Origin of the sequence: Candidatus Hecatella orcuttiae (genome assembly GCF_002009985.1) — an archaeon.
GTDB classification, from domain to species: Archaea; Thermoproteota; Bathyarchaeia; order Hecatellales; family Hecatellaceae; genus Hecatella; species Hecatella orcuttiae.
In genome coordinates, this window is record NZ_MTLX02000005.1 from 1128223 (window position 1) to 1185893 (window position 57671).

The window sequence follows — 57671 nt, forward strand, 5'->3', positions numbered from 1 at the left end:
TTCTTGAAACATTGGACAGGATGTGAAGCTTTTTGCCCATGGCCTCCAGCCTATCCAGAAGCTTTAAAGCACCAGCCACAGGTCTAGGGCGGTCCACACTGTCCATCAGCACGCCTTCCACGTCGAAGATGAAAAGGCTCTTAAGTTTGAGCTTGTTTTCCAAATTCTTCCCAGCCTCCCACACAGAACCCTAGAAGAAAAACATTTAAGCCTTTGCCGTGCCAATTTCATGGTTGCTTAAAATCCAGTGGAAGGAGCATTCCGTCAGAGAGCATGCTGGCCGCCGTAACGTAGCCGGGTAGCGTACAGACACTCGAATGTGGGTGGTGCAGGCCTGTGGAGCCTGGAGGCCGGGTTCAAATCCCGGCGGCGGCCTTCCCTTAAAGCGTAGGCGAAGCTTGTTGAGGCCGGTGAAAACTTAAAGTTTAAGTGTTGAATCATAGTACATTTAGCGGCGGGAAACCATGTTCAGGCTAGTTATCTCCGATTCTAGGGCTTGGAAGAATCTGATGGCGGCCATCTCTACGCTGGTGGAGGAAGCCAGCTTCGACGTTAAACCTGAGGGGTTGGCTTTGAGGGCTATGGACCCCAGCCACGTGGCCATGGTGGACTTCGAGTACCCTAAAGAGTCCTTTCAGGAATACGAGTGCACGGAGCCTTCGAAGCTCTGTTTGGACATAGGTGACATGTTGAAGTTAATGAGGAGAGTGGAAGCGGGGGAAACCTTGGAGCTCACCCTAGACCCTCAAACCAACCATCTGAACATGAAGCTAACAGGAAAGTACAAGCGCCGGTTTTCGCTTCCCCTCCTCCAGCCCTCCGTCTCCGAGGTTCCGACCCCTAAGCTTACCTTCGACGCTCAGATTAAGATGGATGCAGACTGCCTAAACGACGCCATCACTGACATATCCAACGTCAGCGACCAAGTTAAAATCGAAGCCGATGAAGAAAAGCTGGTTCTCACCGGGCTGAGTGAAACTGGAAACGTGGTGGTGGAGTTCGAAAGAGCGAACCAAGCTGTCTTGGATTTTCAAGTTAAGGGAGAGGCGAAAGCCCTCTACGGAGTAAGCTTTCTTCAAGACATGGTGAAGGCAGGGGCAGCCTCCTCAAAAGTAGTGTCTGTGGAGTTCTCCACGGATAAACCTGTCAAGATAGATTTCGAACTACCCCTTCAAGGAAAGCTAACCTATTATCTGGCACCCCGGCTGGAATAAATGGAAACCGCTTTCCCTCAAAGCAGCGAAACGGAGGAAAGCTGTCCCTTAACAAAACTTGACCACGCCAAATATCCCTTCACGAGGGAAGCTGCAGAATACGTAGGTAGACTTGGGTTCAGTTTGGAGGAAGTATCCAGCCCTGACTATAACACGGTGATCAGGAAAGCGGCTGAAAGGATCCTGAGGTCTGCCAAAAGCGTAAGAGGCCTCCCCTACGAAGTTTCCCCGCACTGGGATGACGAGCTCTTATCTTTTCCTCTATCTTTGATCATGATTAAAGAAGTCGGCGACGCCTACTTTCAGCAAAGATTTACCTTGCAAGAGGCGAAACTGGCTTCCGCCCGCCTGAGAGAAGAGGAGCTGAAAAAAGTCCTCTGGATTGCTAGGAAAACTTTCAAATGGAAAATATCCGAAGTCAGGGAACCAAGCTCCGTCCCCTATTTTAAGCTACATTTCGTCAACTACCTGAAAAACGCCATCAGATTCAGGGGAGAGGACAAATGGAAATTAACCAACAGAAAAATGGAATACGGCGAGATTTACCTAAACAAAGCCGAGGTCGTCCGGCTGCTGGAGGAGGAGATAAGATCCCACATTCAAGAAAGAATAGAGAAAACCCCTCGCCCAGAGTTGCCTCCATCCCTGAAAGAGGCAGTAGGTAAACTGGAAGATGAACTTAAAAGCCTGAAGAAGACTCTCCCCTCGGAAGAGGTCCTAGGAGCCACAGACAGTAGGGCTTTCCCTCCTTGTATGGCTGAGCTTTACACAGCCGTTTTGGGGGGAAAGAACGTGCCTCACGCAGGGAGGTTTACTTTAACGGCGTTTCTTCTCAGCACAGGCATGGAAGCTCAGGAAGTGGCTAGGCTTTACACCGCAGTCACAGACTTTGATGAAAGACTGACCCAATATCAGGTAGAGCATATAGCTGGACTGACGGGGGGAAGGACCAAGTATAAGCCTCTCAACTGCGCCAACATGCAAACCCACCGGCTGTGCGTGAACAAGGATGAAATATGCTCCCGGATCAAAAACCCCCTCCAATATTATAGAATAAAACTTAAACGCCTTCGGCTTTCTCGGTGAAGCCTCAAAGACAGCTATTCAGCCCTTATTCTTTGCACTTCTAGGTTCAGTTTTCCATCTTTTCTATGAACGTTTTATATTTAAGAAAATCCTTCAAGATGGGTAGTGTATCAGGTTTGGACACAGGTATCTACAGGTCTAGACTGAATAAGCGCTTGGAAAAGAAAGCCGCCGGCTTCCTTTCCTCCATCGACGTGGATGAAGAAATCTTTGAAGAAGACATCGACGGCACTCAAGCCCACAACATCATGCTCTACGAGCAAGGCATCATCAAAAAGGAGGACCTGAAAAAGATCCTAGCCGCTTTGGAGAACATTCGAAACTTAAAAAGAGCGGGAAAACTCAAACTGGACATGAACTACGAGGATGTTCACGAATTCTTGGAGGCCCAAGTTCTCAGAGAGCTAGGCTACGAAGTGGGAGGAAAGCTTCACACCGGCAGGTCGAGGAACGACCAGGTAGCTTTGGACGTTCGGATGAAACTGCGGTCTAAACTAAACAGCCTGTCTTCAGCCCTCCTCAGCCTAGTTAGGGAGCTGCAAATCTGCGCCAAGGCTAACCTCGACACCTTGATGGTCCTCTACACGCATACTCAACATGCTCAGATAGGGCTTTTTTCCCATTATCTTCTAGCTTATGGAGATGTTCTGCTCCGAGACTTCGAAAGGATTGAAGACTGCTATCGGAGGGTAAACTTAAGCCCCTTGGGCGCTTCAGCCATCGGAGGGTCCACCTTCAACCTCAACAGGCTTAGGACAGCTGAGCTTCTCGGCTTCGACGGCATCGTGGAAAACTCCATCGACGCTGTGAGCTCTAGGGACTTCGCCCAAGAAGCTGCGGGAGCGGTAGCTCTCTTGATGGTTAATTTGAGCAGAATCGCTGAAGACTTTGTCATCTGGTCCAGCAGCGAATTTAACTATCTGGAACTGCATGACGCCTACGCATCCCCTTCCAGCGTTATGCCTCACAAGAAAAACCCTTGCAGCCTAGAGCTGATAAAAGCCAAGGCCGGCTTAACCCTGGGCACTTTGACCAACATGCTGGCAACAGTAAAGGGAGTACCCACCGGCTACAGCCGAGACCTTCAAGAAACCAAGGCTCCCCTTTGGCTTTGCCTAAGAGAGGCTGAATCCGCTCTAGAAGTTTTAACCGGCATTGTCCGCAGTCTCAAAGTGAATAGAAAGCGAATGCGGGAAGTGGCGATGGAAAGCCATGCTTCAGCCGTGAACTTGGCTGAGGGTCTCGTTAAGGAAACAGGCTTATCCTTCAGGCAAGCGCACATGCTGGTTGGCAGGCTGGTGAAGGAAACGGTGAACAAAGGACTTAAGTTGACTGACCTAAATCCTAAGGCTTTAGCGAAGCTGTCGAAGGAAATTCTGGGGAAAAAGATAGAAATTTCTGAAAACCTTTTCACGAAACTTGTCAACCCGAAGCTTTTCCCCAAACGCCTTTCCACCTTGGGGAGTTCGAACCCAGAAGAAATTAAAAGAATGCTCAAATCTCAAGAAGCAAAGCTTGTCGAGCTTAAAAAAAGGTTGATGCTCCGTCTGAAAAAAATTGAAAAAGCTGAGGAAAGGCTGAGGAAAACAGTTAAGGCCTACCTAGCCGCGGATTAAGTTACGGTGTTGGTGGGTGACTTTTTCCCTCTCATCAGCCGCTAGGAAACTTTAAGTCTGACTGCGCACCCATCCCATCGAGATGAGTTAAGACGGAAAGCCGAACCATAAGTTTCCTCCGGGAAAAATTTAGAGAATATTATTCGAAAAACTCCGATAAAATCAAGCCTCCCAAGGCTTTGGGGCAGAGAGAATTCGGGTTCATCCTTTTTGGAAGAGAAAAGTCCATGGTTCGCCATCGAAGATTCGAAAGCCGCCATCAACTGGTCGATTTTTTGATAAACTTAACCCCCTCCGATGTCTATTACTCCTCAGCCTACTACGAGAAACCAGACGAAGAAAAAATGAAGGAGAAAGGATGGCTGGGAGCTGACTTGGTGTTCGACATAGACTGCGACGACCTTCGAACTCCTTGCAAAAAAACCCATGACGCTTGGAAATGTTTAGACTGTGGAAAGACGGATGTGGGATTTGAGCCTGAACACTGCCCTAGATGTGAGAGTAGGAGAATCGACGTAGACCGCTGGGTTTGCGACTTATGCCTAGAAGCCGCCAAACAGGAATGTTTAAAGCTTCTATCCTTTTTGGAAGAAGACTTCGGCTTCCCCAGCCAGAGCATATCCATAGCCTTCTCCGGACACCGAGGCTACCACATTCATGTGGAAGAAGACACGGTGAAAAAGCTGGGTTCAGAAGAGCGAAAGGAAATCATCGACTACGTGACAGCCACAGGACTGAAACTCCAATATCCGGAAAAAAATAGGATGCCGAAGCCTCTTCTATCCGAGAAGGGGTGGGAAGGCCGACTAGCCCGGACGCTCTATACCATGTTCCAAAAAAGAGAAAGTCAACTCTTAGAAAACGGCCTGAGAAAAAGCATCGTGGCAATTATCTCTGAACAAAGAGATAAACTTCTCGAATGGCTTCACTCAGAAACCGAGACTGAACCGTTGCCTTTAAAGAAGAAGGTATGGGAGGAACTCTTGGCAAAAGCTGTTGACGATGCAACCGCAGCCGTAGACACGGTTGTTACCACGGATATCCACCGCCTCATCCGAATGCCCACCACCCTCCATGGAAAAACAGGTTTAAAAGTAGCAGAAGTAGACGCAAACAGCCTACCCAGCTTCAAGCCTTTGACCGATTCCCTAGTGTTGAAGGGAGAAAATGTCAAAATAAAAATTTTACACTCAAAACCTCTAACCTTAGGGGAGAAAGTTTACCAGCTACCAGCCGGAGAATCGGTAAAACTTCCTTTAGCTGAGGCCGTGTTCTTAGTTGGCACGGGAAAAGCTGTTTTGGCGTGAAGCCGGCTCTTTCTGCAGGTTTGTTCCTCCAAGATTAGAACACTCCTGACTATCGAAACACTTAAATTAACATTCGACTTATCGAGAGAAAGTACGCTAAAGGTGATGAAATCTGAGTAAAACGGAAGAAATTCTCAACAAGTATAAAACTTACGTGCAACAATGTTACCCGCCGGGGGACACCATAGTTTTTGTAGAAGGAAAAAACGTTATCCTCCAAGACATTGAAGGCCGAACGTATCTTGATTGCTTTTCAGGCGTTGCAGTTAACAACGTGGGTCAATGCCATCCGAAGGTTGTTAAGGCGATCCAAGAGCAAGCCGCAAAAATGCTCCATGTGGCGTTTCTCTACCATAATGTTCCCATGATTACACTTGCCGAGAAACTGGTACAGGTCTCGCCTAAAGGTTTAACTAAATGCTTTTTTGCAGGAGGAGGCGCTGAAGCCGTGGAGGGCGCTGTAAAACTAGCTAAAAAATATGCGGTAGTCAACGGTAAAGCTGGGCTTCAAATAATATCCTTAGAGCATTCTTTCCATGGCAGAACAGCTTTAGCGCTAACACTTACCGGGCAGTCAAAATATAAAGTGAATCAGGGAGCCTTTGCGAATGTTCCCGGCGTGATCTATGCGCCTGCACCCTACTGTTATAGGTGTGTTTTGGAATATCCAGACTGCGGCCTATGGTGCGCTAAGTTCATTGAAGAGGTGATTGAGCTTAAAACAACCAAACAGGTTGCAGCCTTCATCATGGAAACAGTGCTCGGAGAAGGGGGAATAATAGTTCCTCCAAAAGAATACTTGACAGCTGTTAGAAAAATCTGCGACGAATATGGAATACTGTTGATTCTAGATGAAATCCAGTCCGGCTGCGGACGGGTGGGGAAAATGTTCGCCTGCGAACATTACGAAGTTACACCAGACATAATGGTTGTCGGGAAGGGGGTCGGCGGAGGTATGCCGCTTAGCGCAGTCGTTGCAAAGGAGAAAGTTGCCGCAGCATGGACTGCCGGGGACCATACACATACATTTAGCGGTCACCCGGTTGTTTGCGCAGCAGGCATTGCCGCTCTTGAGGTTTTAGCTGAAGAGAAACTTCCAGAAAACGCTGAGAAAGTAGGAAGTCATATCCTCCAAGGACTGCATTCCCTGAAAGAAAAACATGCGTTAATAGGGGATGTACGGGGACTTGGTCTGATGATAGGAGTGGAACTTGTAAAAGATAGGAAAAAGAAAACGCCAGCAACAGAGGAGGCTTCGAAGATTAAAAGCGCAATGGTTAAGCGCGGTATACTGATAGGCGTAGGCGGATTAAAGAAAAACGTTTTAAGAATTCAGCCACCGTTAACACTGACGGTAGAACACGCGGACATGTTAATCGACGCATTAGACAAATCGTTCACGGAACTCAGCTAATCGGATTGTAACTTTTCATCTGACGACAACATAATCTTCGCTTATTTTTTCCTCAACCTCTTCCGTCGCTTTTAAGGCTTCGTCTACTGAAACGGGTACAAATCTATGCACATCTCCAGCAAAGGATTGCCCGAGTTTTGAAATGTCAATACCAACAACCGTCGCTGGTTTAGCGAATCCTCCCAATGTTATCGCGTCAACAACCAAGCATATCAGTTGTGTGGAACACCATTGAAGACTACCGGGAATCGTTGGGTCGTCAACGATATTAGAAGGATCTTTACCTACAACTTTTTGTAGGTATTCAGGTACAGGTTTGAAATCTAGCTTCGGCCCAACGTACCTATAGCCAACCCTGTCAGCTTTGAGTGAAACTTCCCATTCTGTTTTAAGAAAGAGGTCTATGCTTTCCTCCGTAAACAGATAATCTTGAGGCCCGAGTATTACCCGGATTTCCTGCCGATGAGGGTAGACTGGAATCTCTCTTTTCTTAAATTCTCTTCCTTCAAGCTCCTTGAGGGGTCTTTTGGGTTCACCTACTTCTATTATATCGCCGCTTTTCAGGGGTCTTCCCCCTAGGCCTCCAATTCTCCCCCGAACGTAAGTAGACCTACTCCCAAAGTATTGCGGGACATTTATCCCTCCTGCGACACAGAGGTAAGCTCTGCAACCACTCCTCGGAAAATTGAAGGATAGAATCTCCCCTTTCCTAAAGGTTATAGCTTTCCACATAGGTACGAATTCATTGTTTAATATGGGAGTTAAATCTGCGCCAGTTATGCTTATGACCATGTCTTTTAGCGCCCTAACTTTGAATCTAGCCGACATAATCTCTATTCCAGCGTCGCCTGGTTTTCTACCGAGCAGCGGGCCTCCAGTATCGTTTCCTACAAGTAGGTTTCCAATTCTGAAGGCGAAATTGTCGAAGGCTCCAGAGGGGGGAATACCTATAGCTTGGTACCCAGCTCGTCCACAATCTTGAATGGTTGTTTGAATCCCCCCGTCGAGGATTTCAAGCATCAAATTTTCCCTCCATACTTCTCCAGATATTCTTTTACGTTAAAGGTTTCAGATTTGATGTTAGCCTCATAGTCACAGGTTCCTTCCTCAACTTTTCTCCTTATTTCCCGGTACTCATCTTCACCTATGGGAATAAACCTCACACGATCGCCTACTTTGATGAAGACAGGGGAATCTTTGAAGATCCTGTTTTTCTGTTCAGGTTCATAGGTATTCCAAGGAGATATACCGATCAGGGGGATGCCTCCCGCCCCCCGGATGGAGTACATGCAGAAAAATATTCCAGCTGTACCTATGGCGCCTGCATTGGGAGGAGTCCATGTTCTCGGAATCTTGTATTTCGGCCCAACGATTCTCACACTTGGATCTAGAGGAGCCGCCGTCCAGAAACCCGGCGTGAAACCTACAGCCACAACCCACCAATCAGTACCTGAATGCTTCTTTATCAGTTCATCGACGGTCATTCCGTTGTATTTCGCCAAAAACTCTATGTTTGTTTCGCACCCTCCCCCATAATCATGAGGCCAATTGTCCCAGTGAGCTTTCGCGCATTCCCGGGTGTAAGGGTCATCGTACCAGAAAGGCCATTTGATAAGCCTTGAAGGCAGTTCTTTAAGCTCTTTCATTTCCGATTCTACTTTTTTTAACTCTTTAACAAGTTTTTCTCTGCTTATTACCTTTGGGTCGTAGATAACAGCTAGAGACCTGATAACAGGGTTAACTTCTACAATTCCAGGTATGTCGCTTTCCTTTATGGCTAAATTGAAAGCTACGACACGAAAGTTTAAGAGGAGACTTGGCTCGTCTCCAAATTCGATAAGAACACTTTTTTCGCCAAGAGGCCTATAGGCTGTTTTCTTGTAGACAACCATACTGGCACCTTCAATTTATGGTGAAGAAAAAATTTGAAGGGAGCTTCAAGGCTTGCCCTTCTTTTCGTACTCTATACAGAGTTTAAACCCTTCGGTAGGCTGGTATTTTGGCTCGTATCCCAGTTCTCGACGGGCTCTTTCGATACTTATATGCCCAGTTGCGCAATCCCATTCAGGAACCAATCCCGGCCCAATTTCTATGACGGCGTCCGGTATGAGCTTCTTGATTATCTCCGCAACTTCACCCACAGTATGGGGTTTACCCAAAGCAATGTTGAAAACTCTGTGTTCAAGCTTATCCGGTTCAACGTCAAGAGCCTTTAAAACTCCTTGAACAACGTCAAAAACACATACCGGGTCGAACCTTAGATCCCGTCCCCTAGGCAGCTTAGTTGGGATACCGTGGATTGCGTTTACCAAGATCGATAGAGGTTCTTCGCCGGGCGGCTGCCCTGGACCGTAGACTGCTGAGGGTCGGATGGATATCACATCTAACCCGTAGAGGGCATAATATAGAGCGCCCCACCTTTCAGCCAAGTATTTTGTCACGTTGTAGACACCTTCAAGGGGGTTGCACGGATGGTCTTCATCTACAGGCTCATATTGAGTTTTTCCATAAACCCAGTAAGAACTGAAGTTTACCACCCTTTTAATTCCTGTGAGCCTCGCAGCTTCAAATATATTCGCTGAGCCTATCACGTTAACGTTTATGGTCCTCATCGGCTGTAGATGGGTTCCAGCTCTCCAACCAATGGCCGCCGTGTGAACTATTTTTTCAACCTTGTTTTCTCTTAGAGTGGAGATTATGTAAGCGAGGTCTAATAGGTCTCCTCTCACGATTTTCAGGCTGTCTTCCTTAAGCCCAGCGAATCTTCGCATGTCCGGGGCTACATCGTAGACTACAACCTTATCTCCCCGTTCAACCAGAGCTCTGACTACCTGGGAACCTATGAATCCTCCACCTGTTAACAAAACTGTTGTCACAGCTTTATTCCTCCGAACCGACATTTCTCTATATGAATAGTGAAAGAGTTAGCTTTTTAACTCTTATGCCATTTTTTATTATAAAAAACCGGCTACAGTTCTTCCAGCAAATTGTTCGCCTTCGAGCTTCTAAAAGGCTCTTTCACGGTGAAAGTTATCCGGTAAGTTGGAACATAGCTGAGAACCTTGCCCTTCTGACGGAGGTGTTCGGAAAGGTTCCGTTTAAAACTTTCGCCTCTAGGGCTACCAGCGGCTGTTTGTTACTTTAAGCTCGCTGAGTAGGAGATGGCGCTTCTTTCGACTCTATTATCTTTAAATTTATTTGCGCCGTGTCCTCGGTTATCATATTACCTCTGATGGTCTTTCTCCTTCTCTCCCCTTCCCTTTTGGGCTTAAATCCCGTTCCTCCGCTTAAAATCACTTTCGCCTTGACTCCGCCGTGAACGTCTTCTCTTAGGGGGAAGCCGTCTTTGTCGGTTCCTCCGGTGATCCGCAGTTTAACGCCGCTAAGCCCTACTACTGAGCCGTCTAGTTCTTCCCCCAGCCGTCTCCCCAACAGAGGGACGGCTTTGGCTCCTTCCAGCTCTACTGAGTTGGATTTTCCTGTTTTAGGGTCGGATATCGCTAGCTTAAATTTGGCCATAGGGCTTCTCCTAGGGGCTTTTACATGTTTCGAGTGAAGTGTAGCATTATGGGTGCAGAAGTATATTAGTTTTCTTGAAAAGTTCGGAGAAACTTTAGAAGAGGCGGCTGCTTAGGTAAAGGTGGAGAGTAAGCTGTATGAAAGAAAGCATCATGCACATGAGTGTAGATGATCTCAGAACTGAACCTTTGCTGGTTTCTTCTACGGACCCTCTCACCCGGGTGGTGGGTTTTCTCAAGAAAATGAAATCCTATGAGGCTTTAGTAGTCTCAGAAGGGAAAGTGGGTTTAATTACTACTAGGGATATCATCACCGCCATATATGCGCCGAACATGAAGGTGAAAAGCTTGGTAAAGATCGTCCCTAGGCTTTCCCGGAAAGATACGGTGGCTAAGGCTGCGAAAATGATGTCTCAACACAGGATTAGGGTCTTACCTGTCATGGAGCGGGGAGAAATTTTAGGTCAAGTTACAGCTCAGACCATCATCCGCCAGATGCACCAAGCTGGAGCTTGGAAGCTTAAGGCTAAAGCTGTTATGACCGATAGGCCTGTGACCGTGAAGGCTGAGGACCCCATTGCCAAGGCTCGAAGCCTCATGGTTAAGATGCAGATAGATCATCTTCCAGTTTTGGAGAACGGTAAGCTTGTGGGAATGCTTACTTCCAGCGATATTGTTTCCAGCCTTTACCCGGTTAAGGCTACTGAGATGGGGGCGTGGGTCATGGAGAAACAGAAACGGCTGAAGATGCCTGTGAAGGAACTTGCCAGCTCCCAGATGGCGGTCTGTGGGTTGGATGAGAGCCTTTCCTCCCTCATGGAAAAACTTCTGAACCAAAACTTCACCTACGTCATGGTCACGCTTTGGGATGAACCTCAGGGGATCATTACCTATAGAGATGTCGTAAACCTTGTGGCTGAACCGGCGGCTACTCAGGATATCCCCCTCTACATCATCGGACTTCCAGAGGACCCTTTCGAGGCGGAAGCGGCTAAAACTAAGTTTATCAGAACGGTAAGTTTACTGAGCCGGAGTTATCCGAGGATTATGGAGGCTCGGTCCACCATCAAAACTTCAGCTTCTGGGGAAAACAGGCAAAGGCGCCGATATGAGGTGAAGGTGAAGATAAAGACTGATAAGAGAGCTTTTGCCTTCACAGAAAGCGGCTGGGAGCTGCCTCAGATTTTCGACCTCGTATCTGGCAGAATTAAAAAGCTTATGGGAAGAAAAACCGTCAGAAGGCCTTCCGTCAGATATGATGAAAAAACCGGGGAATAAGCTCTCATCTCCTAAGTGCCGGTAGAAAACTTTTTCAACCAGACTTTCTAATGCGTGCTTAGAGCAGCCAGCTTCGGGGTAGGAGCTATGGTGAGATGCGCAAGTTGTGGTTTGGAAATAAAGGAGCCTATAAAGACGTGGACGGTTACCCTTGGGAAAGTGAAGAGAACGAAGATAACCTACGGCACCTTCCAATGTGATAAATGCCGCAGAAAATTTAAAGCTACGATTAAGAAGGAGGAAACCTCCCCTGAGCCGAGGCAGACATCAGCCTTTCCACCGCCCTACGTGACCATGATAGTATAATCCGCAGCCAGATCTAGATTCGCCGAAAAAGTTCAACGAGGCCGGACTGTTTTCTGTCTTCGGTCTCCCAACCGGCAAAACTAGCTTGAGTGAATACAGTCTTTAAGCTTCGTTTTTTGGAGTCTAAAGTTCAAAAGATATAAGCAGAGGAAACATAATTTTTTAGAAGGGCCCGTGGCGCAGCTGGATAGAAAGCCCCCCATAAAGCGCATCGGCCCTCTATGCGTAACAAGCTCGGGGGAAGCCGGGGGTCAGGGGTTCGAATCCCCTCGGGCCCGCCACTTTTTGATGAGGAATCGACTTTAGTTATCTTGATTTTTGGTGTTGCTTGTCGTGGACTTTTATTCGAGTCATCTTGCTCGTTGCGCTGTGATCTACTGTATGCCCGGATGTTTCATGCTAAACCTTTTTCTTTGAGTTCGCCGTAGGCCTTGTCGAAGAGGTCCACCGCGCCCCACCTGTTTTGGGAAGCCCACTGTATTAGTTCTTTCAACCCCTCTGTCAAGCTTACTTTTGCTGTAAAATCCAGTAGTTCTTTTGCGCGGGTTACATTCGCGTAGCAGTGGCGGATATCGCCTTTCCGGTAGGTGTTGGAAATTTTTGGGATAAGATGGGAGCCGGTTGCGGTGATCAGGTTCTCCGCCAGTTCGTAAATAGTTCGGGGTTGACCTGAGCCGATGTTGACTGCTTGATGGTCGGCGCGGCTGGTTTCCAAGGCTTTCAGGTTGGCTTCAGCTACATCTCTTACGTGGATGAAGTCCCGGGTTTGGTTTCCGTCTTCGAATATGTAGGGTTCCCTGTTGTTGAGGATGCGGCTTGTGAAGATGGCGGCGCATCCTGTGTAGGGGTTTGAAAGGGACTGCCTTGAACCATAGACGTTGAAGTATCGGAGGGCGATGGTGGAGATTCCGTAGGTTTTACCTATCAGGAGGCACATTTCCTCTTGATGTCTCTTGGACATGGCGTAGATGGAGGCTGGCATGAGAGGCTTATCTTCGGGGGTGGGTATGGGTTTTAAAGGCGAGCCGCAGGCGGGGCATGGGTGTTCCCACAGGCTCTTCTTCAACTGGCTTTCGCTGCGCAGGCCTGGATGGGCTTTTGATTCGCATCTTTCGCAGAAGTATTCTCCCTCCCCGTAGATGCTCATGGAGCTTGCTACGACGACCTTCTTCACTTCATGCTCCTCGTTGACTAGGACGTCTAACAGTGTGGCTGTGCTCTTGGTGTTGGAGTCTACGTATTTTTCTATCTGGTACATGGACTGGCCTATCCCCACTGCCGAGGCTAGATGGATTACTGCATCCGCTTCTTTGACCAGGGGCTTTAGGGTTTCTCTGTTCCCCACGTCGCCTTGGAGAAATTTCGCTTCCTTATTTAGGTAGCTGGGTTTTTTTCCTCGGTGAACTTGGGGTTCAAGGTTGTCGAGGATGGTAATTTGGTAGCCGCGCTCAGCTAGGAGGTCGGTGGTGTGGGAGCCTATGAAGCCCGCGCCCCCTGTCACCAGAACCTTTTCTATGCCTCTGCTTTTCATGCCGTCCGACCAGCTTTCCGGATGTCTCAATCCTAGATATTTTTTTATCTTTGTTTGAAAAGGAGCTTGTTTTCGTCAACCCATTTTATAAGGCGGGTAACGCCTTCTTTGGGGCCTACCTTAGGTTTCCAGCCCAGTTTGGCTTTGGCTTTGGATATGTTGGAAACGTAAACTTTCTGGTCTGCGAGGTCTCCTTTTACCAGTTTGATGTTAGGGTAGTTTGTTTTCAAATAGTTCCAGTTATACGGCTGGTTACCTGTACTTCCGACTAGTAGGTTGTTCCTTGAGAGGTTGTCTAAGACCACCACTACATCTTGCTGTCGGATGTAGTGTTCGGCGGCATGGGAGCCTATGAATCCGCCTCCGCCTGTGACTAGGATCATTTTAACCACGCGGAGAGTTTGGGAAGACGTTTTGGCTGAGTTTTTGTGTTGTTTTTAGATTGGGGGGTTCTTTATTTAAAAGTTGTTTTTATTTTGGATTTTTTTGGTTTTGGGTAATGTTTAAATTTGGTTGTTTTTTGTTATTTTTTGTGAGATTTGGTGAGGCTGTGTTGGGGGAGTTGTTTGTGGGGAGGGTTTTGAGGGATGGGAAGGTGACCATTCCTAAGCGTATCAGGGAGTTGGTGGGGGTGGTTGAGGGGGATTATGTGCGGTTGGAGTTGGTGGGGGTGGTTAAGGCTAAGGTTGCGAGGAGAGGCCGGGGTAGAGTTGGGAGGGGGCGGGGTCGGGTTTGAGTGCTTTGAAGCATGGGCTCTACCGGTTGGGGTTTATGCTCTGCGACCGCTGTGTTGTGAATGCCACGTGTGGTAGGTTTCAGCCTGGGGGTGAGTGTGGGTATGAGAAGGAAACCTTCTCCTCCACGGTGGAGAGGCTGGTGGAGGACTACGGCCTCGAAGGGGTGGCGGATAGGATAATGGCTGAGAGGGCGGCCATGTACTTGATTCGCATTGCTAGGGCGGAAAACTATGAGGCTAAGGTGGGTGTTTCCGACAGGTCTGCCCTCTGGGGCGGCTACATCGCCACCTTGGACCGGATGCTTCAGGCTATCCTGGGCGAGTTGGCTGTTACCAGGAGGCAGCGTATTAAGCTTGAGGGGGAGGAGGCGTTGATGGTTAACGTTGAAAGCCTGCTCAAGAGGCTTAAAAGCAGCAGGGGGGTGAAGGTGCCCAAGACGGTTTTCAGGCCTGTTGCCCCCTTGGTTGTGTCGAGGATGAGGGAACGGGAAGCCTTGGAGGTGAGGAATAAGATCCTCGGGAGGCTGTTGGAGGGATGGCTGAGGGAGAAGTCCAGGTTGAAAAGGCTGAGAAAAGCCTCAAAGGCAGAGTGAAGATACCTCGAAAAGCCTTGGCGGGGCTTTGGGAGATATGCGAGGGGAAGGTGGAGAGGTTTGAAGAACTTTTAAGTCTGATGGTTAAATATGCTGACTACTTCCTGGATAGGCCTTGGCCTGAAAAGATGGAAAAAGAGCTGAGGTATGAAGAAGATTTTGGACTTGGTGATGAAGACGTAGAATTTCTTGACGAAAGCAAAAACTATGAAGAGAAGGTTCAACGGTTCACCCTGGTATGTTTAAAGAGAAACATCAGCTTGGAAGGCTTCGACGTGGAAGGTTTCAAGGGAGACTTCAACTCGTATGGAGGCTCTTGGTGTTGGGATTGCACTGTTACAAGGGCTATGGAGCTGAGGAAGGAGGTGGAAAGGCAGGAGCAGTTTAGAAGGAAAATCGAGAAGGAAATGAAAAGTGAAAAACCGGCTTGGACAACCTTAGAATTGTATAAACACATCAACAAACCTGAAATTGTAAGGGAGGATAAAATGCGGCAGGTGGAGCTGAGGTTCTACGAGGAGCTGGGATATGCCAAGGATAAAAGCTGCGAGGTGAGAAACTTTTACAGATGCCCCTACGGAGGGGAGTCTGAGAAGCTAATCCTTCGCGGCATGGCGATCAAGGAGATATGGCAGCACATAGAATGGTACCACCGCCACTGGCACCCCTCCCGGATCACCAGGCCGCTTGAAAACGAGATGAAATGGTACCACTACGGTGAGCCGGACATCATCGATGTGACAAGCTACGAGGACCTTGAAAAGGCTTCTGAAGATGGAAGGCTGGACAAGGTAATAGAGGAGCATGAGAAATACATGAAAGAAACGGGACGCAAAGCTTGGGAGACTTGAGGTACTCGGAGGCCGACGGCGTTAGGACAGAGTATATGCGGATGGAATGATTTTTATTGAGCTGTGGGATAACTGTTGGCTGTTGACGTTGTTGGGGTATTGTTTCTAGCCTACTTTCTAGTGGCTTTGTTCCTCAGCCTTGATGCCAGATACCCTATAGGGGCGGCGCTGGTGTTGCTGGGGGTTTCCGCGGTTATCTTGGCTTTCGAGCCTCCATGGGAGTTTTCAGCGGAAGATACAGCGGTTTACGCGTATTATTTTTTGGTCATCGGCGTCGCTTTGAGGGTTGTAGAGTTTGCGCGGAAAAGCGACAAACCGTTGGCAGTTGTCATTTGGAGGAAGATTAAGCGGAGAATGTTTTAGGTTTATGCGCAATTCATTTTTATTTTGTGGAAGCCAGATGAGGGTTAAAACTACGCTATGGATGTTATGGCGGAGGAAGCCTCAAAAAGGGGCCCTTTAGGCTTGTTTGTCGGTTTTGCTATTCTTCTATTTCCATTTTTATTTTTCCGGCCAACTCCTTCAGTATGGTCACTGCTTTTTCCGGGTTTTTTCTCGCTATTTCTCTCAGAGTGTTTCCCGCTTTCTTTGGGTCTTCGTCGGCTAGGACTCTTAAAGTTTCTACGGCTTTTTCCGGTGCTGTTCGGTCTAGGATTTCAGCTATGGCAGTGGCCGGGGTTTTTCTGAGTTTTTCTGCAATCTGTTCCGGGGGAAGCGTTTGGATGTCAGCGGGTGTTGGCGGCGGAGTTGAGGTTGTTGCTCCTCTACGCTGGTAGACGGTGAGGCCTATGCTGGCAACCGTCAGTCCCAGGATTATTCCAACTGCTAGAGATGCTAGAGGGCTTAAGGTTACCTTGGACTTTGGGGGGACCTCTTCCGGAGTGAGGGGGGTTTCTGGCTCTGTTACGGTAAACAGGAGGGGGGACGTCGTGATGCCGGTGCCTTTGATGGATGCTTGAAGCATCCAAGTGTCCGGGTTGGTGAAGGTTTGGCTGTCTGTGAAGGAGCCGTCTGGTGCTGTTGTGACGGTGCTCTGGATTGTTTGGCCTTGGGTGTTGGTGTAGCTTAGGGTAATTTCTACGCCTTCCTTTGGTGGTTGGATGCTGCCGTATACCTTGGTTTCCTCTCCGAGTTCTACTGTTTTGGAGGATATGGTCAAAGTTAGGGATGTGGCTGGAGGCTGGGTGGTTACCGTCAGTAGGGCTTCGTTGGAGTATATGGCTTGCTCAGGGTTGTCGGCGAAGGCGATGGCGCGGAGGCTGTAGGTGCCTGTTCGGTTTGGCGCCGCCCATAGGTAGGTGTATTCGCCTGCGAGCGTGGTGTTCACCGTCGTTATCGGTGTGTACTCTATTTTTTCGCTGTTTCCTATGAAGGCGTACTCCAGCGTTATGGGCGCGCTTGTGCCTTTCCAGTCTAATGTTCCGCCTATGGTTACTTCAAGGCTTGGCGTCGCCGTTGATGGAGTCACGTGTAGGGTTAATGTGGGTATTTCTTTAACCGTAAAGGTTACCGGAATACTGGTAGCTGGGGCGCGATGGTCGTCGCCTTTGAAACCAGCTTCAACCCGCCATTCACCCACCATCAAGGGTGTGAAGGTGTCGTTGAAATAGCCCTCCGAGTCTGTGAGAACCGAGTGTTGCACTGTACTCTCGGAGTGCATGTAGGTTATTGTGAGCGGTGTGTTTGGAAGGTTTGAGGTCCCATGAACGGTCAGCGGGAAGCTGACTGGTAAGCTATGTTGAGTGAGTGTTAAAGTTATTTTGGAGACGAGTTTTTCAACCTTAACCTGAATAGGGATGCTTTGAGAGCCTTCATAATTTGCGTTACCTTCCCACGTGGAGGCTATGGACCAAACGCCTGTGGTGTCAGGTATGAACACGTCCCTGTAACGTCCGTCAGGAGCTGTTGTTACAGTGCGGCTGGTCGACGTGTTGTTTGGTGAAGAGTAGGTTATCGTTATGGTTGCGTTTTCCTGCCTAGGCGACAGAGAACCTGTGATTTCTATGGGTTCACCGAAAAACGCGGCTTCAGGCGACATATCAAGAGTTAGGATGGAGGACGCCCTTTTCACCGTAAATAATACAGGTTCGCTTGCTGCCTCGGCATAGAGGGGATCTCCTTCCCAAGAAGCAGCTACACTCCAGACGCCAACCCTATCCGGAGTAAACGTGTCGGTGAAAACGCCTCTGAAAGCTTGGACAGCCTGTTCGCGGACTGTCAGGTCCGGGGCCACATAGGTAAGGAATACGGGTGCATCGGAGTGCTTAGGCTCTAGCACTCCGGAAACGGTGATGCTGTTTCCGTAGGTGATTTCCTCCGGAATCTCTGTTATTGAAACCGTGCTGGGAGACTTCTCATAGGTTATAACCAGCCTAGGCCAGTAGGGAGGCATACCTCCGCCGGTGTGGTCTTTTGAAACAAACCGCACGTATGCATGGGTACTGGGATGCAACACCGTGTCCGGCTCTTTCAAGATGAGTGTTAGGCGTTTGTCCGCTAGGTTGATGGCGCTTATTACAGGGCCGGCGACCTTCCATTCGTACCAGTCTGGTTTGGTTACTGTAACGGTGTCGGTTGGGACGGGGTTATAGCTGATTGTTAGGTGCTGCCTGTAGGTTAGAGTTGACTCCTCCCACCTATTGTTGAAGGATTGATGAACTCCAACCTCATGGACGTCAAACACGTAATGAGCATACAACTGGAGAGAGGCTTCCGTTATTCTGCTTGTTGGGATGGAGGATAGATTGAACATCAGATAAACGATGTTTTGTTCGTTGACACGCCGCGCTACATAAAGCCACGCATCAGGGCCGTAGTTTTTATCTATAGAAGAAGCCATAACACTCACATCCGCTATCGGATATAATGTGACAGTCACATATCGTTCATGGGTTTGCGCAAAACCTACTGAAATTCCAAGAAGCAAGGGGGTTGAGAGTAACATAAGAAACATAAAGAGGGTTAACTTAAGTTTCATGCACGTCATCAACATATCAGTAGTTTTCATGTAAGATAGTTAAGCTTTATTTATAAATAGAAGGTTAAATTTTGTAAAAATCGATCCGGCATTATCTTCCCTTATCCCGTATGATTTTTTAGCTGTGGACATACACTTTAACGATCAGAGCGATTTGAAGATGTCTAAATCCTGGGAGTATTATATCAGGAAAATATACGTTTGGCGTGGCCTGCCGTGGATAGTGTATTCTTGTGTAAGCCTGATAGTTTTATGGGATCTGCTCTTACCCGGCTATATTTTAACGCTAGACATGCAGTTTGCGCGGCATATCAGATTTGAGCACTTTTTTTACGGTTTTGCGACTCCCCTAAGAGGTACGCTTCCTTTTATCATGATTCTTAAGGCTTTAAACTACATTTTTCCCACATGGATTATTCAAAAAGCTTTGCTTTTTTTGATTTTTGTATTGGCTGGGCTGTCGGCGCATAGACTATGCCCTACAGACAATTTAGCCGGTAAGTATTATGCTGGGTTGTTTTACGCTTTAAATCCCTTCGTTTTTGTCAGGTTTATGGTTGGTCACTTGCTGATCTTGATGGCTTACGCCATTATGCCTCTAGCAGCTAAGGCAGGAATAGACTTCCTTAAGCAGACCAGTTTCCATACAGCTACCCGGTTGGTAATATTACTAACTCTTGTGGGAATGTTCAGTGCTGAAATTCTACTTTTAACTCTATTTCTTATTTTCGCCATTTTAGCCTTCAGGGCGATAAGGAAGAGAACCGAGATCACTCATCTCCTAAAGTGGACGGGTATAGTAGCTGTCATGTTCCTTGGAGTTAATTTTTATTGGCTGGGTCCGGCGGCTTTGGGGGTAAAGGAAACAAGTCTCAGCCTAGTGAGCTATGAGGACCTCCTAGTCTTCACAGCCAAGATGTGGGGTGTGGGTCCAAACTTATTCTTTAGCCTTGCCACCCTTCACGGTTTTTGGAGGCCGCCTGAAGGTTATGTCTATATCTCCGATATGCTCCCCGGGTGGTTTTTGGTGTACTTTTTTTTGTTATTTTTGTCAGTTTATGGTTTCATGTCGAGGAGGGAGACAGAGGATGAGGCTAAAAGTTTTGCGATAGTTGCTATAGTGTCGCTTATATTAGCTACAGGTATCTCTACTGCTTATTTTTCGAAATTCTTTCTTTTTTTGTTTGAAAATTTCTTCTTTTTAAAAGCATTCAGAGACTCGCATAAATTTGTTGTTCTACTAGCTTTGGCGTACTCGTTTCTTGGCGGTTTAGGGGTTGGGGAATTGGCGAGTGCTCTAAAACGTAGAAGCCTTGGGCGTAAGGAAAATTCTTTACAGGTTAAGAAGGCTTTGGGCATATTGCTGATATTTCTAGTTTTAGCTGCACCCTTCATTTATTCCGCCAATATGCTTTTTGGTTTGGGAAATAACTTAAAAGTGGTCGATTATCCGGAGGAGTGGTATGAGGTTAACGAGTATTTTAAGGCTCAAGAAGAAGATTTTAAGGTTCTATTTTTACCTTGGCACCAGTATATGTGGTTAACTTGGGTGGGAAGGATCGTAGGGAATCCAGCGGACATCTTTTTTGATAAACCTATCATTCGGGGAAAAAACATAGAAGTGGGCCCTATAGAAACGCAATCAACGGAGCTCGACCAACGATATATACATTTTCTGTTAAATAAACGAGACCAGCTCACGAATTTTGGGGAGCTCATGGCGCCATTAAATGTAAAGTATATTATCTTAGTGAAGGAAGTTGATTACAAGGATTATGATTTCCTATACAAGCAAAAAGACTTAGCTGTGGTTATAGATAATTCGCATTTAACACTTTTTGAGAACCTACATGAGACACATAAGTTTTATACAGTCGATGACGAGCCTAGTTTTCAGAATTGGAACCAACTTTTAGATCATTCGTTTAGGCAAGTGGAGGCTAAGCCTGTTAAATTTGAAAAGGTATCGCCGGCGGAATACAGAGTCTGGGGCATCACAGGCAAATATCTTATTTTTGCTCAGCCTTTTGACGGGGGTTGGAGATTTAACGGTCGCCCACCAAAACCCTACATGGATCTCACGAACGTGTTTGAGGTTAAGGGTGAAAATGAGGGGAGGATATACTATGAAAACATGAACTTCATGTTTACGGCGTATTCCATCTCGGCGACTAGCTGTTTCATAGTCTTGATGTTATCCATAGTTAATAGGAAAAGAAAATAGAATATTTACGATAGATAATCTCAACACATTGAAGCTGCGAAGAGTACAGCAAAGCAGATGCTTAACCATGAGCAACCTCAGTGTTGAAAGACAGCGCAGGCTAATACAACTAACTTCAAGGATTTCTTAGCACTTTAATCAGATGTTTTTACTGAATATGCGGAATCCATGTTTAAAATTTTCCTTATAATCTTAGAAGCTATGCCGGAACCTTTGAGTGCTGCTTCAATCTTGCTGAACATGTATTTTCCACCTGGTATCAGCTTACAGATAAACTGAACATCTTGAAGGTTTAGAACTTTCATCACGGAAAGAGCAAGTATATAAATTATGAGGGCGAAGATTAAATAAAACGGTAAGAATATTATGTGAAAGTCTGTAAAAAGAGCAACAGGATATAATGCCGAAGCCATGATGAGGGAGGAGAAAAGACCTTTACCCATTGTTTTCCAATCTAAAGATGCTGCCAGAACCTCGGAACTTGCTCGATAAAATAAAAACAACATAACTCCGTACATTACGGAGCGGCCTAAAGCTGCCCCAGGCATGCCCAATACGGGTATGAGACCTATAGAGACAAAGAATTCGACGATTATGCTGAAAGTAAATATTAACATAACCTTCACCGTTTTACCTAAAGCGATCAGCGCAGATATCAGAGCTACGGAGATGCCGTAGGTTGCTATACCTAAGCAAAGTATCGTGAGAAGCATGGCAGCCTCGCTATACGCCTTACCGGCTAAAACGTATATTGCTGTAGGCGATAAAACAGCCAGACCGAGTGCAATCGGCAAGAAGAATAAAGCGATATAACGACAGATTGCAGTTAAAGTGCTGGAAACTTTCGCTGCACCAGTTCGTCCATCTATTTCACTTAAGCTGGGTATTAAGGTTGCGAGTATGGGGGTTGCAAAAATTGCTGTAACAAATGTTGAGGCAGTTATAGCAACTGTATAGATGCCTAAAGCTTTAACATCTAAAAAAGCAAGCACCACAAAGCTGTCAATTGAGTTGGACACAGAGTTAGCTAGAAAATAACCCATCATCGGAAGAGAAAAAACCAAAAGCGACTTCAAGGTCAGGGGAGGTGAATTGTTAAGAGAATTAAATCTTCTTATCCTTAAGAGACCTTTTACGATAAAAGGTAGAGCAATTAATATTGTTACTAATGGAAAAAATATGTAACCTAAAAAAATAGCGGCCACACCTAAACCCAGTAGGAGAAGCCAAACCGAGAAGCTAATTCTGACTATTTGAGATAGAAGCTTAGCAACTGCTAAAATTGTAAAATTTCGAAGCCCCTGTATGAATCCTAAGAAAATCGTCGCTATAATGCTTAAAAGAATCGTTACTGAAGCTATTTGCAATATATAAAAATATTGAGGTGTACCAAATAGAATGTTAGATAGAATATCCGAGATAAAAAAGAAAAATAAACCTAATCCTAACGCCAATATCAGTGAAATCATAAGTATATGTTTGAAAGTTTGAAACACGTTGCTATAATCTCGATTGCCGTAAAAATATGGAATAAAACGGGAAGCTGCTGTCTCCAAACCAAGACGGCCAACGATACCGACGATAGAGGAAACCAGCATAACTGCCCCGTAGATGCCCATTTCCTCATGTGTGATAACTCTAGCCATGAACACGAAGAAGAAGCCACCGATCAACGTGGTGATAGTACTCTCAAACATTAAGATCCCTGTTCCTCTAGCTGCCCTAAGCAAAGTCGAGTCTTCGGTCATTAGCTGATTTTCACCGTAGGTCTTAACCACCAATTAAGAGGGAAAGTTATTTGGTTACCCTGTTAAAAAACTCTTTGTCTTAAATTTTTATATAATTCACCAATAAAGGAATGAAATACGACATTAGCTAAGGTGAATGGAAGACTTAAAGGTTCCATAGATACTTTAACGTTTATAGTTTTTGGAAGCGCCTTAACTAAAACCCCTAGGGGAATAGTATATGGAAACTGGATGATGTTTTGAGGGGATAAACCGTGATAAAGCAGATTTTTGATTTCGCGCAACAGTGACATTACTAAAAAAAATTCTTTATTCCATCCGTATTTTTCTGTTTCCTCCCTTAAAATACCGAAATCTACACCATTTTTCAACAGAGAATTGATATATATAAAGTCAAGAAGGTTAATTTTTCTATCCGTGAAGAAAGAGCTGGCAAGTATGGATAAAAGGTCTGCTTCACGGCTTGGAATCAGACAGTCAATACCGTGAAACTCTATCAGGCGAGGTCTTTTCCACATAAACTCTTCATCTAAAACAGGTAACCACCACAATAATCCTTTATACATATCTATATCCAACAAATTTTTTGGTCGATAACCTGGGAATGCTAAACGCAACTTTAAGAGTATATTCAGAAAACGTCCATCTGTTTTTAAAGCTCCTTTATTTTCCATATTACGCATCGCCTCGCCAAAAGTAGCTTCTCGCAACAAGATGTCTATGTCAAAAGTGCTGTAAGGTAAACCTTTAAACGTTTTTATAAGTAGAAAATCAATACCTTCTGCCGCAAATGATGAACGTAGAAATTCGACGGTAACCTTAGCTTTAGCTATATTTTTTTCACCCAATCTTATCTCAGCCCGAATAAGTTCGGTAACTAGTTCTGGTCTATCTTCTGCTATCCGTTTAGAAAAATAGTAAGATAACTTATTTTCTCTAGCCACTTGAAGCGCTTCGTTCACGTTGAATCTTTGTTTCTTAATATTTTCTGATTTTTCTAATATATCAGGATTATATTTTCGATATTCGTCGTCAACAAAATATAAAATTAAGGAGAGAAGCTTATTGGATTTTTCAAAGCTCTCTATATTTTTTGGCAGGCGAGATTTCACCTATTTTGTTTAAGTTAGATTTTTAACTGATATATTTACTTATTTATTACTTATATTTACTTATAAGTTTCGTTACGTAATTGAGAATTATGGAGTTTACTTTATTAATATCCGAGTTTGTACCAATTACGATAAGCTTCCGAGGGTCTAGTTTTTTTATGAGACTTAAATATGATTGTCGGTATTTCACGTAAAAATCTATGGAGGCTTCTTTTTTCCGCCAATATGCTGTATTGGGGGAAACGTCGAGTAAAAAGGTCATGTCAGGCGTCGGAATTAAATGCAGATAACATTTTATTAACCATTCGGGACAGACACTCATATAGTTGACTATGTGGTCGTAAAAGTACCTATCGTATATGAGAAGAAGATCATGTCTGTGAGGTCTACATTCTATTATGTAGCCGATAAGAGCTTGTATAAATGCAACAAAAGATAAAAGGATCATAATAATCTTCAATTTCAGAGAACTTTTAACTGGGGATTTACATAAAGTATCCTGCCCTGTCATGTAGGAGAAATGGTTTTGTAGACGGGTTCGTAGATTGGAAGGTATATAATTTAATAGGCTATAGGTGTGATGGATATATTTACAATCCAATCCATTAGATTGCATTTTTTCGAATAAGTTTACTGCGTGAGTTGTTTTACCGCAGCCATCCATACCAATGAAGCATACTAGCACCCGACACAATTTTCTTTCACATACTAACGTTAAACTCATACTGGTTGGTTGATATGTTAATAGTGCTTTATATAAAATTGATGAGGAGATTGCTGATGATAAGTTAAAAGGAATACATGCATTAAGGTCATTATTTCCTTATTTATTTAGAAAACTGTTAAAGAATTTAAGGAAGAACTTTAGCAATAGCGGTCACATGCCAAGTTCTTTCACTTGGCTCGACATTCAAATTAAGAAATTCACAAAATTTTAGAAGCTGAAAACCTGTCTCTTTTAAATAATGATTTATTTCCTCTGGAAAATAAAATCTGACTACATGTTTTTCTTTTCCGTCATATATTATAAGATTCTCCTTAATGACTACAAAATAGTATTCTACCTCGCAAATGTGATGAAACGTATCTAACTGCGGGTCAGCAAAACGAATTACTTTTATACCATCTTTTTCCACAATTTTCACTCTTGAAGTAGGGCGAATAATTAAAACTGCAGGGCCATACCAGAAATCGAAAATAAACAGAGAGCCAGTTTTAAGGTGCCTTTTAATTTTAAGCAGAACGCCTAAAAGTTCATCACCTGCAATCACATAGTTGAGAACAGAAAACATGCAAATGCAAGCATCGAATTTTTTATTCAATTTTAATTCACGTAAATCCATCACATTAAAATTTATTTCAACATGATTTTTGTTTGCCTTTTCTTTAGCGATTTTAATCATTTTTTCCGATAAATCTATCCCAGTTACTTTGTAGCCTCTTTTCGCTAACAAAATAGCATGATTTCCTGTTCCGCATCCTGCATCAAGTATTGTTTTTGGCATTGGATTTGAATAGCGCTTAAAAATTTCCTCTAAGAAGTCACATTCTTTCTCGTAGTTTTTGTCCAAGTAAATTATGTCATAAAAATTTCCGTAAGACTGAAAAATATCATTCATCTCGAAGTACCTATACGAGTCTTTCCCAAGTCCAATGTTTTCCATTTTCTATGTACCATTCTATAGTACGCTTGAGCCCCTCTCGAATGTCAACCTCAGGTTCCCAGTTAATATAGGTTTTTGCCTTTGAGTAATCGCATTGTAGCAGAGTAACATCTCGTGGCCTTAACCTCAAGTTTTCAATCTCTATTTTGATATCATCATAACCAATCAGATTTCCTACTAGATAAGCGATTTCTTTGATAGAGTAAGTTTTGTTTGAACCTAGGTTAATTATCTCTCCATCAGGAATCTCTGCTTCCATTACATTCACGGCACCTTTTGCTATATCTTCGACATACGTGAAATCTCTCTTTGCATTTACGTTTCCAAGCTTAACAACGTTTCCTCTTGACAGTTGGGAAACGATTTCGGGTATGACATAAGGCTGAGTTTCTCTAGGTCCATAACAGTTGAAAGGCCGAAGGATTATGACGGGAATGTTATGCTCGTAATGGAAAACGAAACAGAGTCTATCGGCAGCAAGCTTACTGACAGCATAAGTTGACAAAGGTAGTGTTGGGTGTTTCTCGTCCATAGGTACGTATTGGGCAGTTCCGTAAACTTCAGAGCTAGAGAAATGTACAATACGTTCGACATCTAACGTCTTACAAGCCATAAGAACATTCATGGTGCCCTTTACGTTCACGTCGAAAAATTTTTCAGGATTGTCATAACAGTATGGTATAAAGGGTTCCGCTGCTAAGTGAAAGACATATTTTACTTTATGTTTCTTTATCGTGTCATATATTTTCCAGCTTAATATATCAGCATTTATGATCTGTATCGATTCATGTATTTCACTTAGGTTAGACTTATCACCATAGAGAAAATTATCATAAACAATTACATTTGCTCCTTTTTTCAATAATTCTCTTGTTAATGCTGAACCTATAAAGCCGGCACCACCTGTAACTAAGACTTTTTCTCCCTCAATATTATTAACGATCATCAATTATTTTTCCTACCGTTTTAGTTTATTGTTAATTGGTTCAATTTTTCGTCTTCAACTAGATTAATAATTTACTGGGACTCTTTTGACCATTAATGATCTTTTTTAATATCTTTAATCTTATTTACAATATATTTAAGCTCTTTTTCTTTGAGTAGGGGGCTACTCGGTAAATAGAATCCGTTTCTTGCGATATAGTTAGCAACTGGACACTCATTACCTTTGACCCAACCTTTCTGAATAAAAATTTTTTGCAGATTGTAAGGAATGAATGCCTCACGTGTTTCTATACCGTGGTCTTTTAGTTTTTCCATTAGTAAATCTCTCGTAAAACCAAAGTTTTCACTATGGACCACCACATGGTACATCCAATAGACATTTTTAGCGTAAGATTTTTCGACAGGAAGTTGTAGACCTAGAACATCTTTAAGATTTTCGGTATAATAGTGGGCAATGTGACGTTTTTTCTCAATTATTTTATCTATTTTTTTTAGCTGAGCACAGCCAATAGCAGCTTGTATATTTGTCATCCTATAATTAAAGCCAATATCTTGATGCATAAATTTATTATTTGCTCCAAAAGCTAGGCTTTTAAGGGTACGAGCTTTATCTGCTATTTCAGAGTTGTTTGTAGTTAACATGCCTCCTTCTCCAGTAGTGATTATTTTATTTGCGTAAAAACTAAAGCAACCCACATCACCTAAGGAGCCCACTTTTTTCCCTTTATACGTAGCTCCGTGTGCTTCAGCACAGTCCTCGATAACATATAATCCATATTTTTTAGCGATCTTAAGAACAGGATCCATATCGACAGGATGACCGTAAATGTGTGCAACTAAAATGGCCTTAGTGCGTTCGCTGATTTTTTCTTCAATTAAAGCTGAGTTAATATTCCAAGTGTCAGGTTCTATGTCGATGGGGAGAGGTTTAGCATATTGATAGAGAACAGCAAAAAATGTAGCCATATTAGTGAAAGATGAAACTACAATTTCATCTTTTTGTTTGATTCCGAGTGAGGCTAACGCTAGATGTAACGCGGCGGTTCCGCTGCTTACAGCAATACCGTAAGAGCATCCCACGTAATGCGAGAATTCTTCTTCAAATTTGCCTATATATTCTCCATAAAGGCCTGAAATTTCTCCGCGGGAAATAGCGGAAACAACGTATTCAATTTCTTCTTCGCCCAATAACGGTTTGTATACTGGAATCTTCATCTTACACTCTTCCTTCAACCAGTGACTCCGACGCGCCAAGCCTGTAAGTGTCTTTTTCATAATATCGTCCCCCACGAAGCCCCTTCGTTAGGATGAGAAGTTCCGAGTCTTCCAAAGCGATTAGCGCATGTCTCTCCGTGGGGGGTGTGAAAATCAGGTCTTCAGATTTTACGATTTTAGTTTTAATTTTTCTTCCTGGCATTTGCGTTAAAAGTTTGAGTTTGCCTTTAAGGACGTAAGTATATTGAATCGATTTCTTATGATAATGATTTCCGCGAACAGTTCCTTTTTTTGACAATATGAATGTAACATATTCTATTGGCTCATTTTCTAAGATATCAATTATCTTACCTCTTTCATCTTCAAATACAGGATTTCTTTTGAGTACTTTCATTTTTTCCAGCCCATACGCGTAATAGTTTAACTCAGTTAACAATACGAGGTCTAGGAATAGGAATAATGAATTTACCTCCCGCATCCTCATAATCCTTCAAGTTGTTCATTATTTCATCAGCAAAATTCCACGCTAATAGCAATACGTAGTTTGGCATTCTTTTAATTAATTCCGAATCTGGTACAATTGGTATATGGGTTCCTGGCGTATATTTTCCTATTTTTAAAGTTGATTTTTCGGTGATAAAATCTATCGTATCTGGACCTATTTTACAGTAATTAAGCAGTGTCATTCCTTTTGCTGGCGCGCTTAACCCAGCAATACATTTACCTTCATGTTTTAGTGACTTTAACATCCATGTAAGTTCTTCTCGGTTACGTTCAACATTTCTCGCAAAATTTATTAAAGTGTCTCTTTCGTAAAACTTTTTCTCGTTTTTAAGGAATTTATGAACATTTTTAGAAACAGGATAAGTATTTTTTCTTGTTACGAAATAACGTAGTGAACCTCCATGAATACTTATTTTTTCGACATCGAATATTTCCATTCTAAACTTATGAAACAGTACGTTCAAAGGTTTAATAGATAAATAGGATAGATGTTCATGGTATATGGTGTCATATTCTAGTTTTTCTATCAAATCGACTAAGTAAGGGGCCTCAATGATGAATACTCCCTCTTTATCTAGCAATATATCTACCGCCCTTGCTAAGGAATGAAGATCATCTATATGAGCGACAACATTTGTTCCGGTTATGATTTTTGCTTTTCCTCTGGTCTTTACAATTTCACTTGCAACTTTTTCGTTAAAAAAGTCGTTTATAGTTTCGATACCATTTCTTCTGGCTATCTCGCAAATGTTAGGAGCTGGATCAATACCTAATACATTGGCTCCTTGGTTCTTGAAACCTTGTAGTAGCACACCAACGTTACTCCCAATGTCGATAACTAAATCTCCCGAAGAAAGACTGAATTTCGAGTATGCTGTTTTTGCTAAGGAGTGGAAGTGTTCTCTACCAGTTTTGGTAATAGACGACTCATACGGGTAATCTTTTTGGAATAATATTCTTGGTGAAACTACGTAATTAAGTTGAACCAAAGAACAATTGTTACAGATAAGGACTTTTAAAGGATACCATGTTTCTGGTCTATTCAACCTATCTGGGGACAAGAAAGCATCTGCCGGAGGAGTAAATCCCAGATCTAAGAACATTGTTAAGTTCTTATCACGACATATTCTACAAGTCACTTGATAATGGCTTCTCATTCGTTATTCACCAGTTCTAGATAAACATCCATCGTTTTTTTAGCTATATTATCCCAAGATAAACAGTTTGCTTTTTGATAAGCCTTATAGGCTAACTCTTCTCTTAACGCCTCGTCTGTTAGGACATAACATATCAGTTCAGCTAATTTGTCTACATCATTCGGGAAAACGGTAATGACAGAATCACCTACTATTTCTTTTATGTCAGGAGTGTCGCTCGTTATGATCGCTTTCTTACAGGCCATTCCTTCCAGTATAGGTAGGCAAAATCCTATTTTGGAGGGCATGACTACTACATCGGCTAAATTGTAGTAGATGGGAAGTTTATCTTCTGGGATGTGCCCTAAGAATCGTATATGCTCAAGAATGCCTAAGTTTTTTGCTAATTTAATACCATCAAAAAAGAACCATTTCCCGCAGATCCAGAGTTCAACTTTCGAAAACTTCTCCACGACGGTTTTAAATGCTTCCATTAATACATCTGTGCCTTTTGCCGTGGAAAAACCTCCCACAAAGAGAACGATTTTTTTTCCTTCCTTTTTTTTAAGCATATTATTGCTTAATTTTAGAGGTCTAAAACGGTTAGTATTTACTCCATAGGAGATAATCCTAATTTTATTGGGATTCACGCCTAGAGTCGAGATAAGGTCTCGTCGAGTTACTTCAAACGGAGCAATTAATATGTCACTTCTAACGGCTATACGCGAGCATATTCTCAAATACTGAAACCGAACTGAAGCACTAAAATTCAACTTTTTCTGATAAAAACTTGTTAACGATTCTTTAATCGGGATCAAGTCATGGAAGGTCGTAACTAGAGGGAATTTATGGAACAGTAAAGCGGCTTTAGCAAGTTGGGGTGAAGCTGCATGATAGACATCTGCTCTGACAGGTATAGTTTTTATGGGGAGGATTATTTCTTTTACGCCCCAATACAGAATATTTGATAGAGTGCCTTGGCTCAAGATAGTTAAGTTGAAGTATCTTCTTACCCTTTCGCTCAACTCAAAACAGTATCTATCAATACCATAGCCTGTATCGGCTACAGGGTTGTTAGCTAACAAGCATACCTTGATAACGTTTCCCTCCAATTAATAGTCAATTTAGGTTGGCAAAGTTACTTCTCTTTTTATGATGTCTAAGATTCTTCTAACATTTTTCTCGGATGCACACATTTTCTTAATAGTTTCTCTGGCTTTTTTACCTACCTCATCTGCTGTTTTAGGATTCTCAAGTATTATCTCAAGTTTATTCGCTATTTCTTCAATATCACCCACTCCTGCAAGAAAGCCATTTTCTCCGTCGGATATAAGTTCAGAAGTCCATTTTATTCTTGTTGTAACCACTGGTTTTCCTGCCGCCATGGCTTCAATGAGCTTTATTGAAGGCGTGTCACGGTACGGTAAAGCGATGACGGTGGACGGTAACATTAATTCGTGGTACACATCATTTACTTTGCCTATTCTTATCAAGCGAGACTCCAGCTTAAATTTTCGAATAAGCTTATTGAGGTAGTGTTCTGTTAGTCCATGGATGTTAGTAGATGCGATTACCAACTTTGCTTGCGGGTACCGATCAATAATTTTAGAGAATGCCAAGACTAGGTCGAGTACACCTCTTCCTTGCCACAGATGCCCCAAGTACGTAATTAAGCATTCGTGATTTCTTGCTTCCCAAGTTAAGGTCGGCAAATCCACATGCGGGTAAACTACGTATATATTGTTTCCTACGGGAATAAATTTTTGAATGAGCCTCTTTACATAGTTTGATGAGGCTATTATCTTTGTGACATTTTTCAATCCCCATTTCTGTAGAATTTCTCTTCTGAATAACTCTCTGGGCAACGTATTGATGAATTGGTTAATCTTGTATGTCAGGGGTATTTTATAACCCTTTAGAGTTTCACTGTCTCCCTTCCACCACATCCAGGGTTCTGTATATTCAAAGACATAATGAACAGTCGGGATACCTGTTAACCTGCCTAGCAATGCGGCGAATACAGCTGAAAACGATGTACCACATGTATAAATCACATCCAAATTTAGCTTTCTTAAAATTCTGGCAGCTTTGGAAATTATTTCAGGAGAAAACACTCCAGAAAAATAAGATATTTCTTTGCGATCTAAAAAGGTTCGGCTAAAAGGTGTTATTACACCTGTCAAAGAGGATATTGTATAGAGACCTCCATTTTCTACGGATGTTTTTCCTTCAGCTAACACTGTCACTTCGTTTCCTAGTTTTGCAAACCATTCCACTTGGTTTTTTAAAAGAACCATGTACGACGGTGAGTTAGGTCTTGGTGTCAAATATGCAGATTCAAAAACCCCTATCCTCAAAGCCGCTCACCATTCAGAGAAAATCTGTTCTTTACATTACCTGAAAATCTTAAGATTTAATGCGTATCTCACACTCGGCACTAACAATCTTTGCATGATTTATACCAGTCATCTTTATGAAGTTTTTAGTGTTTGAGGGGCTGGAACATCAATGTTTTTTGTTATCAAAACGAACTTTCTTGTGGCGTATCTTCTTAAAAATGGAAGCTGCGAAAAGAGACTGTCAAATAATTTTAGGGGCTTGAGTAATATTTCTGGAATTTTGTCGTAAAGTGTAAGACCTAATAGGAAAGCGCTTGCGGATCCTCGTATAGACAATTCGGCGTCATTTATACAACCTTGTAGTTCTTTGAGATTAGTAAAATCTCCACGCTTTTCCTTTTGAGCCCCTATAAGCGCTAGTAAGCTTTCACTATCATAATAGTCGAAGACCATGAAGCCTCTTGAATTTAATACTCTACTCACTTCTTTAAAGACCACGTATTTGTTTGATAGATGAGAAATTAGCCGTATACTGATTACACCATTAAAGGAAGCTTGTTTAAACGGCAAATACCTAGCATCACCTAATACTAGATCCACATTCGGCTTCAAGCTTCTAAAAACCATATTTAAATTTTTTTTAGCCATGCTTAACATAGCCAAAGAAGAGTCAAGGCCGATATAATTATTCACGGATTTGTTGTTCATTAAATTAAATCCAAATGCACCACTCCCTATCCCTAATTCGACGACCACCTCTTTAGAATTGACTTTTTCCATAAGTTGACTTACCGCTTTAACCTCTGTTTCTATGACCACAAGGCCGCGAAGACTGACGCGTTCTTCAATGTATTTCTTTGCTTTGCTTATTGAGGTATAAGCCTTGGAGTAGGGCTCCATCGTCTTCAACCTATTAGTTAAGCCCTTGCTACTTCTTTAATTATTTTCAGCATTTCTTTAATGACTAAGTTCCAATTGCACATTGCCAAGATTCGTTCTCTCGCTCTTTTACCAATTTCTTGAGCTGATTCGGTGTGTAGCAAAGTCATTCTGATCTTCTGGACTAATGCCTTTATATCCATAACGTCTATAAGAAAGCCTGTTTCACCATCTTTGATAAATTCTTGAATTCCGCCCAGCTTCGTAGTAATTACTGGTTTACCAGTAGCCATAGCCTCCAGAATAGTTAAAGGTGGATCTAAAACGTAACTTCGGAAAGGTAAACAGATAGTAGTCGAAGGCATTAAAATTTCTCGATATATATCATTACAAAAGCCTTTCCATATAATTTTTGAATTGAGGTTCAAATTGTTTATTATTCTTTCACAATAATGTTTAGTAACGGGGTCATCCCGCGGAGAAGCTATCATTAATCTTACATTATGTTTTTCTTTAGCAACCTGTGAAAAAGCTGTTATTACATCTAGGGGACCTCTCCACATAGCCAAAGCTCCAAAATAGGTCAGAGTATATTTCGAGGACGCAAAAATATCTGTTACTAAGTTTGGTATATAAATTCCTGGCGGTATTATTTTTATGTTAAGAAGATTAGGGGTTATTTTTTGTAAAATACATTTAATATATTTAGACGTGACTACTAATTGAGTTACATTAGATAGACTCCATTTAAGAATAAATTTAAAAGAATGAATCTTGTTATCGAATAGATTTGGTGTTTTAATTTTTTTAAACAACATAAAAGCAGATAAAAACTCATTAATTGATGTTGGATAATTTATTGTATCAATATGATGAATAACAGGCACGTTTGTTAATTTTTCTAAAAGTGCTGAAATAATGCTGAATGATATAGAATTGCGGACATAAATAACATCAAATTTTTCTTTTTTAATTATTTTTGAGATTTCAATAAATGATTGTAATTTTTCATTATATAATCCTTTTTTTAAATATTTTATTTGAAAAACATTTAAGATGTCGTTTGAAATCGGAAATTTTCCTCGTTCTGTTAATATGATAATATCAGAATGGGGAAGATGTTCCATAAGATGCAATATGGTACTGAGTAATTGTTTATTGGTTCCATAAACAACATCCTGTAATATTCCTGGCGCAACGATTCCTATTTTCATCTTTTGCCCTTAACAAGATTTAGAATTTTTTTAAAAAAATTAGTTGGAATAGATATTAATAGTGTTAAAACACTAAATGATACGAATGACATGTAAAACCCAAATTCGTATAATAGTTGCTTATCAAATTTTAAATACATGTCGAAAGTTCCTGTTTTATTGATAAAAAAGATATTGCCAAAAGAATACGCAGGATAACTTTTTATGTAAGTTTCGTTATTTAAATAAATTTTCCATGAAGGATTATATCTTTCAGAGAAGAATACATAAAAAGGTTCAGATGCTCTGGCAGAGATCACGTAGTTTGTTGGGTTAATTTTTTGCGCTCTAAAGTCTGCCGGTTTAGAAGTTTGGGGTCTAAACGATGATTCTATTATTGTAAGTTGATCTAAATATATAATATTTTTTTTATCAGGTTTAAATTGTATTTTAAAATGGCCTTCATACAAATGTAATTCTCCGATTTTGTACCATTCATATTTGGATGTAGAATTTAATCGAATTGTAAATTTATGGTGGTTGTTGACCTCGACATTCACAGTAGATGGAATTTCACTCAAGCATCTCACGTACAGATTATAGAAACCTTGTTTTGGGATATATAGAGAATAGCTGAACGGCATTTCCTTAACAGAAAAAGCAAACCCTTCGCTTGTGTTTACTCCGTAATCTTCTGAAAGCATTATCCCCGTAACACCCACTCCTCCTTCATCAAGAAACCAACTTCCGGCTTCATACTTTGCGATCCTTATCTTTGCCACATCAGAGAGGTTTGCTGGATTATGCCAGAAAACATCGGGTTCTTTCAATGGTAAAATAAGTTCTTTCCAGCCAAACCAGTTTTCGATTAGTCGCCATTCCTGAGCTTGGCCTAGCGAGTCTTCAATTCGGATAGTTAACCGTTCACCTGTGTTTTTTCCATACCACCATAATGAAAGGAAATCGTAACCACTCCAATCTTCAGATGGGGAGTATGTATGATCCATTGCCGCATAAGTATAATTACCACCAGAAGGAACTGTAAACTTAAATGCTTTATCTCCCTTTTTTACTATTACTGTTTCAGTTGTTATTGCAGGAGCACCAAGCTTTCCCTCAGATCCGCCGAATGAAATAGTCCAAAACTCCGCATTCTCATCATCCCATTTTGCGGTGAAGAGAGATTTCTTTAACTTAATATCATCTTGAACCGACCCCATTTCAGAAAATAAAATTATCTGCTTATTTAGCATTATTTCAGTAACTAATTTTTTTGCTTCCTCAACGGCTTCTTTCGGAACAACAACTACATTCGTAATAGCATTTTCTCCTTTTTCACTTTCAATTGCAAGTATATGATTGCCGTAATTTAAATTGACATCTCCTACGTGCGCCCATCTAAAACCCGCGTCAGCTATTCTTTTTGTTCTAATTTCTTTAATTTTTAAATCATCGATGTAAAACTTAATTTTTGATGCTTCGGGACCAAAGTAAAGTTTTGAGTAAACTTCATAGACCCCTTTTTGTTCTACATAAAATGGAATACGCAAAGTAGAAGGGACAAATGTAAAAGCTACATGTTCTAATTGTGCTTGGTAACGCCATTTATACCAAATCCAACCTGTAAAACTCCATCCTTCATCTGGAGAAAATTCTGAGACATAGTGAATAGGGTAAAAAAGGTATTTTTTTGATGCTGCAGCTAAAATTATATCAAAAAAATGGCCATCTTGAATTATAACTGCAACATTTGGAAGATTAGCAAGGGTAATAAGATCATTTTTTGTTAATTGTTGCACGAAAATTAAACCTAAATCATCTAGTTTTAATCCGTCTAAATAACTAAGGCTGATTAAACCATCAAGATCCCCTGCGAATAAACCAATACGACTAATAGGAAAGGTATGGCCTTGGAATCTTTTATTAACAAAAATTTGTATAGAATCTATTAAGCTAAGTTGCGTTAAGTCTTTCTGCTGTTTTATAGTATTGATAATTTTTTTATTAGTAAACTCCATTTCGGGAAATTCTAGCGCCCATCCATGGTCTGTTGCTGTTGTGCGTTTATTTAGGTCTAGAATAATATATTTAACGGCTGCTAAGTTAAGAAGTTCAGCCAAGTATTCTGTTCGATTTTCATACAATGTTTTAATTAAAAACCTTTCAAATGGCGGAGAATTTACCTTCCCGTAATATATAAAATCTCTGCCTATATATCTGGACATCATGTCATAGCCGGGAGTTGGGCTATATTTTGCGTCATTATATAACGTGGGATAGGGTGCAGGTAATGTAAAAACTCTGAAATCGTCGGGTTCGGTGGAAAGCCAATGTAATAACTGTTCATATTTTTCTCCGAATTCATATGTTTGCATTCTACCACCAAAGTTGCCAGTAAAAAATGGATAAGCATAAGTAGAAATGCTACTTATGAAAATTAAGAATATGATAAGTAATGAAATAATCTTAATTTTGCCATCAGGTTTTAAAGTAGCAATTCTATTATGATTTCTTATTAAAACTACACGCTTAATTAATTTATAGAGGTAATGTTTGAATGTTTCAGATGATAATCCTAAGAGAACAGCTAGCCCTAAACTTTGTAGAGGATACCACTTTTCGACGCTTCTAAAGATCTGTAAGAATGGAATAGATTCTAATATTAAGAACCATAAAGATCCAAGTATTCCCTTTGTCGCTGAAACTAAAGTAACACCCAAAACTGTTAAAGTAGCAAAAAAAATAATTCTACAATCCTTCTTGGAAAATAAAAGAATAGAAAAAGCAAAAATTACTGGAATAAAACTTAAAAGTTGCCATATAGGCGCATCCCTAACTACGAGGGTAAAATAGCCAAGGTGTGTACCTATAAATCGTAGGACTTCATTAGGCTCATATCCTTCTGAGATAAAAAATCTCATAGGAATATATCCTAACTGAGCTGATATTATTTGCGCTCCCTTGCTTTGGAATATATCTACAATAAAGGGAACAGTCCAGTAAGCTTGAATTAAAAACGGAGCAAATAATATGATGAATGTGTTTCTCATGCTCTTTAAGAAGTAATCTTTATTTCTCTTAGCTAAACCGCTATAGATAAAACAGAATAGTAAGAGCATTATTGATATGACAAAATAATTTGTAATCCGCATACTTGCAATAGCTGACAGTATGCAAGTTAGTAGAAGACACTTAAATTTATGACTTCCTTCAAGAGAGCATGCGAAAAAAGCGAGGACTAAAGGCAGCAATGCGTAGGTTAATACCATACCAAGATGACCTACTGCGAATTTGTTGAAAATATCAGGTGTCATCATGTAGAAGACCCCTGCTATAATTGATGAGGAAATCGTGACTTTCATTTGTCTGCATAGATAAAACATGGAATATCCAGCTAAAACCATCGCAAATATGCTGACAAATTTAGAGATAGCTTCACCATCCATGCCGAGCAGGGATAGAGAGTAAAGAAATAGCTTATAGTAAAGCCCTGACGAGAAATGCTCGCTTCCGAAAGAGCCCATTGTACCGCCCCAAACGTAGAGGTCCTCTTCGAACAGTTGCTTAAATTGAATCGAGAATGGCGGGATATTCCATTCGCCCTCCATAGTGATAACACCAGGGGAAGTGATTACCTTCCGAAACGTGATGAAAGATATGCCTAGAAAAAAGGAGAATACACCTAGATTCTGAACAAACGCCCTCATTAATACTTTCTTTTCTAACATTTCTAGATTCTTTCTTTTCGAATATTCAATACAATAGTCTCTCCGCAACATGATGTCAAAAACTTGATTTTTCTCAACTAAAAACTCCGCCTGCTTCTACACCCAATTTAATTAGGTTTAACTCCCTTTCCGCTGTAACCTCCCAATCATATTGTTCTGCTATCTTTTTTGCTTTTTCGCCTATTCCAGCTCGCAGTTTCTCGTCTGAAAGAAGATTTAATACCGCTCCCGAGAAAGCTTTTTTGTTGCCTACTGGAATTTTGATTATTGCATCTCTAAAGACCTTATAAGCCGGCAAATCATAAGCCACCACAGGCAATCCACAGGCCATAGCTTCGCATACCGCAATACCCCAACCCTCCTCATAACTCGGGAAAATAAAGATCTTGCATGTCTTAAGAAAAGCATACTTCTCATCCTCAGGCAATACCCCAAGCAATTTAATGTTTTTCTTAAGCCCTTCTATTTCAATCTTTTTTCTTAACTGTGAGACATATTTTTCTAACTCAGTTCCGATGATTAGTAATTGTGCATTAGGATAGCTCCGACATACAATCTTCCAAATATCGATCAAATCAAAAGCCTTAAATGGCGATAATCTTCCGAGAAAACATGCATCATATTTCTTCTCTTCTTTATTAACTCGACGGATTCTTTTAATATCTATGCCTTGCTGCATAATCCTAATTCTCTCCATCGATACTCCTAACCTTGATACCTGTTTCTTGTCACGGGGGTTTATGAAAACAAGATTAGCATTTTTCTTTATTAACATAAGACTGACATTTTGGGAGATCCAGGTAAGAAGACTTGGTAGAAAGGGATGATATTTATTTCTTTCCAAAGGTTTGGGTTCTAAGTGGTGAATGTAAACAATTAATTTAGAAAATGGAAATCTTCTAGAAATCATTACGGCAGGTAAAATATTGACTAAGAAGTGGGAGAACGTGCATATTATGTGAAAATTTTCACGTAACCCGAATGAGAAAAATGAGAAGAGTGACTTTACCATACGGATAAGATAGAGTATGGCAAGCCCGATAATGGTCTTACATAAAATTTTTTCAAAAGGGACTGAGACTATATGGGTTTTCATACTAATGCCATACCACTTAACAATTTCAGCTCCAGTTTCACTTGTTAATAAAGTACTATCATAATTATAATCTCTGAGCCGCTTGCATACCTCAAGCATGTGCCGGTCTCCACCACTCACAAAGCTAGCAAAAAGAGGGTAAACAGAAAGATCAATAATTAATATTCTCAAGTTACTATTTCACTTTCTTCAAATTATAAATCAGGGTGATTTAAAAATTCCCTTTCTATAATGTTTTCGGTTGAAATCATATATGATCCCACCCCTGAATACGCTAAAACCATAGCCGAAATCAAATTTTGAATCAGAGTATAAAAATTAATCATTTATATTTTGCAACAAATAAATTACTTTCTCCCGATGACAATAACACAGCTACTTAATCCAAGCTTTTTCAGCGGATTGTCTAAAAAAGCTATTACTCTGAGAAAACGTAGAAAAACTTTCTGATATATTTGGGTCCAAGGCTTTCTTATTAATAGCTGACTAAATTTTGGAAGTATTATAAGGTCAAAAATAGCACTTATAAAAACAAAAATATATGCTTCTCCTTCAATCTGCAAACCATTTTTTACAAAATAACTTTTAATCTCATAGATACTATAATACCGATTTTTTGAATGACCCATAGCTCTAAAATACCCTGGTAATAACATTTCATAAATCTTACGAAAGGGATACCTCCTATTAACAGTATAAAGGAAAATCTTACCCCCGTTTTTTAGAATCCTTGATGCCTCAGATAAACTAGCTTCAGGATTATCTACGTGTTCCAAGACCATTGAATGAATGACTGCATCAAAACATTCACTATTAAACGGTAAATGGTTTACATCCGCAACAACAATATGAAATGAGCCGGAAAAATTCGATCTGGATGCATTTTTTTTAGCGCGTTTTAAACCTCTCACTGATAGATCTACACCAACAGAAAAGCAAGATATATTAAACGCGTAGATGCAAGTGAGAGGTTGATCACCGCAGCCTATATCCAAAACTGAAGAGGAATTCCTTAATTCAAGTCTATTAAACATTTTTGCTATTTCAAAGTCACTAATATTAAAACGATCTTTGTAAAATCTTGACCAGTAACTTTCCCACGCCCACTTTATATACTTCCTATCAAAGAAGGCTTTTTGAGATTTCTTAATGTCAGAAATATTTTTATGTCTCGTGTACTTATCCACCTTTGTAGCTTTCTTCAATTATTTTTGCATTACGTTCACTAAATAACATCTCTGCAAATTTCCTACAGTTTTTACTCATTTGTAATAATTCATTCCGATTTTTAAAGAAATATATAATTTGACTTTTAATTTTATCAACATCCGGCTCAACAAGCACACTAACAGATGGCTCTAAGATTTCAGAAATTCCGCTTCTGTTAGTAGCTATGACAGGTGTACCACAAGAGAGAGCTTCAGGGAGAACCCTACCAAAAGGTTCATCATATATCGAGGGAACAACTACAAGATCTGCGGCGTTATAACAGATAGCTAAATGTTTTTCGCCGACATTCCCTAAATAAATTACATTTTTATAAAAATTGGATCTTAACATATCTTTTACCAGAGGGCCTTCACCGATAAAGACAAAGTATACGTTTTTTTCGCAACTAAACTCCTTGGCAATATCAATTAATAATCTAACACCTTTTATCTCCACAAGACGCCCAACAAAAAGTACAATAAATTTATCATTCCAACCGAGCTTTCTTTTACACCAGATTTTATCTAATGGTTTAAATACTTCTTGGTTAACCCAGTGTGTGAAAACTTTAATTTTTTTATTATCTAATCCTATATAAGTTAATTCTTTTTTCGACCTATTAGATAAAGTTAATATAGTATTAAAAGAGTTTAAAATTGTTTTTAACATTTTAATAAGTATAGGTTTTTTATCTACATTATAAATAGTGTGAAGACTAATAATAGTTCTTTTTTTAAAAAACTTAACAAGTATCTTAACAATGAAAGCACTAATAATGCCATGCGCATGAATAACATCAATTTTTTTATGATATTTAAGCATAAAAAATAAGGAGTAAATCAGTAACATCGGTGCAAAATAAAGAAACTTAAGCTGAGGATAAGATTCCAGTTTATAAAATAAGTGACCAAACAAATAAACTCTATGGATTTCTAAATTACTTTTTCTTTCGATTCTTTCACCTAATACTTTTGTTATTGTAGGTTGAGGAGCAATTACATAAACTCGATAATTACGCTTTATTAAATAATTACAAAGATCATCTAGATGAGTTTCCAATCCTCCAATATTCGGCCTAAAACCAGTAGTAATAAATAAAATAGTTTTTAAAAAGGTATTAGAGGACAACTTTTTTCTTTCTCTCCTGTGTAGATGAAGTTTCCCCTTTAAAAAGACCTATTTATTTCGATTTTCCGCCTTCTAAACGAGTTTTCGAAAAATAATCAACTTCACCTGTGACTAAAGCATTTAATACTATTTTTAAGCCGTTTAATCCAATTTTTAACATATACCTTAAATCTTCAACAGACCCCAGTTTATTTGATAATTTAACTAGGTTATTAGGTTTGAAATAATTAAGTATACGATATTTTAAAAATTCGATATGTGCCTTGTTGGCTAATTTTATCAATTCTTCACTCTTAAAGTATCTAGTATTATGTGAAGTCTTGGTCACAGAATCGTATAAACTCTCATTTTTTATCAAACCATTTTTCTTAAAAATACCATATAAATCTGTGCCGGGATACGGGGTCGCTATATAAAATGTTGCAAAGTCAAGCCCTGATTTTTTTGCGAATTCTATTGTTTGATTTATTGAGTCTAAAGTTTCGTTAGGAAATCCTATTACAAATGTTGAATGAGTCCATAACCCTATATCATTACAGAATTTTATCACTTTACGCGCGTAATTCAGATTTACTGGCTTTCTAACGAAATTTAATGTTTCTTTACAGCCTGATTCAATACCAAATGTTGCTCTATAATATCCACTTTTTTTCATCATTGTTAATACTTCTTTATCTAATGTCCAAAAAGCAATCCCGTTTGGTGTTGACCATTTTATATCAATGTGACGCGTAATAATTTCATTACAAATTCTCATAACTCTTTTCTTATCTAAAGTAAAATTATCATCTAGAATTGCTAACTCCCTAATTCTATATTTTTCTACTAAAAATTCTATTTCATCAGCAACATTTTTTGGGCTCCTTGCTCTCCATTTACGTCCCCATACAGAATGGATTGAACAAAATACACAATTAAAAGGACAACCTCTACTAGTGATTATTGAAGTGCGAGGAGAACGAACTGCATACATATGGGCACGTGGATCGTTGAGATAAATATGCATAGGTAATAAATGTCTAGCCGGAAACGGTAAAATATCTAAATGCTGAATAAACTCTCTTGGGGGGGTTTTTATAATTTTTCCATTTTTTTTAAAAACTATCCCTTTTACTTCTGAGATATCTTTTTCCATCAGTACGTTATCAACTATGTTTAGAAAGGTCATTTCTCCCTCTCCTATGACAACAATATCTATGCTTTCATCTTTTAGTATAATTTCAGGTATCGCTGAGGCATGCGCTCCGCCAAAAATTATGTGGGCTTTTGGATAAAGCTCCTTAATTATTTTTGCAACTTTATGTGCTTCCATGGCAGATGACGTATAAGGACAGCTAATTCCAACTATATCCGGGTTAAGTGATTTAACCCGCTCTTTAAGACTCTCTATATTTAACCCAACTCTGATTAAACCATTTTTTAAAACTTTAATAATGTTTGATCCCTCAGCTAACGAATCTATCAGATGTACATTAACTTCTTTTTCTTCAAGAACTGCAGCAATATAGGCTAATCCAAGAGGGGGAAATAATTCGGGGAGGTCTGTGGGTGCACATATTGTTGGAGGGAAAATTAATAAAATTGTTAAAGAAATTTTTTACAACCTTTTTTATATTTTCAATGATGAAATCTTTGAGTAAACTAGGCCAGCAGTCCCAGCGATGTATTCAACAAACTTTATGAAGAGCATGCCGCAGGCATATAAAGGTTGATTAGCAAGTATTCTCCATTTCCTTATAAAATTTAACCTTATAGGCATTAGTTGAACCATAGCCCTTTTGGGTTGCTTTTTGGCATAATAAATATAGGTTTTGCCGTACCGATAACTCCTAATTACTAGCTCCCTTAACTTTACATGTCCTTCAAGATGTTTCATAATTGCCTTAACGGAGATTATTTTGTATTTTGCATCTTCTACACGCGCATGCAACTCTTTATCTTCACCAGCTTCGAGCATCTCATCATATCCACCTAACTTCTCGAAAACACTCTTTCTATAAAATCTAGCGCTTTCAACTAGAGGATCGCCTATATATGTGAGGCGTTCCAAAGCCCTACACTTTGCCCAAAAACCTTCACCAACTCTTACTTCCGGGATCATCACAGCATCAACACAATCATTCACCACCTTTTGAACACATTCTTCGATAACTTTTGGGGTTAATTTCTGATCTGCATCTAAAAAAATCAGAAACTCTCCTTTTGCCTTCCATGCCCCATAATTTCTTGCCTGGGACCTTAAAGCCTTTACTTGAAAAACTGTTGGACCGTATTTCTCTGCAATTTTTACAGTGTCATCTGTGCTATAGTTGTCTACTACTATAATCTCTAGGTTGGGATAGGTTTGCCGTTTAACCGATCCTAAACAGACATCCAAAGTTTTAGAGGAGTTATGCGTCGGAACGACCACCGACACCAAAGGCGCCTCTTTCACAATCTATCCCTTGGGCTGAGCCGCCTTTTCCGCCTCAATAACCACGTTAAACCTAACGTTAATGTAGCTACTTTCCTGACAGGTTAGGCTTGCTTAACAACTCATCCACGTCTAATATTTCAACCGCAGTTATTTTTCCCGAATTTTTATCCCTGAAAAGATGTATTTGCGGATGGACGGGTTCTCCCATCTCGGCTTGGATTGGCTTTTCAAACCTTATGCATAGAAGGCTTAACTTCGGCTCTAAACTTACCTCAATGACTTCGGAGGGGAAATCGATTTTAACCATATCCCCAACTCTATCAACCAGCTTTTTCAGATCTAACTTTAGCAGAGAGGCCGTAGCCACCTCACCCTTTTCATCCTAGCGTAGGCTTTAACTTTATAGCCGACTAACGGTCTTCACCTTACCGCCTCTCAGCTATGATGCCTATGTTGCTCTTATACCGTCTGGGCAGAAACCTGTCCAGACACGTAAAAAGGAGGAGAAACGGAAAAATCGACTTATAGATTCCTAAAGCACCCCTCACAAACAACGATTTCTCATCAAACAACCTATTCAGGTTAGAGGGGGTATATCCGAAAATGCTCCCAAGCTTGATTATGCAACATTCAACTAACGCCGTCAGAGGCCCGCAACCATACTTATTCCTAAGCGTTTTAAACCCCGAATCTTCGATAAGCTTCGAGATTTCTGCGATAGAGTAACCCCTTCTGAAGTGTCCGACACTGTTATCGACCATGTCTCGCTGCCAATTCACAAAAACGTTATCGCACAATATATTCGGCACAGATAATATCAGCCTCCCTGAAGGTTTCATCACCCTCGCCAACTCCGCCAAAACTGCTTTATCCTTTGAAACATGCTCCAACACCTCGCTACAAATAACGTGGTCAAACACCGAGCCCCGGAAAGGAAGCTTCGTAGCGTCGCCGACGACAAACATGTTTTCAGGGTAAAACCTATGGGCCAGTTTAATCGATAGAGCGTCAACATCTAACCCCACATACTGTTCCTCATCAAGCCTATATGCATAGGACCCCCTACCACAACCACAATCTAAAACAAGCGGCCGCGCATTTCCAACCTCAGAGTTGTAAAGACCCCAAACAGTACGCATGATACTGTATTTTCCTATCAGGTAAAAGTCTACAGGTTTAGTCTTTGACCTTTTAGGTTCTCGCCGAAGCAAAGTCTTTAACATGCCCTACAGCCGCTTTAATGCCGCGGAGGTTAAGCATGAAATCGTCCTTGGACACCAGCGACTTCACGAATCGGCGGAGAATATATTTGGGCGAAAGGTAGATCTTGTAAATCTCATCGCAGAATTCCACCACTTCCTCCGCTGTCATGTCCTCCGTCTTTAAAACAGGTTCGGTCATGTCGTACCTTTCATAATCCTTTGGGTCAACCCTGAACCAGTCGAACTGGATGGCCTGCCGGTATAATTCCGTGCCAGGGTAGGGAATGACAATAGTGCTCTGCAGCACGTCTGCCAGTCCGTCTTCCATCAGCTTCTTAGCCAAAGCCAACGTCCTGAGAGCGTCTTCTCTTGTCTCCCAAGGGTAGCCGACCATGATGGTCAGGTGTATCTCCAAACCAGCCTCCTTCGCTATCCTAGACCCCTCCACAATCTGCTGGACGGCGATGCCCTTGTTTATTCTGTCCAAGGTTTCCTGGCTTGCAGATTCAAGGCCGACCTTCAACAGGCGGAACCCCGCCTTCTTCATCAGCCTGCATACCTCTCTGCCAACTTGGTCGTAGCGGAAGTTACAGGAAAACAGCACCTCCTCATGGTATCCTCTTTCCACCATACCCTTACAAAATCTCTCCAGCCAACGCCCCAGCGGGAAAGTCCCCGTATCGTCAAAGATCTCCCGGACATGGAACTTCTCGACCAGGTAGCCGATCTCGTCCAGATGCCTTTCAGGGCTTCTCACCCTAAACTTCGGGTAGGGCACCGTCCATGCGCAAAAGGTGCAGCCCCCCGCCTTCCTCCACCAACAATCCCTCCCAGCCATGGTATAGGTGAAAACCTTCCGCTTGTACCAGTTTTCACGGTATAGTTGATATTTCGTTAAAACCCTGTCTATGAAGGGGATCCCATCCAAATCGCCGACCAGCTCAAAGGGCCCGGAGTTTCTTATCCCCCCATCCTCACGATACCATACCCCCTTAGGCATAGGGCTTTCATCCTCCAGATGTTTGGCTAACCCCAGCAGCGAAACGTCGAAGTCCCCCCCAGTTACGACATAATCCACATGGCTCAGCTCCATGCTTTCCTGCGGGAAGGCGGTAACATGGTCTCCCACCAGAACGGTCTTAACCTCGCTTAACAGCTCCTTTAAACGGTCGACTATCTGCCAATGCTGTTTTACCACAGGCGTTTTGGTTTCAAAAACCACCAAGTCCGGCCGGCTTTTTTGAACATGATCCATAAACTGCCCGTAAGACCACTGTTGGGCTATGCCGTCGACAAATTCAACCTCAAAGCCGTTTATTTTTAAAAGGGTGGCAGCGCTGGCCGGAACCATGGGATATATGAAGGTGGGATGCGAAAACCACTGGAACTGGCGGTTCTGGGTCAGCTGAGGAACGCCTTTCACCTCTAACAAAGGCGGGAAGGCTATCATCACTTTCATCGCTGTTAGACCTTTTTCGAAAAAAACCCTCTGATGAAGGAAAGACCGTAGCAGAGGTGCGTCGCCATTGTTCCTAGAAAAACGTGGAGGACCATTTTAACATTCCTTTCCTTCAAGCCGGCTGAGATTCCACTCGACAGCGAAAGAAGCACGTAGGCGAGAATCGATAAAACATAGAGCAGACGAATAACCGGATTAACCAACGCCAAGGGGAAGCCGCCGACCACTCCCACAATCAATAGGGCTGGCATGAAAAACTGCAGCCTGACAAATTTCGGGTAAGACTTGGACAGATGCCCCTTAACGAGGCCGTAGCTCCATATCTGCTTGAGGTGAGGGCGGTAAAGCGGCCTTCGACGATGGTAAACCAGCACCCGCGGGTCATACAGTATTTTCATCCCCAGCTTGTGGGTGATCAGCCCGCAGAATACGATCTCCTCCCCAGGCCACACGTCCGGGGCCAGTTTTTCAACGGCTCCCAGCACAGATTTTCGAATCACTAGGTTACAGGTAGGCGTCTCGGTGATGTATACCAGTCTTTCATGCGGCCTATACCGAATCGACGCGGCGCCAGCTCCCAAGGAGGAAGCCAAAATGAGGCTGCTGGCCTTCTCCATCACACTGCTTTTCTCGTCCGTTAGAGAGGGCCCGGCTACGGCGGCAACCTCAGGGTTCACGAAGTGGGGAACAGCGTTTTTCAGCCAGCCAGGGTCTGGGTAGGCGTCGGAGTCGATGAAGGCGCAAATCTCCCCATCGGAAGCAACACTCCCAATGAAACGTTTTTTCAGAGGCTTAACAGCCCCCGTGGGGATCACCTTAACCTTCTCCCCAGAAAGCTCATCCGCCTCGTCCGGGAGCACTATTATTTCGTAGTTTGTGTAGCTTAACTTCGAGCAACGTTCGACGCATTTCTTGGTATAGGTGTCCACCGTCTTACAGGGGATTATTATCGCTACTTTCGGCTCTTTGAATACCAGGCGCCTACACCGTCAGCCAGCATTCAAGTTTCATGGGGGCTGCTAGCTTCTGCCAAAAGCAGCCATAAAATAGACTTTTCGGAGAAAGTTCATCACCCTCTCCCGCTTCACATTGAAGCGCCGCTGAACTATAGGATAACTTCTACCGGAGTTCCCATCGACAAACACGCCGCCGTTTTTCACGGTTTTTAACCTGAGAAGTCTCTTCCCGAAAGCCAAGCTGAGCCTTAAAGCTAACAGGTCCATGAACATGGTTAAAACCGTCCTCGCAGGGACTATTTTGGACTCCCCCTTAGACCTCTGATCCTGCCACTCCACATTCACCGCCTCCACCGGAACGCCCAGCCTCCTCGCGTTGACTATGAGGCTTGTGTCGAACAGAAAGCCGTCAGACCTAACCTCCTCCACCACTCGCCTGGCAACTTCAACCCTCATGGCCTTTAACCCCGTCTGGTGGTCCCTCACCCCGGTTCTGAAGAGAAGCTTGACCAAGGTGTTATAGCCCACGCTCAGGAGCCTTCTGGCTGCACCGTAGGAACCCCCTGTGAGCATCCTCCGAACCCCCACAACCAAGCCGCCTTTATCCTTAGCTGAAGCAACAGCGTGGAGGACGTTTTCGCCGAGGCTTACAGGCAGGTCTGCGTCCAGTATGAGGAGGACTTCACCCCTAGCAACCTGGACGGCATTCCGTATGGTGCCGCCTTTCCCTATTCTCCGCGTAAACCTCAAAACATTCACCTTCCCCGTGGAAGAGCCGACGGCTTTAGCAACGTCAGGAGTCCCATCTTTGCTGCAGTCGTCGCAGACAACTATCTCGTACTCCAAACTGCTGCCATCGAAAAAGCTGCACAGCTTATCCAAGGACCTGCCGATGATCTTCGACTCGTTGTAGGCGGGGATGAGAACGGACACGGTGACAGGCTTCACCCTCAAACCTGACAGCGAGCTTTCAGTTTTAGGTAAAACCGCTTCCCCAAAGGCGGAAATAGCCCGGCTACCTCTTATCGGCAAGAGCCTTCAATACAGTTGCGGCGGATAAAACCGCGAAGACCATCAAGCCCTCCCCCGTGAAGAGCGGCGCATCCAAGGTTTTAAAGTAGGAGAACACCGTGGGGGCTGTGAGAACCTTTACGCTGAGGTGAATAGCCGGGGAGCTGGCTATGCGAACGGCCGAGTCAACTAAAACCCTGAACGACTGACCGTAGAGCGGCCAAAACAAAGGCGTGTAGTATCCTAGGTCCATGACCGGATGGGACAAGGCTGCCAACAGCCCCAAAGCCGCAGGTTTCCGCAGACGAGTCCTCCAAACCAGCAACATGAAGGGAGCTGACAAGGCTAAAATGACGACAAGCGAATGGGAAAAAGACCTGTGAACATGAAAAAACACATCCAAATCCGGCAGGACGGCGGCCAAAGAAATAGGCAACGCCCTCCTGAGCTGGACCCCTAGGATAGTGAGGGCGGCGAGAGGGATGACAAAGTGGATCAGAGGCTCCATACTTACAGCTCGGGAGGGGGGCGGTGATTTACCTTTGAGAGCCCAAAGGCGCCTGAGCCTTTGCCCTCAACCTTGCACATAATATTTCGTGGAAAGCCGGGTTAACCCAAGCCAGAATACGTACCGGGGCTCTGTCAACCATACCCTGAGCTGCGGACACCAGGTGAAGACGGCTGATTCCTCGCCGCGGGTCAGCATTTCTTTGGCCGCTGCCACACCAGCCTGAACAATCCGGTTTCCAAGGGTGTCTTTAATTTTCTCAACTATGCTGAGAAGCTGGCTGGCGACTTTCCAGTTGAGTATTCTGCCCTTGAACCTAGCGTACCATAATGCTGCTTTAAACAAAGCCTTCTCCGTGGTCTTCAACCTCCTCCAGTTTCCGTTTCTTAAACCCTTCCGCATCCAGCCCAGCAACCCGGCATAACTGAGAATGGGGAACATTCCTAAACCCTTAATCCAGTAGATTCTCGGAACATATTTAAATAGATTTACGACTTCGGAAGAGAAACGGAAAACAAACACCAAAAATAGCTAAAAAAGGCCCTTTAGGGAAACCATACCGGCAATACTTTAACGAGAATAGGCCGCCTTTTTAGTCGCCGAAGTTGAAATAAATAGATTAAATTAACAGAAACAGTCGAGGAAACTTGTCGATTTTTAATTAAGTTCTACTAAAGTTTAAATATTTCTAACTTAAGTGTAACTTTGGTTACCTATGGTTGAACTTAAAGTTAAAGTCGGCAGCAAAGGACAGATCCTCATCCCCAAGATCCTCAGAGAAAGATACGGCATAAACCAGGGGGAATCGGTGACGATAGAACCTGCAAGCGAGGGTCTACTCATAAGGGGAAAACCCAGCCCTGACGAGGTAATGAGGAGGCTGAAAAACCACGTAGAAAAGATCAAAACCATGGCGACAGAAGAACCCAAGCTCGGCGACCTGAAAAAGACCTATCTTGAGGAGGAGTTCGAGGAGGAGAGAGCTTGAAAGCTTTCTTGGACTCCAACCTCCTAGTCTACCTGAACACGATGACAGGCGAGGAGAGGAAAAGCATCGACAAGTTTTTCAGAAAGCTGCTGAACGAAACACTCTTCACCAACATGCTCGTTTTGGATGAAACCCTCTACATATCCAAAAGAAAATTTAAAGTCCCCTATGAAACCACGCTGGGTTTTCTCAGAGAAATAGTGTTACCCTACACGAAAGTTATACCCTTGGATGAGGAAGACGTAAAGTCGATGGAAAAATACCTTACCAAGCACGATTTAAAGCCATCCGACACCTTGCATCTAGCCACCATGGAAAAGGCCGGCGTAACCCGCATAGTAACAGAGGACGAAGACTACGATAAGGTTGAGGAAGTAAGAAGGATCTGGCTCCAATAACTTCTCCCTAGGGAATAACACCACCGCCTCAGGGCTAATTCAGACGGTTTTAAAAGACGTGGAAAGTTTACCGAAGTTTACCGTAGATAAGCTGTCTCAAATCAGAATGCAGACGATTTTCTTCAAATCGGCTTAAGCTTCCTCCCAGGCGGAAAGTCTTAAATGATTTCGAATTATATTTTCAAGTCGAGGTTTTCATGTTCGAGTTTGACACCGTGATCGTGGAGGATGAGACCGGAGGCTATGTGGCATTTGTCCCCGCTTTGCCCGGCTGCCATACTCAAGGCGACACGCTGGGAGAGTTGATGAGAAATATCAAAGAGGCTATAGAGCTGTATCTTGAAACTTTAGCCGAAGAGGAGGAAGGGGGGAGTTTTAAAGCAGAGGGTGGTCAGGGTTCAGAAAGTGAAAGCCTTTGTCTAGAATCCTCCCCCTGAAGCTAGATAAACCCATCAAAATCCTCCAGAAAGCAGAATTAAGGCCGGGAAGAATTAAACAAACTCATCAAACAGGTTTGAAGACCCAAAATGGCTAAATCAACCATCGGAAAAGAGATAAACCAAGTATTATCCCAGCTTAAAGAAAACATGTTTGCAGGTAAGAGAATTCTTGTTACAGGAGGAGCTGGGTTTCTGGGAAGCTGGCTCTGCGACATACTGACAGGGACAGACGCAGAAGTATTCTGCCTAGACAACCTCGCCACAGGACTAAGGGAAAACATAGACCACCTCAGAGGGAACAAAAACTTCCATTTTATAGAGGGTAATGCGGAGAATTTCAGCCAACCCCAAAGGCTGGACATCATACTCCACTTGGCAAGCAGAACATCCCCGGAAGAATATCAGAAGCACCCCATCGAAACCCTGAAAGCCAACTCCCTTGGAACGTTGACGGTGCTGGAAGCCGCCCGCCTCAACGACGCCCTCACCCTCTACGCGTCCACAAGCGAAGTCTACGGAGACGCGCAGGTGATACCTACTCCTGAGACCTATTGGGGTCACGTCAACCCGGTGGGTGTTCGCTCCTGCTACGACGAAGGCAAGAGGTTCGGCGAAGCCCTCTGCGCCGCCTACAGGCGCCAGTACAGCTTGGATGTGAGGGTCGTCAGGATCTTCAACACCTACGGGCCGAGGATCAGGGCGGACGGCGCCTACGCTCGCGCTGTTCCAAGGTTTATAACCCAAGCCCTCTTGCAGAGGGACATAACCGTCTACGGAGACGGCTCCCAGACACGTAGCTTCTGCTACGTAACCGACACCGTAGCCGGGATGTTGAAGGCCTTAACCAGCCCCCATGCCAAGGGTGAAATATTCAACATCGGAAACCCCCATGAAATAACCATCCTCCAGCTTGCGGAAAAAATAAAGCAGATAGCCGGGAGCACTTCGCAGGTCACCTTCCATCCCCTGCCCGAAGACGACCCTAAGAGGAGATGCCCGGACATAAGCAAGGCGAAAACCGTCTTAGGCTGGGAGCCGGTGACTTCGCTTGAAGAAGGACTGGCCAAGACGGTGGACTGGTTCCGGTCGAGGATTTTCTAAGTTACGGGGAGACTATTTCGCACGGCCGTAGGATACGCGCAGAGCATCCCAGTAGGTCGTCGGGTTTCCTATATCCACCCGGATGTTGTCGGAGCCCAGTTTCAGGGCGTATACTTTAAAGCCGCCTTCAACCAGCATCTGAATGGCATCCGTCAACTGCTTTTCCCCCCTCTCGTCCACACCAACTCTCTCCAGCATCTTGAAGATTACGGGGTTGAACAAATACAGGGCGACAACAGCCAGTTTGGAGGGGGCGACCTTAGGTTTCTCGACGATGCGTTTGACACTGTAGATTCTCCCCGCCACCCTCTCGCCTTCTATGACTCCGTAGATTCGGGGGTCTTCAACCTCATCCACCACAAACGTGGCATCCGACCCATACTTGCTGTGTACGTCTACAAGGTTTTTCAGAAGCTTATCCGCGTTCGCAGCTATGTAGGTGTCCCCTGCATAAACCAGGAAGGGCTCGTCTCCGATGAAGTAGCGGGCCCTGTAGACGGCGTCGCCGAAGCCTCGGGGGCTAGGCTGGTTCACCCAAACGATGTTGGAGCGGTCGACCATCCTGTAAAACCTCCTGACCTCTGAGACGGTGAGCTTGTTGCTGGGTTTCTTGACCTTCAACGCCTTCTCGTCGTGGGCGAAATGGTCTTCGATAGCCCGCTTACCCCGGCCTACGATGAAACAGAAGTTTCTTATTCCGAAATCGAATATCTGCTCGAAGACAGATTGGAGAAGGGGCTTAACGTAGACCCCGCCATTTCTGCCCTTGCAGAAAATGGGCAGCATTTCTTTGGGCTGTTCTATGGTGGCGGGATAAAGCCGGGTGCCAAGCCCCGCGGCGGGGATGACAACCTTCCGCACCTGCATTTTTTCACGCACCGAGTCCGCCAAATATCCCCCTCACGAGAATGCATATAAGAGTTATTACGAAGGTTGATGGCCCCAACCAACAGCGGCAAACCTCAACTTTTTGGAGAAAACATTGGGGTTGAAAACCTTCCTGCCGTCGACCACGGCGGGGTTGCGCATGACCTTTGTGAAGTCTCCGGGTTTAAGTTTCTTGAACTCACTCCACTCTGTGACCAGTATGCAGCAGTCAGCCTTTTTGAGGCAGTCCCGCGGGGAACCAGCATACATGATTTTTTTCCCGTAGAGTTTTTCCACCTCAGGCATAGCCACAGGGTCGTACACAGCTACCTCAGCCCCCAAACCCAGCAGCCTGTCGATGATCTTCAGCGAAGCAGCCTCCCGGATGTCGCTGGTCTCAGGCTTGAAGGCTAAACCTAAAAGGGCCACCCGTTTCCCCTTCAAGCTTCCCACCAGCTGCTCAGCAAGCTCCACCCCATGAAACGCCTGCCGCTCATTTACATCCAAAATGCTCCGGAGGAGGAGGGGAGGGTATCTCTTCCGCTGGGCATAGGCTATCAGGGCCCTAACGTCTTTTGGGAAACATGAGCCGCCGAAGCCCAGCCCAGCCTCAAGAAACAGGTGGCCGATGCGCTTGTCGTAGCCCATACCCTTCGCCACCTCAGCCACATCCACGCCGGCCGTGGCTTCGCAGATACGGGCTATTTCGTTTATGAAAGAGATTTTAGCAGCGAGGAAAGCGTTGCTGGCGTACTTCACCATCTCAGCTGAAGCCAAACTCATCCGGAGAATGGGAGGGGTCTTCTTTCCGTAAAACCTGCGGTAAAACTTGTGCAGAATGTCCCCCGACTTTCGGTCGTACTCACCTATCACAACGCGGTCTGTGTGAAACGTATCGTAGACAGCCTTGCCCTCGCGCAGAAACTCGGGGCTCATGCAGAGGCCGAAACCGTCTCCCGCCTTCTTCCCCGAGTGTTTCTCAACGGAATCCTTAACCAGCCCGCCGGTGGTTCCCGGTACAACCGTACTCTTAACCACAACAAGATGATACCCCCTTTTCTCAGCGATGGCCTCCCCGATTTCTTCACTGGACCGCTTGATGATGGACAGGTCGATGTCTCCGTCCGGCCGGCTGGGGGTTCCCACAGCGATAAACGTGATCTCAGAATTTGAAGCCGCCTCCTTGAGATCCGTGGTGCATCGGAAAAGCTTACTCTTCAACGAGCTTCTGAGGAGACGCTTCAGTTTAGGCTCGTAGAAGGGGGGCTCCCCTTGGTTAATAGTCTTCGCCTTGTCTTCGTCGTGGGTTACAGCGTAGGCCTTGAAGCCTCTCTCGGCAAAGCAGACTGCGGAAACTAAACCTACAAACCCAGTGCCGGTGACTGATACGCCTTTAATCAACGGTTATTCCACCTGAAAAATGCAGCTTAACTTCAATGAGCCCTCAACCTGCTACAAAAGATAACGTATAACGCACTTCACATACACTCTTTAGGAATTAGTTAGGCGGCTTATATTTAAAATAATTTACGTTTTCCGAACGATGAACAAACATCGAAAGCCACTGAATCGAGAATCCCTTGTTCTTGCTCATCAGGGGAAAGACTGGCCGCCTAAGATATGAATGTTTTTAAATATTTAGAGGAGGCTAAGTTTGTTCCGTCAATCAGGGGCGGGGGTCTCTCCTGTCGAGAAAAGTTTTGGTCGTAGGCTTGGACGCTGCTCCTCCTGAGCTGGTCTTCCACAAGTTCAGAGACATCCTCCCCAACCTAGGGGAAATGCTGGACAGAGGCGCCTACGGGGAACTGGAAAGCTGCCATCCGCCCATAACCATCCCCGCTTGGGCTGTTTTGGCCACAGGCAAGAACCCGGGGAAACTGGGGCTTTACGGTTTCAGGTATAGGAGGAACTTTTCCTACACTGAGCAGGGCATCGCCACCTCCCTTTCGGTTAGGGAGCCGGCTCTCTGGGAGGTTTTCTCAGACCAAGGGCATTCCTCCTGCCTGGTGGGAGTTCCTCCCAGCTACCCCCCACGGCCCCTGAACGGTAACATGATCTCCTGCTTCATAACCCCCAGTGCGGAGAAGGCTTACACCTACCCCCTGGGGCTGAAGAGGGAAGTGGAGAGGCTGGTGGGGAGGTACCTCTTCGACGTGGAGTTCAGAGTTGAAGACAGAGAAAGACTTCTCCGGAGGCTTTACGAGATGACGGAGAAGAGGTTTAGAGTCCTAAACTACCTGATGGAACACAAGAAATGGGATTTTTTCATGTTCGTCGAAATCGGCTTGGACAGGCTTCACCACGCCTTCTGGAAGTTCTTCGACCCCCAGCACCCCAAATACGAGGCCGGCAACAGCTTCGAAGGGGTGATCGAAGACTACTACAAATACCTCGACTTGAAGGTGGGGGAAATGCTGAAGACCGCGGGAAAGGACACGCTGACCTTCGCCGTCTCCGACCACGGGGTCAAAGGGATGAAAGGCGCCTTCTGCATCAACCAATGGCTGGCTGAGGAAGGATACCTCACCTTCACCCACCCGCCGGGCGGAGTCGTAGACTTGGAAGAAGCTCCCGTCGACTGGGAGAAAACCCTAGCCTGGGGGTGGGGCGGCTACTATGCGAGGATTTTCCTCAACGTCAAAGGCCGGGAGCCCCGGGGCGTGGTAGACCCCGGGGACTATGAATCCCTCAGGGATGAGCTGGCTGGGAAGCTGTCGGAGCTCAGAGACCCTGAGGGAAGAAGAATGCGGAACAGAGTGTTTAAACCCCAACAGCTCTACCCGGAGCTCCACGGCGAGCCTCCAGACCTGCTGGTGTACTTGGACGACCTTTACTGGAGGTCCGCTGGAACGGTAGGGCATGGAAGCCTTTACCTCTCTGAGAACGACAAAGGCCCCGACGACGCGGTGCACTCCATGCACGGCATCTACATCGCCTACGATCCCCAAGAAACCCTGAAGAAGGGAAGAGTGGAGAAAGCCCGCCTCCTAGATGTGGCGCCTACCATCCTCCACCTAGCCGGCCTCCCGGTACCAGAGGACATGGAGGGTAGAGTCCTAGAATAGAGGAGCGTGCTCAGGGTGGGTAAAGGCTTCACAGTCTGGTTAACCGGCCTTCCCGGAGCCGGGAAGACCACCACAGCCCGAGGCTTGGAGCATGCCCTGAAGACCAAGGGCCTGCGGGTTGAAGTCTTGGACGGGGATGAAATCCGAAAGGCGCTGAGCCCTGAGGCTGGGTTCAGCCGAGAGGACCGGGAGAGGCACATCCGACGGGTTGCCCACGTGAGCAAGCTGCTGGCCCGGAATGGGGTGGCTGTCATCGTCTCCTTGGTTTCCCCCTACCGCTCCGTCAGGGAGCACGCTCGGAGGGAGATTCGGAACTTCGTGGAGGTTTGGGTGAAATGCCCCTTGGAAACCTGCATTCAACGGGACCCTAAGGGCCTCTACAAGAAGGCTTTGGCCGGGGAGCTGGAGAATATGACGGGGATTCAAGACCCCTACGAGGAGCCGCTGAACCCTGAGGTCGTCGTGGACACGGAAGCGGAGCCGCCTGAGGCCTGCGTGGAAAAAATCCTGAACAAGCTGAGAGAGCTGGATTACTGTTAAATTCGAAAAAGGCTTAATTTTTTAACCCAATACACCTATCACGTGGGCGGAGCGTAGCCCTACGCTAGGGCTGTTCCACAGCAAGTTGAAGGTTTCAAAAATTGAGTGAGAAAATCCGCTCCTTCATATCCGTCGACGTGGAAGACAGGCAGCTGGTGGAGAGGCTGGTGGAGCTTCAGCAAACCCTCCGGCAGACGGGAGCCGACCTCAAACTGGTGGAGCCTGAAAACCTGCACTTCACCCTCCGCTTCCTCGGGGAGCTTTCACCGTCAACCCTCAAGGCGGTGGTTGAAGAGCTGGGGAAGCTGCGTTTTCAACCCTTCCCTGTCCGCCTTCAAGGCCTAGGCGCCTTCCCCAGCGTGAGGAGGATCAACGTCGTCTGGGTGGGGATGTCGGAGGGGGCTGAAAAGCTGGGGGAAATCGCCAAAAACCTAGAAGCCGGCTTGCGGAGGATAGGCATCCCCCCTGATCCCAAAGGCTTCAGCCCCCACCTAACCCTAGCCCGGGTGAAAACAGGGAAGAACCGGGAAGAACTGTCCCGCCTCCTGGCTCAGCATTCCCAAACTCCAGTGGGCAGGATGGAGGTGAAGGCAGTTCGGCTGAAGAGAAGCATCCTCACCCCAAAAGGGCCTAGGTACTCTACCGTCCACGAGGTTTCAGGCTTTGGCTAGAAGAAAAGAAATCTACACCATCCTAGCTGAAGTAGCCCGGAGGGTTACTCCCACCCCTGCGGAGCGGAGGCAGGTTTCCGGGATGGCGGAGGAGCTGAGGAAGAGGGTTGAAGAACTAGCTCGGGAGAGGGGTGTTCCCGCGGAGGTGAGGGTGGAAGGCTCCGTGGCCAAGGACACTTGGCTGAGGGGAGACGCGGACATCGACGTGTTCATGCTCATCCCCGAGCATGTGGAGAGGCGGGAGATAGCCTCCACCTACATGGAAATAGCCCGCGAAAGCCTGAGAGGCTACCCTCAAACCGAAAGGTACGCGGAGCACCCCTACGTGGAAGCCCAGCTTACCCCCACGGTCAAGGCCAACATCGTCCCCTGCTACCGGGTTAAGCCGCCCCGATGGAAGACAGCCACCGACAGGACGCCCTACCACACGGAGTATGTCAGAAAAAAGCTGAGGTCGGAGAAGGGGAAAAAAGAGGTTCGGCTTCTCAAGAGGTTCATGAAGGGAATCAGCGTCTACGGCTCCGACATCAAGGTAGGCGGCTTCAGCGGATACCTCGCCGAGCTGCTCATCATCCACTACGGAAGCTTCCTCAACACCTTAGAGGCTTCCTCCCAGTGGAGAAGGGGGGAGTTCCTCGACGTGGAAGACTACTTCGGCGGGAGGGGGGAGGAAGCTCGAAAGCTTTTCGACAGCCCTCCCCTCCTCGCCGTCGACCCGGTGGACAGGCATAGGAACGTGGCCTCAGCCCTCAGGGAGGAGTGCTTCCACTTCTTCCGGGAGGCTTCGAAACGCTTCCTCCACCAGCCCAGCCGGAGGTTTTTCTATCCCCCCTCCCCCAAGCCTTTGGCGGCTAGGCGGCTGCAGGAAGCCCTAGCCCGCCGTGGAGGCTACCTTCTCTTCCTCAAGCTGGGGGCGGTGAAGGCGGTTCCCGACGTCCTCTGGGGACAGCTTTACAAGACGGAGAAGGCCCTCGTGAGGCTGCTGGAGGATTTCGACTTCCAAGTCCTAAGGTCCGCTGTGTGGAGTGACGAAGCCTCCAACTCTGTCTTGGTCTTTGAACTCGAAGAAGGCTCGCAAGGGGGGACGGTGAAACACCTAGGGCCGCCTGTCTTGGCCGGGGAGGAAGAAAATTTCCTAGCCAAACATCTGGGTGGAAGAAACACCGTTTCAGGACCCTACATCGAGGGCGGCAGGTGGGCTGTCCTGGTCAGGAGGAAGTACACCGACGCCAAAACCATGCTCAGAGATAAACTGGCCGACGGCGGCCGGAGCGTAGGCGTGGCCAGCCGCTTGGCTGAAACCATCCGGGAAGGCTTCAACCTCCTAGCCAGCGGAGAAATCTCCCGCTTCTACCAGCAGCACCGAGACTTCGCCGCCTTCCTAACGAGGTTCTTAGACGGGAAGCCTCCTTGGCTTTGACCCGGGTTTTTTCAGGCACCAGCCCTAAAGCTCTTTAAGCCACTTGTCCTTCACTAAAAAGTTAAACAGTGAATGGGGAAAA

At 44.1% G+C, this 57671-nt stretch carries 55 protein-coding genes and 2 tRNA genes (2 of these 57 only partly in view); 23 read left to right on the forward strand and 34 right to left on the reverse strand.

Annotated elements, in window-relative coordinates:
• Positions 1–163, reverse strand: partial view of an HAD-IIA family hydrolase gene (locus tag BWM17_RS08880; RefSeq protein WP_309493572.1) — the 5' end (the start) only. The gene continues 641 nt to the left of window position 1, outside the view; 163 of the gene's 804 nt are visible here — the first part of the coding sequence; it begins with the start codon at positions 161–163; its stop codon lies off the left edge, out of view.
• 116 nt (positions 164–279) lie between these two features.
• Between BWM17_RS08880 and BWM17_RS08885 the strand changes: the two genes are divergently transcribed.
• The 6 genes from BWM17_RS08885 (at position 280) to BWM17_RS08910 (ending at position 6637) form a co-directional block, all read left to right on the forward strand.
• Positions 280–375, forward strand: a tRNA-His gene (locus tag BWM17_RS08885).
• Positions 376–464: 89 nt separating this feature from the next.
• Positions 465–1214 carry a proliferating cell nuclear antigen (pcna) gene (gene pcn / locus BWM17_RS08890; RefSeq protein WP_309493573.1) on the forward strand — a complete coding sequence of 250 codons (750 nt, stop codon included), beginning with the start codon at positions 465–467 and terminating at the stop codon, positions 1212–1214.
• Positions 1215–2300, forward strand: coding sequence for a DNA primase large subunit PriL (locus tag BWM17_RS08895; protein WP_309493574.1), 1086 nt, complete (start codon positions 1215–1217; stop codon positions 2298–2300).
• Positions 2301–2398: 98 nt separating this feature from the next.
• Positions 2399–3916, forward strand: a complete 1518-nt coding sequence (gene argH, locus BWM17_RS08900; RefSeq protein WP_309493575.1) for an argininosuccinate lyase — start codon at positions 2399–2401, stop codon at positions 3914–3916.
• A 227-nt stretch (positions 3917–4143) separates the two neighbouring features.
• A complete protein-coding gene (locus BWM17_RS08905; protein ID WP_309493576.1) occupies positions 4144–5223 on the forward strand; it encodes a DNA primase small subunit PriS in 1080 nt (359 codons plus the stop codon).
• A 154-nt stretch (positions 5224–5377) separates the two neighbouring features.
• Positions 5378–6637, forward strand: coding sequence for an aspartate aminotransferase family protein (locus BWM17_RS08910; RefSeq protein WP_309493577.1), 1260 nt, complete (start codon positions 5378–5380; stop codon positions 6635–6637).
• 15 nt (positions 6638–6652) lie between these two features.
• Here the strand turns inward: BWM17_RS08910 and BWM17_RS08915 are convergent, their stop codons facing one another.
• The 4 genes from BWM17_RS08915 to BWM17_RS08930 form a co-directional block, all read right to left on the reverse strand.
• Positions 6653–7657 carry a biotin-dependent carboxyltransferase family protein gene (locus BWM17_RS08915; RefSeq protein ID WP_309493578.1) on the reverse strand — a complete coding sequence of 335 codons (1005 nt, stop codon included), beginning with the start codon at positions 7655–7657 and terminating at the stop codon, positions 6653–6655.
• Complete coding sequence (locus BWM17_RS08920) at positions 7657–8529, reverse strand: allophanate hydrolase subunit 1 (protein ID WP_309493579.1); 873 nt, start codon at positions 8527–8529, stop codon at positions 7657–7659. The genes BWM17_RS08915 and BWM17_RS08920 overlap by 1 nt, the downstream gene beginning before the upstream one ends.
• Positions 8530–8574: 45 nt before the next feature.
• A complete protein-coding gene (locus BWM17_RS08925; RefSeq protein WP_309493580.1) occupies positions 8575–9513 on the reverse strand; it encodes an NAD(P)-dependent oxidoreductase in 939 nt (312 codons plus the stop codon).
• Positions 9514–9778: 265 nt separating this feature from the next.
• Positions 9779–10156 (reverse strand): 30S ribosomal protein S6e, encoded by a 378-nt coding sequence (locus tag BWM17_RS08930; RefSeq protein WP_309493581.1) that lies wholly within the window; start codon positions 10154–10156, stop codon positions 9779–9781.
• A 137-nt stretch (positions 10157–10293) separates the two neighbouring features.
• On the opposite strand from BWM17_RS08930, the gene BWM17_RS08935 reads away from it, so the two are divergent.
• The 3 genes from BWM17_RS08935 to BWM17_RS08945 all read left to right on the forward strand — a co-directional run bounded on the left by BWM17_RS08935 (position 10294) and on the right by BWM17_RS08945 (position 12020).
• Complete coding sequence (locus tag BWM17_RS08935; RefSeq protein ID WP_309493582.1) at positions 10294–11433, forward strand: CBS domain-containing protein; 1140 nt, start codon at positions 10294–10296, stop codon at positions 11431–11433.
• 54 nt (positions 11434–11487) lie between these two features.
• A complete protein-coding gene (locus BWM17_RS08940) occupies positions 11488–11739 on the forward strand; it encodes a hypothetical protein (RefSeq protein ID WP_309493583.1) in 252 nt (83 codons plus the stop codon).
• Positions 11740–11907: 168 nt separating this feature from the next.
• Positions 11908–12020: transfer RNA gene (locus tag BWM17_RS08945), tRNA-Arg, on the forward strand.
• Between the two features lie 113 nt (positions 12021–12133).
• Here BWM17_RS08945 and BWM17_RS08950 read toward each other — a convergent pair.
• Both BWM17_RS08950 and BWM17_RS08955 read right to left on the reverse strand, forming a co-directional pair.
• Positions 12134–13300, reverse strand: coding sequence for an SDR family NAD(P)-dependent oxidoreductase (locus BWM17_RS08950; protein ID WP_309493584.1), 1167 nt, complete (start codon positions 13298–13300; stop codon positions 12134–12136).
• A 14-nt stretch (positions 13301–13314) separates the two neighbouring features.
• Positions 13315–13653, reverse strand: a complete 339-nt coding sequence (locus BWM17_RS08955) for a GDP-mannose 4,6-dehydratase (RefSeq protein ID WP_309493766.1) — start codon at positions 13651–13653, stop codon at positions 13315–13317.
• Positions 13654–13802: 149 nt separating this feature from the next.
• Between BWM17_RS08955 and BWM17_RS08960 the strand changes: the two genes are divergently transcribed.
• From BWM17_RS08960 to BWM17_RS08975, 4 genes are all read left to right on the forward strand, one after another.
• Positions 13803–14006 carry a hypothetical protein gene (locus tag BWM17_RS08960; RefSeq protein WP_309493585.1) on the forward strand — a complete coding sequence of 68 codons (204 nt, stop codon included), beginning with the start codon at positions 13803–13805 and terminating at the stop codon, positions 14004–14006.
• Positions 14003–14599, forward strand: coding sequence for a hypothetical protein (locus BWM17_RS08965; RefSeq protein ID WP_309493586.1), 597 nt, complete (start codon positions 14003–14005; stop codon positions 14597–14599). The genes BWM17_RS08960 and BWM17_RS08965 overlap by 4 nt, the downstream gene beginning before the upstream one ends.
• Positions 14542–15450: a hypothetical protein gene (locus tag BWM17_RS08970; protein WP_309493587.1), complete on the forward strand. Its 909-nt coding sequence runs from the start codon at positions 14542–14544 to the stop codon at positions 15448–15450. The genes BWM17_RS08965 and BWM17_RS08970 overlap by 58 nt, the downstream gene beginning before the upstream one ends.
• Positions 15451–15525: 75 nt before the next feature.
• The gene (locus BWM17_RS08975; RefSeq protein WP_309493588.1) at positions 15526–15813 is read left to right on the forward strand and encodes a hypothetical protein; all 288 of its coding nucleotides are present in this window, start codon (positions 15526–15528) and stop codon (positions 15811–15813) included.
• 118 nt (positions 15814–15931) lie between these two features.
• Here the strand turns inward: BWM17_RS08975 and BWM17_RS08980 are convergent, their stop codons facing one another.
• On the reverse strand, positions 15932–18457 hold the full coding sequence (locus BWM17_RS08980; RefSeq protein ID WP_422653018.1) for a DNRLRE domain-containing protein: 2526 nt from the start codon (positions 18455–18457) through the stop codon (positions 15932–15934).
• A 130-nt stretch (positions 18458–18587) separates the two neighbouring features.
• On the opposite strand from BWM17_RS08980, the gene BWM17_RS08985 reads away from it, so the two are divergent.
• Positions 18588–20651, forward strand: a complete 2064-nt coding sequence (locus BWM17_RS08985; RefSeq protein ID WP_309493590.1) for an alpha-(1->3)-arabinofuranosyltransferase domain-containing protein — start codon at positions 18588–18590, stop codon at positions 20649–20651.
• 134 nt (positions 20652–20785) lie between these two features.
• Here BWM17_RS08985 and BWM17_RS08990 read toward each other — a convergent pair whose 3' ends face one another.
• The 24 genes from BWM17_RS08990 to BWM17_RS09105 form a co-directional block, all read right to left on the reverse strand.
• A complete protein-coding gene (locus BWM17_RS08990; protein WP_309493767.1) occupies positions 20786–22429 on the reverse strand; it encodes an oligosaccharide flippase family protein in 1644 nt (547 codons plus the stop codon).
• A gap of 32 nt (positions 22430–22461) precedes the next feature.
• Positions 22462–23511: a nucleotidyltransferase family protein gene (locus BWM17_RS08995; RefSeq protein WP_309493591.1), complete on the reverse strand. Its 1050-nt coding sequence runs from the start codon at positions 23509–23511 to the stop codon at positions 22462–22464.
• Positions 23512–24362: 851 nt separating this feature from the next.
• Positions 24363–25175: a class I SAM-dependent DNA methyltransferase gene (locus tag BWM17_RS09000; RefSeq protein WP_309493592.1), complete on the reverse strand. Its 813-nt coding sequence runs from the start codon at positions 25173–25175 to the stop codon at positions 24363–24365.
• On the reverse strand, positions 25141–26121 hold the full coding sequence (locus BWM17_RS09005) for an SDR family NAD(P)-dependent oxidoreductase (protein WP_309493768.1): 981 nt from the start codon (positions 26119–26121) through the stop codon (positions 25141–25143). The genes BWM17_RS09000 and BWM17_RS09005 overlap by 35 nt, the downstream gene beginning before the upstream one ends.
• Before the next feature lie 92 nt (positions 26122–26213).
• Positions 26214–27353, reverse strand: a complete 1140-nt coding sequence (locus tag BWM17_RS09010; protein WP_309493593.1) for a DegT/DnrJ/EryC1/StrS aminotransferase family protein — start codon at positions 27351–27353, stop codon at positions 26214–26216.
• Positions 27337–27729, reverse strand: coding sequence for a cupin domain-containing protein (locus BWM17_RS09015; RefSeq protein ID WP_309493594.1), 393 nt, complete (start codon positions 27727–27729; stop codon positions 27337–27339). Before BWM17_RS09015 ends, BWM17_RS09010 begins: the two co-directional genes overlap by 17 nt.
• Before the next feature lie 31 nt (positions 27730–27760).
• A complete protein-coding gene (locus BWM17_RS09020; RefSeq protein ID WP_309493595.1) occupies positions 27761–28996 on the reverse strand; it encodes a class I SAM-dependent methyltransferase in 1236 nt (411 codons plus the stop codon).
• Entirely contained in the window at positions 28993–30087 is a 1095-nt protein-coding gene (locus BWM17_RS09025) for a glycosyltransferase family 1 protein (protein WP_309493596.1), read from the reverse strand. Before BWM17_RS09025 ends, BWM17_RS09020 begins: the two co-directional genes overlap by 4 nt.
• A gap of 12 nt (positions 30088–30099) precedes the next feature.
• Positions 30100–31332: a glycosyltransferase family 4 protein gene (locus BWM17_RS09030; protein WP_309493597.1), complete on the reverse strand. Its 1233-nt coding sequence runs from the start codon at positions 31330–31332 to the stop codon at positions 30100–30102.
• Positions 31333–31446: 114 nt separating this feature from the next.
• The gene (locus tag BWM17_RS09035; protein ID WP_309493598.1) at positions 31447–32214 is read right to left on the reverse strand and encodes a class I SAM-dependent methyltransferase; all 768 of its coding nucleotides are present in this window, start codon (positions 32212–32214) and stop codon (positions 31447–31449) included.
• Positions 32215–32231: 17 nt separating this feature from the next.
• A complete protein-coding gene (locus BWM17_RS09040) occupies positions 32232–33407 on the reverse strand; it encodes a glycosyltransferase family 4 protein (protein WP_309493599.1) in 1176 nt (391 codons plus the stop codon).
• A complete protein-coding gene (locus BWM17_RS09045; RefSeq protein ID WP_309493600.1) occupies positions 33404–36994 on the reverse strand; it encodes a hypothetical protein in 3591 nt (1196 codons plus the stop codon). The genes BWM17_RS09040 and BWM17_RS09045 overlap by 4 nt, the downstream gene beginning before the upstream one ends.
• Before the next feature lie 193 nt (positions 36995–37187).
• Positions 37188–38381 (reverse strand): glycosyltransferase family 4 protein, encoded by a 1194-nt coding sequence (locus tag BWM17_RS09050; protein WP_309493601.1) that lies wholly within the window; start codon positions 38379–38381, stop codon positions 37188–37190.
• A 176-nt stretch (positions 38382–38557) separates the two neighbouring features.
• On the reverse strand, positions 38558–39415 hold the full coding sequence (locus BWM17_RS09055) for a class I SAM-dependent methyltransferase (RefSeq protein WP_309493602.1): 858 nt from the start codon (positions 39413–39415) through the stop codon (positions 38558–38560).
• Positions 39390–40547 carry a glycosyltransferase family 4 protein gene (locus BWM17_RS09060; protein WP_309493603.1) on the reverse strand — a complete coding sequence of 386 codons (1158 nt, stop codon included), beginning with the start codon at positions 40545–40547 and terminating at the stop codon, positions 39390–39392. The genes BWM17_RS09055 and BWM17_RS09060 overlap by 26 nt, the downstream gene beginning before the upstream one ends.
• A gap of 52 nt (positions 40548–40599) precedes the next feature.
• Complete coding sequence (locus BWM17_RS09065; RefSeq protein WP_309493769.1) at positions 40600–42141, reverse strand: B12-binding domain-containing radical SAM protein; 1542 nt, start codon at positions 42139–42141, stop codon at positions 40600–40602.
• Between the two features lie 15 nt (positions 42142–42156).
• Positions 42157–42963: a glycosyltransferase family 2 protein gene (locus tag BWM17_RS09070; protein WP_309493604.1), complete on the reverse strand. Its 807-nt coding sequence runs from the start codon at positions 42961–42963 to the stop codon at positions 42157–42159.
• A gap of 85 nt (positions 42964–43048) precedes the next feature.
• On the reverse strand, positions 43049–43330 hold the full coding sequence (locus tag BWM17_RS09075; protein WP_309493605.1) for a hypothetical protein: 282 nt from the start codon (positions 43328–43330) through the stop codon (positions 43049–43051).
• A 58-nt stretch (positions 43331–43388) separates the two neighbouring features.
• On the reverse strand, positions 43389–44102 hold the full coding sequence (locus BWM17_RS09080) for a class I SAM-dependent methyltransferase (protein ID WP_309493607.1): 714 nt from the start codon (positions 44100–44102) through the stop codon (positions 43389–43391).
• Between the two features lie 52 nt (positions 44103–44154).
• Positions 44155–45624, reverse strand: coding sequence for a B12-binding domain-containing radical SAM protein (locus BWM17_RS09085; RefSeq protein ID WP_309493608.1), 1470 nt, complete (start codon positions 45622–45624; stop codon positions 44155–44157).
• Positions 45625–45629: 5 nt separating this feature from the next.
• Positions 45630–46601, reverse strand: coding sequence for a glycosyltransferase (locus BWM17_RS09090; protein ID WP_309493770.1), 972 nt, complete (start codon positions 46599–46601; stop codon positions 45630–45632).
• Between the two features lie 42 nt (positions 46602–46643).
• Positions 46644–47528 (reverse strand): glycosyltransferase, encoded by an 885-nt coding sequence (locus tag BWM17_RS09095; protein ID WP_309493771.1) that lies wholly within the window; start codon positions 47526–47528, stop codon positions 46644–46646.
• A gap of 67 nt (positions 47529–47595) precedes the next feature.
• Positions 47596–48099: a metal-dependent hydrolase gene (locus BWM17_RS09100; RefSeq protein ID WP_309493609.1), complete on the reverse strand. Its 504-nt coding sequence runs from the start codon at positions 48097–48099 to the stop codon at positions 47596–47598.
• A gap of 66 nt (positions 48100–48165) precedes the next feature.
• Positions 48166–48624, reverse strand: coding sequence for a hypothetical protein (locus BWM17_RS09105; RefSeq protein WP_309493610.1), 459 nt, complete (start codon positions 48622–48624; stop codon positions 48166–48168).
• 190 nt (positions 48625–48814) lie between these two features.
• Between BWM17_RS09105 and BWM17_RS09110 the strand changes: the two genes are divergently transcribed.
• The 4 genes from BWM17_RS09110 (at position 48815) to BWM17_RS09125 (ending at position 51026) form a co-directional block, all read left to right on the forward strand.
• Entirely contained in the window at positions 48815–49087 is a 273-nt protein-coding gene (locus BWM17_RS09110) for an AbrB/MazE/SpoVT family DNA-binding domain-containing protein (protein ID WP_309493611.1), read from the forward strand.
• Positions 49084–49485: a type II toxin-antitoxin system VapC family toxin gene (locus BWM17_RS09115; protein ID WP_309493612.1), complete on the forward strand. Its 402-nt coding sequence runs from the start codon at positions 49084–49086 to the stop codon at positions 49483–49485. The genes BWM17_RS09110 and BWM17_RS09115 overlap by 4 nt, the downstream gene beginning before the upstream one ends.
• Positions 49486–49682: 197 nt before the next feature.
• Positions 49683–49922, forward strand: coding sequence for a type II toxin-antitoxin system HicB family antitoxin (locus BWM17_RS09120; protein WP_309493613.1), 240 nt, complete (start codon positions 49683–49685; stop codon positions 49920–49922).
• A gap of 90 nt (positions 49923–50012) precedes the next feature.
• A complete protein-coding gene (locus tag BWM17_RS09125; RefSeq protein WP_309493614.1) occupies positions 50013–51026 on the forward strand; it encodes an SDR family oxidoreductase in 1014 nt (337 codons plus the stop codon).
• Positions 51027–51038: 12 nt separating this feature from the next.
• On the opposite strand, the gene BWM17_RS09130 is transcribed toward BWM17_RS09125, so the two are convergent.
• Both BWM17_RS09130 and BWM17_RS09135 read right to left on the reverse strand, forming a co-directional pair.
• On the reverse strand, positions 51039–51917 hold the full coding sequence (locus tag BWM17_RS09130) for a UTP--glucose-1-phosphate uridylyltransferase (RefSeq protein ID WP_309493615.1): 879 nt from the start codon (positions 51915–51917) through the stop codon (positions 51039–51041).
• Positions 51918–51950: 33 nt separating this feature from the next.
• Positions 51951–53294 carry a UDP-glucose/GDP-mannose dehydrogenase family protein gene (locus BWM17_RS09135; RefSeq protein WP_309493616.1) on the reverse strand — a complete coding sequence of 448 codons (1344 nt, stop codon included), beginning with the start codon at positions 53292–53294 and terminating at the stop codon, positions 51951–51953.
• Positions 53295–53593: 299 nt separating this feature from the next.
• Here BWM17_RS09135 and BWM17_RS09140 point away from each other — a divergent pair, with 299 nt between their 5' ends.
• The 5 genes from BWM17_RS09140 to BWM17_RS09160 all read left to right on the forward strand — a co-directional run.
• Positions 53594–54958 carry an alkaline phosphatase family protein gene (locus BWM17_RS09140; protein WP_309493617.1) on the forward strand — a complete coding sequence of 455 codons (1365 nt, stop codon included), beginning with the start codon at positions 53594–53596 and terminating at the stop codon, positions 54956–54958.
• Positions 54959–54973: 15 nt separating this feature from the next.
• Positions 54974–55498, forward strand: a complete 525-nt coding sequence (cysC, locus tag BWM17_RS09145; protein ID WP_309493618.1) for an adenylyl-sulfate kinase — start codon at positions 54974–54976, stop codon at positions 55496–55498.
• 101 nt (positions 55499–55599) lie between these two features.
• Entirely contained in the window at positions 55600–56169 is a 570-nt protein-coding gene (gene thpR, locus BWM17_RS09150; protein WP_309493619.1) for an RNA 2',3'-cyclic phosphodiesterase, read from the forward strand.
• Positions 56162–57589: a CCA tRNA nucleotidyltransferase gene (cca, locus tag BWM17_RS09155; RefSeq protein WP_309493620.1), complete on the forward strand. Its 1428-nt coding sequence runs from the start codon at positions 56162–56164 to the stop codon at positions 57587–57589. Before thpR ends, cca begins: the two co-directional genes overlap by 8 nt.
• A gap of 68 nt (positions 57590–57657) precedes the next feature.
• Positions 57658–57671: the 5' end (the start) of a tetrahydromethanopterin S-methyltransferase subunit H family protein gene (locus BWM17_RS09160; protein ID WP_309493621.1), read on the forward strand. Its footprint extends 904 nt past the window's final position; 14 of the gene's 918 nt are visible here — the first part of the coding sequence; its start codon is at positions 57658–57660; its stop codon lies beyond the right edge, outside the window.

Coding starts and splice junctions, on each gene's coding strand:
- BWM17_RS08980 (WP_422653018.1), bottom strand. CDS start 18,457: ATGAAAACTACTGATATGTTGATGACGTGCATGAAACTTAAGTTAACC.
- argH (WP_309493575.1), top strand. CDS start 2,399: ATGGGTAGTGTATCAGGTTTGGACACAGGTATCTACAGGTCTAGACTG.
- BWM17_RS08935 (WP_309493582.1), top strand. CDS start 10,294: ATGAAAGAAAGCATCATGCACATGAGTGTAGATGATCTCAGAACTGAA.
- BWM17_RS09015 (WP_309493594.1), bottom strand. CDS start 27,729: ATGAAAGTACTCAAAAGAAATCCTGTATTTGAAGATGAAAGAGGTAAG.
- BWM17_RS09005 (WP_309493768.1), bottom strand. CDS start 26,121: ATGATCGTTAATAATATTGAGGGAGAAAAAGTCTTAGTTACAGGTGGT.
- BWM17_RS09040 (WP_309493599.1), bottom strand. CDS start 33,407: ATGAAAATAGGAATCGTTGCGCCAGGAATATTACAGGATGTTGTTTAT.
- BWM17_RS08915 (WP_309493578.1), bottom strand. CDS start 7,657: ATGCTTGAAATCCTCGACGGGGGGATTCAAACAACCATTCAAGATTGT.
- BWM17_RS09000 (WP_309493592.1), bottom strand. CDS start 25,175: ATGGAAAACATTGGACTTGGGAAAGACTCGTATAGGTACTTCGAGATG.
- BWM17_RS08955 (WP_309493766.1), bottom strand. CDS start 13,653: ATGATCCTAGTCACAGGCGGAGGCGGATTCATAGGCTCCCATGCCGCC.
- BWM17_RS08920 (WP_309493579.1), bottom strand. CDS start 8,529: ATGGTTGTCTACAAGAAAACAGCCTATAGGCCTCTTGGCGAAAAAAGT.
- BWM17_RS08985 (WP_309493590.1), top strand. CDS start 18,588: ATGTCTAAATCCTGGGAGTATTATATCAGGAAAATATACGTTTGGCGT.
- BWM17_RS09100 (WP_309493609.1), bottom strand. CDS start 48,099: ATGGAGCCTCTGATCCACTTTGTCATCCCTCTCGCCGCCCTCACTATC.
- BWM17_RS09110 (WP_309493611.1), top strand. CDS start 48,815: ATGGTTGAACTTAAAGTTAAAGTCGGCAGCAAAGGACAGATCCTCATC.
- BWM17_RS08905 (WP_309493576.1), top strand. CDS start 4,144: ATGGTTCGCCATCGAAGATTCGAAAGCCGCCATCAACTGGTCGATTTT.
- BWM17_RS08930 (WP_309493581.1), bottom strand. CDS start 10,156: ATGGCCAAATTTAAGCTAGCGATATCCGACCCTAAAACAGGAAAATCC.
- pcn (WP_309493573.1), top strand. CDS start 465: ATGTTCAGGCTAGTTATCTCCGATTCTAGGGCTTGGAAGAATCTGATG.
- BWM17_RS08970 (WP_309493587.1), top strand. CDS start 14,542: ATGGCTGAGGGAGAAGTCCAGGTTGAAAAGGCTGAGAAAAGCCTCAAA.
- BWM17_RS09020 (WP_309493595.1), bottom strand. CDS start 28,996: ATGAGAAGCCATTATCAAGTGACTTGTAGAATATGTCGTGATAAGAAC.
- BWM17_RS09045 (WP_309493600.1), bottom strand. CDS start 36,994: ATGGAGGGCGAATGGAATATCCCGCCATTCTCGATTCAATTTAAGCAA.
- BWM17_RS09035 (WP_309493598.1), bottom strand. CDS start 32,214: ATGGAGCCCTACTCCAAGGCTTATACCTCAATAAGCAAAGCAAAGAAA.
- BWM17_RS09080 (WP_309493607.1), bottom strand. CDS start 44,102: ATGCGTACTGTTTGGGGTCTTTACAACTCTGAGGTTGGAAATGCGCGG.
- BWM17_RS09125 (WP_309493614.1), top strand. CDS start 50,013: ATGGCTAAATCAACCATCGGAAAAGAGATAAACCAAGTATTATCCCAG.
- BWM17_RS09120 (WP_309493613.1), top strand. CDS start 49,683: ATGTTCGAGTTTGACACCGTGATCGTGGAGGATGAGACCGGAGGCTAT.
- BWM17_RS09085 (WP_309493608.1), bottom strand. CDS start 45,624: ATGAAAGTGATGATAGCCTTCCCGCCTTTGTTAGAGGTGAAAGGCGTT.
- BWM17_RS08895 (WP_309493574.1), top strand. CDS start 1,215: ATGGAAACCGCTTTCCCTCAAAGCAGCGAAACGGAGGAAAGCTGTCCC.